Source organism: Nitrospira sp. (genome assembly GCA_016788885.1).
Taxonomy (GTDB): domain Bacteria; phylum Nitrospirota; class Nitrospiria; order Nitrospirales; family Nitrospiraceae; genus Nitrospira_A.
In genome coordinates, this window is sequence record JAEURX010000075.1 from 57,672 (window position 1) to 115,342 (window position 57,671).

General features: G+C 59.4%; 47 protein-coding genes (2 of these 47 cut by a window edge). 34 read left to right on the forward strand and 13 right to left on the reverse strand.

Going from position 1 to position 57,671, the window contains the following annotated elements:
• The 11 genes from JNL86_18020 to JNL86_18070 all read right to left on the reverse strand — a co-directional run.
• Nucleotides 1-915, reverse strand: partial view of a TonB-dependent receptor gene (locus JNL86_18020; GenBank protein ID MBL8044810.1) — the start only. The gene continues 1,407 nt to the left of window position 1, outside the view; the window shows 915 of its 2,322 coding nt (coding positions 1-915); the start codon lies at nt 913-915; its stop codon lies beyond the left edge, outside the window.
• Nucleotides 916-1,024: 109 nt separating this feature from the next.
• A complete protein-coding gene (locus JNL86_18025; GenBank protein MBL8044811.1) occupies nt 1,025-1,336 on the reverse strand; it encodes a hypothetical protein in 312 nt (103 codons plus the stop codon).
• A gap of 5 nt (nt 1,337-1,341) precedes the next feature.
• Complete coding sequence (locus JNL86_18030; GenBank protein MBL8044812.1) at nt 1,342-1,857, reverse strand: TlpA family protein disulfide reductase; 516 nt, start codon at nt 1,855-1,857, stop codon at nt 1,342-1,344.
• A 35-nt stretch (nt 1,858-1,892) separates the two neighbouring features.
• Complete coding sequence (locus JNL86_18035; GenBank protein MBL8044813.1) at nt 1,893-3,182, reverse strand: exo-alpha-sialidase; 1,290 nt, start codon at nt 3,180-3,182, stop codon at nt 1,893-1,895.
• Between the two features lie 11 nt (nt 3,183-3,193).
• On the reverse strand, nt 3,194-4,321 hold the full coding sequence (locus JNL86_18040) for a transporter (protein MBL8044814.1): 1,128 nt from the start codon (nt 4,319-4,321) through the stop codon (nt 3,194-3,196).
• Nucleotides 4,322-4,435: 114 nt separating this feature from the next.
• The gene (locus tag JNL86_18045) at nt 4,436-4,747 is read right to left on the reverse strand and encodes a hypothetical protein (protein ID MBL8044815.1); all 312 of its coding nucleotides are present in this window, start codon (nt 4,745-4,747) and stop codon (nt 4,436-4,438) included.
• A gap of 4 nt (nt 4,748-4,751) precedes the next feature.
• Nucleotides 4,752-5,333: a TlpA family protein disulfide reductase gene (locus JNL86_18050; GenBank protein ID MBL8044816.1), complete on the reverse strand. Its 582-nt coding sequence runs from the start codon at nt 5,331-5,333 to the stop codon at nt 4,752-4,754.
• A gap of 20 nt (nt 5,334-5,353) precedes the next feature.
• A complete protein-coding gene (locus JNL86_18055; GenBank protein ID MBL8044817.1) occupies nt 5,354-6,529 on the reverse strand; it encodes a TonB family protein in 1,176 nt (391 codons plus the stop codon).
• 35 nt (nt 6,530-6,564) lie between these two features.
• Nucleotides 6,565-7,023 carry a hypothetical protein gene (locus tag JNL86_18060; GenBank protein MBL8044818.1) on the reverse strand — a complete coding sequence of 153 codons (459 nt, stop codon included), beginning with the start codon at nt 7,021-7,023 and terminating at the stop codon, nt 6,565-6,567.
• Between the two features lie 236 nt (nt 7,024-7,259).
• Nucleotides 7,260-7,565: a hypothetical protein gene (locus JNL86_18065; GenBank protein MBL8044819.1), complete on the reverse strand. Its 306-nt coding sequence runs from the start codon at nt 7,563-7,565 to the stop codon at nt 7,260-7,262.
• Nucleotides 7,566-7,661: 96 nt separating this feature from the next.
• Nucleotides 7,662-8,744 (reverse strand): tetratricopeptide repeat protein, encoded by a 1,083-nt coding sequence (locus JNL86_18070; protein ID MBL8044820.1) that lies wholly within the window; start codon nt 8,742-8,744, stop codon nt 7,662-7,664.
• Nucleotides 8,745-8,978: 234 nt separating this feature from the next.
• Between JNL86_18070 and secA the strand changes: the two genes are divergently transcribed.
• The 16 genes from secA (at nt 8,979) to JNL86_18150 (ending at nt 29,712) form a co-directional block, all read left to right on the forward strand.
• A complete protein-coding gene (gene secA, locus JNL86_18075; GenBank protein MBL8044821.1) occupies nt 8,979-11,684 on the forward strand; it encodes a preprotein translocase subunit SecA in 2,706 nt (901 codons plus the stop codon).
• Between the two features lie 402 nt (nt 11,685-12,086).
• Nucleotides 12,087-13,331 carry an SAM-dependent methyltransferase gene (locus tag JNL86_18080; protein MBL8044822.1) on the forward strand — a complete coding sequence of 415 codons (1,245 nt, stop codon included), beginning with the start codon at nt 12,087-12,089 and terminating at the stop codon, nt 13,329-13,331.
• Complete coding sequence (gene ndhC, locus JNL86_18085) at nt 13,324-13,695, forward strand: NADH-quinone oxidoreductase subunit A (GenBank protein ID MBL8044823.1); 372 nt, start codon at nt 13,324-13,326, stop codon at nt 13,693-13,695. Before JNL86_18080 ends, ndhC begins: the two co-directional genes overlap by 8 nt.
• 147 nt (nt 13,696-13,842) lie before the next feature.
• The gene (locus tag JNL86_18090) at nt 13,843-14,322 is read left to right on the forward strand and encodes an NADH-quinone oxidoreductase subunit B (GenBank protein ID MBL8044824.1); all 480 of its coding nucleotides are present in this window, start codon (nt 13,843-13,845) and stop codon (nt 14,320-14,322) included.
• An 83-nt stretch (nt 14,323-14,405) separates the two neighbouring features.
• Nucleotides 14,406-16,157 (forward strand): NADH dehydrogenase (quinone) subunit D, encoded by a 1,752-nt coding sequence (gene nuoD / locus JNL86_18095; GenBank protein MBL8044825.1) that lies wholly within the window; start codon nt 14,406-14,408, stop codon nt 16,155-16,157.
• Nucleotides 16,158-16,331: 174 nt separating this feature from the next.
• Nucleotides 16,332-16,868, forward strand: coding sequence for an NAD(P)H-dependent oxidoreductase subunit E (locus tag JNL86_18100; protein ID MBL8044826.1), 537 nt, complete (start codon nt 16,332-16,334; stop codon nt 16,866-16,868).
• A 92-nt stretch (nt 16,869-16,960) separates the two neighbouring features.
• Nucleotides 16,961-18,268, forward strand: coding sequence for an NADH-quinone oxidoreductase subunit NuoF (gene nuoF / locus JNL86_18105; GenBank protein MBL8044827.1), 1,308 nt, complete (start codon nt 16,961-16,963; stop codon nt 18,266-18,268).
• Nucleotides 18,269-18,364: 96 nt separating this feature from the next.
• On the forward strand, nt 18,365-21,034 hold the full coding sequence (gene nuoG, locus JNL86_18110; protein ID MBL8044828.1) for an NADH-quinone oxidoreductase subunit NuoG: 2,670 nt from the start codon (nt 18,365-18,367) through the stop codon (nt 21,032-21,034).
• A 24-nt stretch (nt 21,035-21,058) separates the two neighbouring features.
• The gene (gene nuoH, locus JNL86_18115) at nt 21,059-22,126 is read left to right on the forward strand and encodes an NADH-quinone oxidoreductase subunit NuoH (GenBank protein ID MBL8044829.1); all 1,068 of its coding nucleotides are present in this window, start codon (nt 21,059-21,061) and stop codon (nt 22,124-22,126) included.
• A 9-nt stretch (nt 22,127-22,135) separates the two neighbouring features.
• Nucleotides 22,136-22,711, forward strand: coding sequence for an NADH-quinone oxidoreductase subunit NuoI (nuoI, locus tag JNL86_18120; protein MBL8044830.1), 576 nt, complete (start codon nt 22,136-22,138; stop codon nt 22,709-22,711).
• A 119-nt stretch (nt 22,712-22,830) separates the two neighbouring features.
• Nucleotides 22,831-23,343 (forward strand): NADH-quinone oxidoreductase subunit J, encoded by a 513-nt coding sequence (locus JNL86_18125; protein MBL8044831.1) that lies wholly within the window; start codon nt 22,831-22,833, stop codon nt 23,341-23,343.
• A gap of 52 nt (nt 23,344-23,395) precedes the next feature.
• Nucleotides 23,396-23,701: an NADH-quinone oxidoreductase subunit NuoK gene (gene nuoK / locus JNL86_18130; GenBank protein MBL8044832.1), complete on the forward strand. Its 306-nt coding sequence runs from the start codon at nt 23,396-23,398 to the stop codon at nt 23,699-23,701.
• Nucleotides 23,702-23,717: 16 nt separating this feature from the next.
• On the forward strand, nt 23,718-25,616 hold the full coding sequence (nuoL, locus tag JNL86_18135) for an NADH-quinone oxidoreductase subunit L (GenBank protein MBL8044833.1): 1,899 nt from the start codon (nt 23,718-23,720) through the stop codon (nt 25,614-25,616).
• A gap of 69 nt (nt 25,617-25,685) precedes the next feature.
• Nucleotides 25,686-27,251, forward strand: a complete 1,566-nt coding sequence (locus JNL86_18140) for an NADH-quinone oxidoreductase subunit M (GenBank protein ID MBL8044834.1) — start codon at nt 25,686-25,688, stop codon at nt 27,249-27,251.
• Entirely contained in the window at nt 27,248-28,723 is a 1,476-nt protein-coding gene (locus tag JNL86_18145) for an NADH-quinone oxidoreductase subunit N (protein ID MBL8044835.1), read from the forward strand. Before JNL86_18140 ends, JNL86_18145 begins: the two co-directional genes overlap by 4 nt.
• Nucleotides 28,724-28,860: 137 nt before the next feature.
• On the forward strand, nt 28,861-29,712 hold the full coding sequence (locus JNL86_18150) for a YihY/virulence factor BrkB family protein (protein MBL8044836.1): 852 nt from the start codon (nt 28,861-28,863) through the stop codon (nt 29,710-29,712).
• A gap of 138 nt (nt 29,713-29,850) precedes the next feature.
• Here the strand turns inward: JNL86_18150 and JNL86_18155 are convergent, their stop codons facing one another.
• Entirely contained in the window at nt 29,851-31,023 is a 1,173-nt protein-coding gene (locus JNL86_18155; protein ID MBL8044837.1) for a site-2 protease family protein, read from the reverse strand.
• Nucleotides 31,024-31,095: 72 nt separating this feature from the next.
• On the opposite strand from JNL86_18155, the gene JNL86_18160 reads away from it, so the two are divergent.
• The 18 genes from JNL86_18160 (at nt 31,096) to JNL86_18245 (ending at nt 57,546) form a co-directional block, all read left to right on the forward strand.
• Complete coding sequence (locus JNL86_18160) at nt 31,096-31,818, forward strand: polysaccharide deacetylase family protein (protein MBL8044838.1); 723 nt, start codon at nt 31,096-31,098, stop codon at nt 31,816-31,818.
• An 8-nt stretch (nt 31,819-31,826) separates the two neighbouring features.
• Nucleotides 31,827-32,276 carry a GNAT family N-acetyltransferase gene (locus JNL86_18165; protein ID MBL8044839.1) on the forward strand — a complete coding sequence of 150 codons (450 nt, stop codon included), beginning with the start codon at nt 31,827-31,829 and terminating at the stop codon, nt 32,274-32,276.
• 151 nt (nt 32,277-32,427) lie between these two features.
• Nucleotides 32,428-32,826, forward strand: a complete 399-nt coding sequence (locus JNL86_18170) for a VOC family protein (GenBank protein MBL8044840.1) — start codon at nt 32,428-32,430, stop codon at nt 32,824-32,826.
• A 178-nt stretch (nt 32,827-33,004) separates the two neighbouring features.
• Complete coding sequence (locus JNL86_18175) at nt 33,005-33,874, forward strand: diaminopimelate epimerase (GenBank protein ID MBL8044841.1); 870 nt, start codon at nt 33,005-33,007, stop codon at nt 33,872-33,874.
• A 114-nt stretch (nt 33,875-33,988) separates the two neighbouring features.
• Nucleotides 33,989-35,803: an excinuclease ABC subunit UvrC gene (gene uvrC / locus JNL86_18180; GenBank protein ID MBL8044842.1), complete on the forward strand. Its 1,815-nt coding sequence runs from the start codon at nt 33,989-33,991 to the stop codon at nt 35,801-35,803.
• Between the two features lie 229 nt (nt 35,804-36,032).
• Complete coding sequence (locus JNL86_18185; protein ID MBL8044843.1) at nt 36,033-36,665, forward strand: hypothetical protein; 633 nt, start codon at nt 36,033-36,035, stop codon at nt 36,663-36,665.
• Between the two features lie 35 nt (nt 36,666-36,700).
• The gene (locus JNL86_18190) at nt 36,701-37,411 is read left to right on the forward strand and encodes a hypothetical protein (GenBank protein ID MBL8044844.1); all 711 of its coding nucleotides are present in this window, start codon (nt 36,701-36,703) and stop codon (nt 37,409-37,411) included.
• Nucleotides 37,412-37,422: 11 nt separating this feature from the next.
• The gene (locus tag JNL86_18195; protein ID MBL8044845.1) at nt 37,423-37,944 is read left to right on the forward strand and encodes a hypothetical protein; all 522 of its coding nucleotides are present in this window, start codon (nt 37,423-37,425) and stop codon (nt 37,942-37,944) included.
• Between the two features lie 20 nt (nt 37,945-37,964).
• Complete coding sequence (locus JNL86_18200) at nt 37,965-38,735, forward strand: hypothetical protein (protein MBL8044846.1); 771 nt, start codon at nt 37,965-37,967, stop codon at nt 38,733-38,735.
• Nucleotides 38,736-38,857: 122 nt separating this feature from the next.
• Nucleotides 38,858-39,838 (forward strand): hypothetical protein, encoded by a 981-nt coding sequence (locus JNL86_18205; GenBank protein ID MBL8044847.1) that lies wholly within the window; start codon nt 38,858-38,860, stop codon nt 39,836-39,838.
• 251 nt (nt 39,839-40,089) lie between these two features.
• Nucleotides 40,090-40,887: an autoinducer binding domain-containing protein gene (locus JNL86_18210; protein ID MBL8044848.1), complete on the forward strand. Its 798-nt coding sequence runs from the start codon at nt 40,090-40,092 to the stop codon at nt 40,885-40,887.
• 217 nt (nt 40,888-41,104) lie between these two features.
• Nucleotides 41,105-42,376 carry a hypothetical protein gene (locus JNL86_18215; protein ID MBL8044849.1) on the forward strand — a complete coding sequence of 424 codons (1,272 nt, stop codon included), beginning with the start codon at nt 41,105-41,107 and terminating at the stop codon, nt 42,374-42,376.
• Between the two features lie 41 nt (nt 42,377-42,417).
• A complete protein-coding gene (locus JNL86_18220) occupies nt 42,418-43,743 on the forward strand; it encodes a beta-ketoacyl-[acyl-carrier-protein] synthase family protein (protein MBL8044850.1) in 1,326 nt (441 codons plus the stop codon).
• A gap of 245 nt (nt 43,744-43,988) precedes the next feature.
• The gene (locus tag JNL86_18225) at nt 43,989-44,645 is read left to right on the forward strand and encodes a response regulator transcription factor (protein ID MBL8044851.1); all 657 of its coding nucleotides are present in this window, start codon (nt 43,989-43,991) and stop codon (nt 44,643-44,645) included.
• Nucleotides 44,646-44,749: 104 nt separating this feature from the next.
• The gene (locus JNL86_18230; GenBank protein ID MBL8044852.1) at nt 44,750-49,630 is read left to right on the forward strand and encodes a PAS domain S-box protein; all 4,881 of its coding nucleotides are present in this window, start codon (nt 44,750-44,752) and stop codon (nt 49,628-49,630) included.
• A 16-nt stretch (nt 49,631-49,646) separates the two neighbouring features.
• Nucleotides 49,647-52,511, forward strand: a complete 2,865-nt coding sequence (locus JNL86_18235) for a PAS domain S-box protein (protein ID MBL8044853.1) — start codon at nt 49,647-49,649, stop codon at nt 52,509-52,511.
• A 169-nt stretch (nt 52,512-52,680) separates the two neighbouring features.
• A complete protein-coding gene (locus JNL86_18240; protein MBL8044854.1) occupies nt 52,681-53,238 on the forward strand; it encodes a TIGR00645 family protein in 558 nt (185 codons plus the stop codon).
• A 312-nt stretch (nt 53,239-53,550) separates the two neighbouring features.
• A complete protein-coding gene (locus JNL86_18245) occupies nt 53,551-57,546 on the forward strand; it encodes a patatin-like phospholipase family protein (protein ID MBL8044855.1) in 3,996 nt (1,331 codons plus the stop codon).
• A 105-nt stretch (nt 57,547-57,651) separates the two neighbouring features.
• On the opposite strand, the gene JNL86_18250 is transcribed toward JNL86_18245, so the two are convergent.
• On the reverse strand, nt 57,652-57,671 hold the end of the coding sequence (locus tag JNL86_18250) for a response regulator (protein ID MBL8044856.1). The gene runs 364 nt beyond the window's last position; the window shows 20 of its 384 coding nt (coding positions 365-384); its start codon lies off the right edge, out of view; its stop codon occupies nt 57,652-57,654.

Below are 57,671 nucleotides of genomic sequence, written 5' to 3' on the forward strand. Positions count from 1 at the left end.
CGCATCCAGCCAGTTCGTGATGGCCTTGAAATAGAAGTTCTGCTTGTCGTCGATTTTGAAACGTAGATTGAGGTTGATGGTTTGGGTGGTGTAGTTGCTGTTTCTGATAAACCCGTCTTCCCCGACGTTGCTGACAAACAGGGACGCATCGAGATTCTCGAACTGCTGCCCCACCGCGATGCCTTCCTTGTGGTAGCCGAACGAGCCTCCGCTCAGGAAGGTCTCCACTCCGTTGATATCGCTCCCGCGCTTGGTGCGGAAGTGCACCATGCCGCCGAGGGCATAGTTGTCATAGAGCGATGACGATGCGCCCCGAATGACTTCCACGCTCCGCATGAACCAGGGATCATGGATATCCAACCGCGACAATCCGTCCGATTGAGTTTGGATGAACCCATCCTCGTACATCTTGATGTCACGCACGGCGAACGTGGTTTTGGCGCCCTGGCCACGAATCATCATGCTGAAGTCGCGCGGGCCGTTGGCCTGCCGCAACACCACACCAGGGAGGGATTCCATCGATTCCTTCATGGTCCTGGTCGGTTGCGAGTCCGTCTCCGATTGTTCGGTCGATGACAGCGACAAGCCCTCGGGCCGTCGCTGCACCCGATCACTCACGATGCTCACGTCGGACAATTCGTATTGCGGAATCGGCTCCGACGCCTTACTCTCCGGGGCGTCCTTCACGACAGGCGACGGTGTCGGTATGGTGGCCGCCCCTGGGGTCGGTTGCTGCTGCAATTCTTCCAACTCTCGAAGAATGTTCTGCAGTTGGTCGCGCAGATCACGCTCCCGCACACTTTTGTCGGCACCAGCCTCCTGTCCCAGGGAGATAGCCGGCACCAGGGCCATGACCGCCCAGACTGCGCAACATGCGATGACATGAAATCCACATAAATGAAGACGGGCCCGCATACGAATCCTTCCGGCACAACGGTGCACATGACAGTAACGTGAAACCCTTCTCGCCCCTGTCTGCGCGGACGAGAAGAGAAGCTAGACCATCTAGCGATGTACGAGGAGATTACGAGTGAATGGGCGGTGCGCGAGAAGCGGTGTGGTAGCCGCCGCCGCCCGCAATGACGGCGTGACCGCTCTCGACGAAGAGGGTCGCCATGAACAACGGCTGCAGTACCAGCGCAACAGGGCCGGTATCCGAGGTTGGATTCGCCTGACAGGCCCAGGCGCAGAAGCTGGAATGGGAGACCGTTCCGCCATGATGGTGAGCGGTCGGTTTCGAATCGACATGATCGACTATGCAGGCGACGGAAAAGACGGCCAGGACCAGGTAGAGCCCTGCCAGCACTGCCGCCGCTCCGGAAACCGCTGTCCGCATCCGCATCATGGCATCACACTCTGGACGGCACGTACGACCGTGGGCGCATCCCAGTCGCGCGGCCCGACCGCGCGCCCGATCAACGTGCCTTGTGGATCGATGAAGATCGTCGTCGGCAGCGCGCGCACCAGGTAGGCATGGGACACGTCATGATCTTCATCGAACAGCACTGGCAGCTGCACCTTCAGGTTGGCGAGAAACTGTTTGATCCCTTCGCGCTGTAAATCAGTCGTGATGGTGAGCAGTGCGAACCGTTCGGGGTCCAACTGCTGACGCAAGCGCCCGAGCGCAGGCATCTCGTCTTTACAGGGACCGCACCAGGTGGCCCAGAAATTGACCACCACGACCTTCCCCTTCAAGTCAGCCAGTTGCACCCGCGAGCCATCTAGAGCCTGCAGCGCAAACGGCGCCGCTTGGGTACCGGTCTCCACTCGTCCGATCTTGAGCGCCGCCAGGGAATCCTCCGCCGCCGCAGAACTTGCCGCAAGCCAGAAGGCGAGGGACAGCAGCAAACCGTGCATCGTGTTACCGTTCATCGTGACGACTCACACCACCCCTACTGCGCCGCCTCAGCGGCGACGCTGGTGGGTGAAAGCCGCAACGTCTGCGTCACAATTTTATGGCCGGGCATGCCGTGCTCCATCCAAGCCATGGCAAAGACGCCCTGCCGATTCACCGCCACCACCGGGGTTTGGCTTTTTCGTTCATTCAACTTGTACGGAGCCGTAAACCCGAGGCCCCGGTCGGTCGAGACGCTCATCACCACATCCCGCTTCACCGGGCCCTGCTCCTCCCAGATCACAACTACCCGCCCCTCCGGATCGACCGCGATCTGTGGATGGTCGGGGAACGTGTTCTTGGACACATTCAACTGCCGCTTCGGTGAAAACGTGCGACCGCGATCATCGGAATACGCAATATAGACGGCGGGAATTTCATCGGTGCCTTCCGTATACCAGACGACGTACACGCGTCCCTGCCGATCCACGCCCATGGAGGCCGGCCGGTGCGGGCAGGCCGGGAAGACCCACTTGTCATGGCCCACAATCACGGGCGCCTCGAACGTCTCACCGTGATCGACCGATCGCGCCACGACGGTTTCTCGCACATTCCCCTCAAAAATCTTTCGCCAGGCGACATAGACCGTCCCGTCCGGTCCGCTGGTGACTGCGGTGCGGCAACACACACAGGTGCCCTCGTCCACTTTGCGATTGCTCGTCACCGATTGCCCCTGATCCAACGATCGAGCGACGTAGGTCCCGGGATCTTTCTTGCCTTCACGGCCATCGATCCAGGAGAGGTGAAGCCGGCCCTCGACATCGCGATGGAGCGCATCGAAGGTATGTTGGATCACCCCCGGATCGTCATTCACCACGATCGACGGCTGGAATGTCCGGCCGCCGTCATTCGAACGGCTCAGGCGCAACTCTGTCGCAAACGGTTGTTGCGGAGTGGCTTTCGGATGGGCTAATCCCCAGGTGACGAACACATCGTTTCCCTGCACAACCAACGCCGGCGCTTCCTGCCGCCAATAGGGCACGTCTTCCGGACGGTTGATGCGTACCGGCACACCCATCGGTCCGCCCGGCTCGGTACTACGCGCATACAGGACCGCCCGCACGTCCTTGTCTTCCTCCATCCAGGCCAACGACAGGGCCCCGGCGTCGTCGATCTGTACCGACGGACCCACCAGGCTTTTCACCTTATGTTCGGTGGTGACCTTGGGACCAAGTTGAATCTCTGCCTTCGGATCCGCCCATCCCTGCCCGCCCGTGAGCCCGCATAGCAGAATGGCGATCGCGAACGCACGACGCCCCACTGAACTCAACCGAGTACCTCGCTGCATGGTCGCGCCTCCTAGCTCCCAACAGAAATCATCTGGAAGGATTTTGTCAGCCCAAAGACGAAGCTGGTTCCTTGCACCAAACTATTGTTGGCATCCCGCGCAAATGGAATTTGTGCATAGAAATACAAGGACGTCATGTTGGTCACACTGGACTGGACCAACTGGCCGAGGTCTATCTGAAAACCTGGTGAAAACGCATGGTAGGTCGAACCGGTCGTTGGAACCGCCCGACTACGGATGTTGGGATCAATTAACACGGGTTCGCCCGGGAAATCCGGCGCATCGGCTGGTATCGCGGAACGCAGAAGCGAGGAACTAAAGTTGTCGTGCACGAGATAGCGGTAATTGACTTGGCCGGTCAACACGAGCCAGGGGGTGGTCACCACATTCAAGCCGGCATTCAACATATATTCGTCGCCGAACTGGTAGCCGTCATTATTCCGAAACGTATGCCGGTAGCTGGCTGAGAAAAATTGATTCAACCGATGCGGAATGAGTTCATACGACTGATAGATCGTTGGATTGATCCCGACCTGTCCGCGGCCCAGCTGGGCTGGCGATTCCATGCGAGTTCCCGCATTGTCATGGGCCCCCGTGGCACCGGTCGGCACATACACGCCGAACCCAAACACCACCATGCTTCGCAGAGTCGGCAGCACGTTGTACTTCAACCCCACGCGAATATCGCCAATCCCATTCGTCGAAAACCTCGTCGCCGCCCCTTCACCATTGAGACCGTCCTCACCGATCCCATCAATGTGTTGATGCGTCCGCCAGAGATACGGGACCGTGACCTGCAAGCCAAAACGCTCGCTGATCCCGTAATTCACGTCTAACGTGGCCTGCTGCGTGATTGTGCGCGTCTCTTGATGGTGATCGAGGATCATTTGACGGTTGGCTTGATCCACGCCGGGGATGATTCCGGACGTGCCGTTTAAGATCCGCATCGGCGTGTAGTTGTAGATGCCGTTGACGGTCAGCACCCCGGTTTGGGGAACCTGTTGCTGAGACCCGATGACGACAAAGCACGAGACTGCCCCGCAGGAGGCATAAACTGAGGGCAAGGAGGCCAGATTGCCGACGGCCACCCCGATGATTCCCAGAACAGACACCAAGAGTTTTCTACTGAGAGCCCGCATCACGCACGATCCTTTCTCCGATCAGAGATGAGAGTCGTTGGTCGCGCCCGGTTTCGAAAGAAACCTCCGGCAGAGACGCCACAGTTGATGAATGTCATGAATGAGAGAACCGGTTCAGGCGCGAGAGGAATCGGGAGGGCCTCGTGATGCCCACCGCGCACGAGAGCCGTTCGAAGCGGAGTCGAACAGGATGTCATCGATCAGGGCGATGACGGAGATCGTGGCGGGGACCAACTCGGGCGCAGGCCCGAGATCTTGTCCGGCCGCACACATCCAGGAACAGACCACGGTCCCGTGCACACCGGAATCATGATGGGCGTGCTGCGACACGTGCTCCAACATATGCGGATACACAACCCCCTGCAGGGTCAGGAATACACAGACCAACAGGAGGGGCAGCGCGATGTGTCGGACACGGGTCATCATACAGTTATCGCAACGTGGCCGCCTTGATCGGCGCGGCATTCTGAATTCGGCTGACGATCTCTTGAATCTTCCGCTCCGTCAGCAGCCCACCCTTGATGTATTCCTGGACCACGCCCTGCTGGTCGATGAACACGCTGACCGGCAAGCCGAACACCCCGTACTGGTTGGCCACCTGATTCTCGCGGTCGAGCAGCACCGGAAACGTGTGGTTGTACTGTTGAATGTGTTCGCGCACCTTGGCCTCGTCCTCCAGCTCATTGACGGCGAGCACCACGAAATCTTTGTCGCGCAACTGGTCATAGACCGTCTGCATCGCCGGCATCTCGGACGTGCAGGGCTTGCACCAGGTCGCCCAAAAATTCACCAGCACGATCTTCCCCTTATATTGCTCCAAGCTGTGCGCCTTGCCATAGAGATCCGTCAGCGAAAACCCCGCGGCGGGCATGCCGGCGGCTGGTGGTCGCGCCCCCATCGCCAAGGCCGAACCGGCCAGCGTTGACAGGAGCAGGGCCGTCACGATCAATTTCCTGGTCAGGCCCCAGGTGATATTCATCGATGCCCGAGCAGCCTGTCGTTGAGTAGCCATGTTGGTTCTCCCGACTCGCCTTACCGGTTCAGGCTGTAACTGACCGGCAGATGCAGCACGACCATCGGTGCCGTCAACTCATGTTTCATATGCAGAGGGCAGGCCCGCCGCACGGCTTCCATCGCCGCTTGATCCAACGATTCGTAGCCGGAACTTTTCACGACCTCCACGTCCTTGAGCTGGCCGTCATGACGAATGGAGACCTTTAAGACGACTTTGCCTTCCCAACCATTCAAGCGGGCCGTGCTGGGGTAATGTCTCAACTCAATGATGCGGCGATGCAGTGATTCGGCCAACCAGCCGTAATCGGCTTTGGCGGCGGGCCTGGCAACGGCGGCTTGAGCGACGACCTGATGTTCCTGCAATGTGGCTGGATCCGGCTCAGCAACCGCTGCCGCAACCGGCGCAGTCGGCACCACGACCGCCTCGACCGGAGCCGGGGGCGCAGAGGGAGTTTCACTGGCGGCAGCCGTCACTGGCTCGGCTACAGGCGAGGAATGCGCCGGAGTGGGTGGCGCCTCAACCGCTTCCACGGCCGGGGCGGTATGTACCACCGGTGCACTGGCCGTCATCACTGGTTCTGGCACCGTTTCCACCACCGCCGGCGCACTGACGACGGACTGCGCCTGATAGGTCTGCGCCGTGGCTGGCGCCGCGTCCATGATCTGCTGCTCAACCACCGACGCGACTTCCCGCTGCACTTCAGTCGGCGCCGCCTGCATGACCGGCTCCGTCTTGTGAATCTCCTGCGGTTCGATGGGCTTGGCCTGCACCTGAACGACTTCCTGTTTCGGCTGTATCTGTTCCTGCGGACGCACCGTTTCGACCACGGGCTGCGCGTCACGCTGAACCGCTTGCGGGAGCACTCTGGTTTCCACCTGCCGCTGCACCGGCTGAGGCGGCGGCTCCACCGCACGAACCGGTTGCGGTCGGGGCTTCTCCGGCGTCGGCGCAGGCGGTTGGACTTGAGGAACGGGGGCCGGGGCCGGCGCAGGGTCTTCCTGACGCACCACTTCACGCGGCGGCTCGACGAGCGCGACATCCCACTTGAACGGTTCCTTCTCCACCATGACGGCCATCTTCGGCATGAGACCCAATGCCACCAGCGCAAGGCAGGCATGCAAGACCAGCGAGGCCCCCCAGCCTGTGACGGATTGGTTTGGGTGTCCTGAATGCGCGACCGAGAGATGCTCCATGGAAACGGCCCCTTTCGACAGGATGCGTTCCGACCTTACTTGAAGACCACCTTGGAAAGTGAACCGATCGGGATTTCGACCTGCCCGAAATCGGACTCACCCTTAAAGCTCCCATTGACCGCGGGGACAAATTCCCCGCTCTTTCCATTGGCCAAAGTCACCGTCATCGCCGGGGCCGCCTTGTCGGCGCCTGGCTTCATGTCTATCTGCTTGATCTGATCGAACTTGATGTTGACCGTCGCCGTGCCACGCTTGGACGGCAAATGGCGCAATTCATGCGGGACGAACGAGGTCTCGCTCATCTTTTCTTCCCAATAAAAAATCCCGTTCTTCAATTCCGTCTCGACCCCCTGGGCATCGGTCACCGCAAGGGTAAACGCCTTCTCAGCCTTGGCATCGACAGCGGAAGCGATGGGCGCAGACACCAGCACCGCCAACCCCGCGAGTCCGTACACCGCCATCCGCACTATCCACTGATTCACCTGCATCGTCATCACTCCTTCACTCCCTCAAACAGGAAATGGCCTCACCTCTGGTCGCCACTGGCATTAGGAATGGATCCCCGCAGGGCCTGTGATCAACACGACCACGACCGGAGCATGTCGCCCCTCCGCTCAACAACAATGTAAAGATGGCCTGCACCCAGAGCATGCGAGACACCTCGCCTCTTTGCTCATTCACGCTCTACGACAACCAGTCGCGGAGCATCTAGGGACAACGGGGACGTGATTTAGGCGGACAGGGGTGGCGCGCGAGACTGGCAGAGGGAACCTGATTGGGAGGACAGCAGTTGGTCGGAAGAAAAACTGAGGTCGCCGGACAAAGCCAGCAGATGGGCTGCATGAACGGGGGTCGCAACGTCAACCCCGGCAGTCGCACACATCCAGGCACAAATACCTGATCCATGCATGCCGGCATCGTGATGGGCCGCGTGCTGGAGTTCATGTGCCACGGCACTACCGGTCGTCACCGCCAAGAGGGCGATGACGGCGAAGGCGACAACCCACACAATGCCTTTGAAGCTGGAACTTCGCATATGACAAAGACCGAAACCTGGCGGCATGCTAACAAACTCGTCGCGGGAGCGTCAACGCAACTTTTCACCCCTGACGGGCCATTCGGCCGGGGCCGGCTAGGGCCCTCCCAAACCGATGATCCGCTCGACCCGTTCATCGCGCCCGCCAAGGTCTCGATAGCGCCGATATTGGGCCAACGCCCGCCCCATGTCCTTGCGATGAAGCTCGTAAAACACCCCGAGGTTATAATGGGCCTCGGCCGAATTCGGCTTCAGCGCCACGGCCCGCTCATACTCCCGTTCGGCTTCCTCCAAACGATTCAGGCTGGTGTAGACCATTCCGAGATTCAGGTGGGCCTCGGCGTACTCCGGACGATACCGAAGGACCTCCAGAAACTCCCGCTCGGCTTCGGCAAGCACCCCCTGACTCCTATAGACGAAGGCGAGATTGTAATGGGCGTCGACCAAATCGGCTTTCACCGCAATGGCCTCTTTCAGAGCGGCCGCGGCGGCATTCAAATCGTTGCCCCGCTCCGCGAGGCGCCCGAGCAAATACCAGGCATCGGCATGTTTGGGATTCGCCTGCGTCAAACGAGACAAATAGTCGCGAGCCTGCCTGAGATCGCCCTGGCTCTCATGGAGGCTCGCCAGATGATACAGGGCCTCGGCATGGTCGGGGCGCACGCGGAGGAGCGCCTGGTACATCTTCACGGCATTGGCGCGATCGTGGCGCTCTTCGTACAGCCGGGCTAAATCCAGATGCGCTTCTTCATTTCCCGGTGCGATGTCCAGCACCTGCCGCAACACCTGCTCCGCCTCGTCGCCCCGCCCCTGTGCAAGATAGACATCGGCCAGATCGTTTAAGATCTCGGCCGAGGGTGCCCCGTATTTCAAAGACTGTTTGTAGGCTTGTATCGCTTCTTCCGGGTTGCGCTTGCTCTGAAAATAGACCAGTCCCAGGACATGGTAGGCTTCGGCAAGCCGAGGATTTTGCGCCAATGCTTTTTTCAGCGCCTCGATTGCGCCATCCGCATTGCCTTCTCGAAACAACGTCACACCCCGCTCATAGCTCCGGCGGGCTGCATCCGGCGAGGGGGACGAAGTCGACCAGGCTTCAGGGGGAGAAGCGACGAGCACGAGCAGGTAACCGAGCAGGAGGCTCGTGAGGAGATGACGCGAACCGCTAGGCCCTTGCCGCATCACAATCCGCAATCGAATCCGTGGGTGACTTCGACGAGAGAGTCGCCGAAGTGGTGCGCCCCACTATAGAGAGCAGTACTTCCGAAAGCAACGACGTCACCGCGCATTTTTCCTCTGCACCATGAAGAGAGAGTTGAGTCCCTTGGCGCTGTTTCGGTAGGATTCCCCTTTCGATTCCTGTATACTCCGCCCCCGAGCCCATGAGCCGGCTCACGAGAACAAAGGTACGCCTGCATGCTGACCCAAGCCCTCAACATCATCTTCGGCAGTAAAAACGACCGTGAGATCAAGGCCTTGCGTCCGATCGTCGAACGCATCAATGGCCTCGAATCGAGCCTCACGCCCTTATCGGATCAAGCCCTGGCCGACAAAACGCAAGAGTTCAAGAAGCGTCTCGACGACGGGGAAACGCTCGACGACATTCTGCCCGAAGCCTTCGCGGTATGCCGGGAGATGTCCCGTCGCCGGCTCAATATGCGGCATTTCGACGTGCAGTTGATCGGCGGCATGATTTTGAACAAGGGCCGAATCGCCGAAATGAAGACCGGGGAAGGAAAAACCCTGGTGGCCACCCTCCCGCTCTATCTCAATGCGTTGGAAGGGAAGGGCGCCCATCTCGTCACCGTCAACGATTACCTGGCTAAACGCGACGCCTCGTGGATGGCCCAGCTCTATCATGCGCTCGGCCTGTCCGTCGGGATCATTCAGCACGATGCCTCATTTTTTTACGACCCGACCTATGAAGCCGCGGACAAACGGCTCCAACACTTGAGGCCCTGCACCAGGCACGAGGCCTATCGCGCGGACATCACCTACGGGACGAACAACGAATACGGATTCGATTACCTCCGCGACAACCTGATCGTCAGCGACCTCAGCCAATGTGTCCAGCGCCCACTCCACTTTGCCATCGTGGACGAAGTCGACAGCATCCTGATCGACGAAGCGCGCACACCGCTGATCATATCCGGCCCGACCGATCAGACCACCGACCTGTACTACCGGATCAATTCCATCATTCCGCAACTCAAGCCGGAGCACGACTACACCATTGAGGAAAAGACCAAGACTGCCTCGCTCACGGAAGAGGGGAACGTCCGGGTCGAAAAGTTGCTGGGCGTAGACAACCTCTACGACCTGCAACACATGGATTTGGTGCACCATGTCGTCAAAGCGCTCCAGGCCTATTCACTCTACAAGCGCGACGTCGACTATGTGGTGAAGGACGGCGAAGTCATCATCGTCGACGAGTTTACCGGCCGGTTGATGCCGGGTCGTCGCTGGAGCGACGGACTCCATCAGGCGGTGGAAGCCAAGGAAGGCGTCAAAATCGCCAATGAGAACCAGACGTTGGCCTCAGTCACCTTCCAAAACTATTTCCGCATGTACAAGAAACTGGCGGGCATGACCGGCACCGCCGACACGGAAGCGGGCGAGTTCGCCAAGATCTACAATCTGGACGTCAACGTGGTCCCGACCAACCGGGCTATGATCCGCAAAGACTACGCCGACGTCGTCTTCCGTACGGAAAAAGAAAAATTCACCGCCATCGTCGAAGAGATCAAAGACTGCCACGAGCGCGGGCAACCGGTGCTGGTCGGTACGATCTCGATCGAAAAATCCGAACGCCTGGCCGGGTATTTGGGCCGCAACGGCATCAAGCACAACGTGCTGAACGCTAAATTCCATGAGAAGGAAGCGGAAATCATCGCCCAGGCAGGACGCAAGGGCGCGGTCACCATCGCCACCAACATGGCCGGCCGTGGTACCGATATTCTCCTGGGCGGCAACGCCGATTTCCTCTTCAAGCGCGTGCTCTATCAGGACGACACTCTCACGGAGGAGCGGAAGCAGCAGATCCTGGAACAGATCAAAACCGAGTGCGAAAGGGACAAACAGGAAGTCGTCGCCTCAGGGGGTCTGCACATCCTCGGCACGGAGCGCCACGAAAGCCGCCGGATCGACAACCAGCTCCGCGGCCGCGCCGGACGTCAAGGCGACCCTGGCTCCTCGCGTTTCTACCTGTCCCTCGAAGACGATTTGATGCGCATCTTTGCCTCCGAGCGCGTCTCGCAGATGATGCTGAAGCTCGGGATGGAGGAAGGCATACCGATCGAACATGGCATGGTCACACGTGCCATTGCCAACGCTCAGAAAAAAGTCGAGGCGCACAACTTCGAAGTCCGTAAACAGCTCCTCGAATACGACGACGTGATGAATAAACAGCGGGAAGTGATCTACCAGCACCGCCACGCCGTGTTGGCCGGTGAGCACATCCAGCAAGATATTCACGACATGATGAAGGATCTCGTCAACGCCTTCGTCGACACCTATTGTCCGGTCGATCAATACCAGGAAGAATGGGATTTCAACGGCCTCGGAGAAGCCTTGCAGGGCCAGTTCGCGCTCGACATCACTCAAGGCAAGGGCAGCGTGGCCGACCACTTCAAGGATGTCGGCCGAGATGCGCTGATCGACGAAATCCAAACCCAGGTTCGCCGCGCCTACGACCAGAAAGAGCAGGAACTCAGCGTTGAACTCATGCGGTACCTGGAAAAGATGCTGCTCCTGCAAGTGATCGACCACCATTGGAAGGATCACCTGCTCGGCATGGACCACCTGCGGGACGGTATCGGCCTGCGGGGGTATGGGCAGAAGGACCCGTTGATCGAGTACAAGCGAGAAGGCTTCGACATGTTCTCCTCCATGATGGAGCGCATCAAGTCCGATGTGCTGGAGCGCATGTTCCGGGTCCAAGCCGTCCGGGGCGAGCAACCACCCCCGCCGGCTCCTGAACCGACGCCGCCGCCACACATGGTACTCAACCGCAGCGACGAACCGGCCACCCAAACCGTCCAGAGCCAGGCGGACAAGACCGGCCGCAACGATCCCTGCCCCTGCGGAAGCGGAAAAAAATTCAAGAAGTGCCACGGGGCATAACGAGAGGCGAAACCACACTGCGTCGCTTCGCGCGGAAGTTCGGCCGGCCTATGCCTCGCTCGCCTCACGATGCAACTTGTTCCTCCTTCCTGCAAAAAATCACAATAGGTACTGAAGGGGCAACAACGGTCTCCCCATTTCATTATTCTCTTCATTTGGAGGAAGACCAGGTGGCCTCCATCCGCGCGCAGCGGAAGGGACCCGCTCGGGGATAGGTGGAGCGAGCACGCTGGGGCTGTTCGCCGTGACAGGACCCGCACCATTCCTCCCTTTTCGCCTTGACTTGCCGCAGAGCCAGCGGCTAATCTAACCCACTCTTTTCCCTAGAGAATCCGGTAGGAGAGCTGTTTCGCGCGACGGCGCCTGAAACAGGAGTCGACTACCGACAAGCGTGGTGTCACTTTGAGCACTGGGCATCCTCAACTCCTGGCGAATATCAAGGCTGAAATCGCGGCCATGGGTCCGATTTCGTTCGCTCGTTTCATGGAGCTCGCCCTCTATCATCCCCAATACGGCTATTACGTCAGACCCGTCGACGATCCAACACAAGAACGGATCGGATGGTCGGGTGATTTCTATACGAGTTCCGACGTACATCCCATTCTCGGACAGGCCCTGGCCAAACAAGCCCAGCAACTCGATGCCTGCCTTGGTCATCCGAATCCATTCACCGTGGTAGAGATGGGGCCGGGAAAGGGACTGCTGGCGCGCGATTTTCTGGCGGCCTGCCAACAGGCTCCCGCAAACCTCGGTGCACGCCTTCGATATATCCTCATCGAACGCAGCGCATCGATGCGCGCACAGCAGCAGCAGGCGATCGGGCCGTGGGTCGACCAGACCGGTCGTGTCGCGTGGGTGGATCGACTGGAAGATCTTCCTCCCGACAGCGTCACCGGCCTCTTCTTCTCCAATGAGCTGGTCGACGCGTTTCCCGTCCATCGGCTCGCGGTGATCGACGGTCGCCCACAGGAACTCTACGTGGATGTGCGTGATGGTCGATTCACAGAGGTCTATCGTCCGCTCTCAGACGAACTCGCGTCCTACTTGCGTGAAGGCGCCATCAGCCTGCCGGACGGCTATCGGACGGAAATCAACCTTGGCGCAGTCCACTGGATGAAACAAGTCGCGGAGGTCATGAACCGTGGGGCCGTCCTGACGATTGATTACGGCCATACAGCTGAAGACCTCTATGGGCCCGAGCGCAAGAACGGCACGTTCCTCTGCTATTACAGCCAGACGACCTCGGAAGATGCGTACGACCGAGTTGGAATGCAGGACATGACCGCTCATGTAGATTTCACCGCTCTGGCGCGTGTAGGCCAACAAGCCGGTCTTGAGGTCACGGGGTTCACGAATCAGATGAGTTTCCTGATCGGCCTTGGCGCCGAGCAATTCCTGGACTCCCTCGAGCCAGAATCCGCGGAGTTTTACGCTGCCATTCACCTGTTGCGGCCGGACGGCATGGGCCGAACCTTCAAGGTTCTGGTCCAACATAAGGGAATGGCCACGCCGGAGTTGGACGGGCTGAAATTCAAACCCTTCTTCGGATCGATTTTGAACACGAACGGGGCGTCATCCGTCAATCGTCAGACGTCAGCCGACGTTTCACGAACGACACGTCACACGTCACAGGTCTGTCATGGGTAGCGAAGCGGCGCCGCTGAATTACATCCCGATCCTGATTTTTATCGTGATCGCTTTTGCCTTCGGCGCGGTGCAGATTCTCCTTGGGCGCATCGTCAGGCCGAGTCGGCCCTATCGAGCCAAACTCGCGCCCTACGAGAGCGGCAGCCCGCTCTTTTCCGACGCGAAGGTGCAGTTCCCGATCCGGTACTACATCATTGCGATGCTCTTCGTGATCTTCGACATCGAGATCGTCTTTATGTTCCCTTGGGCGGTCGCGTTCAAAAAATTGGGCCTGGTGGGATTGGCCGAGATGGTGGTCTTCATCGCGATCCTGATCGTCGGGTTCTGGTATGCGTGGAAAAAAGGGGCGCTCGAATGGGACTGAGTATGGGAGCTAGGGTGAGCAGCCTGGCCGCCTCTGTCGCTTACGGAACGCGCGGCCTCAGAAGCCCCTCGTTCGACGCGTGCAATCAGAGGCGGTCAGACCGCTCATTCTCCTTCTCGCGAGAGAAAATAGGAAAGTGAGAGGACTATGAGTTTTCTAGAAAGACAACTCGATGCCAATGTGTTGACGACGAACCTCGATGCCTTCGTCGGCTGGGCGCGCAAATCGTCCTTGTGGCCGATGACGTTCGGATTGGCCTGTTGCGCCATCGAAATGATCGCGAGCGTCTCGTCGCGGTATGACATCGACCGCTTCGGCGCCGGTGTCTTCCGGGCCTCGCCCCGGCAGTCCGATTTGATGATCGTGGCCGGTACGGTTTCGCGCAAAATGGCACCGGTGATCCGTCGCATTTACGACCAGATGGCCGAGCCGCGCTATGTCATCTCGATGGGCTCCTGCGCGACGTCCGGCAATCACTACAACAGCTATGCCGTCGTGCAGGGCGTGGATCAGATCGTTCCGGTGGACGTATATATTGCCGGCTGCCCGCCCCGTCCTGAGGCGCTGCTGGACGGGCTCTTGAAATTGCAGGAAAAGATTCAGCGCGAAAAGATTTTTGTGCGGTAACCCGGGCGTGAATTGGTGACCGTGCGGGGTTGACGCTCCCCACCTGACTCACCGGATCACAACCTCCTAGTTGTTTCATCACGATGCAACCACTGCTCGAACGACTCATGACCGCTTTCCCCGACGCCATCCGTGGCGTGGAGGTGGATGCTGCGCGTAACGAGGTGACCGCCCGGGTGGCTGCCGCCCGGATCGTGGACGTCGCGCGTTGGTTGCACGACACGCCCGAAGCGGCGTTCGATCACATCACCGATATTTGCTCCGTCGACTACCCCAACGACCCGGAACGGTTCGAGGTGATTTATCAGTTGCTCTCCCTCTCGCACCGCCGGCGGATCAGGCTGAAAGCGCGAGTCACAGAAGAGACGCCTCAGATCGCCTCCGTTACCGGTATCTGGAAGGGTGCCGAATTCATGGAGCGCGAAGTGTATGACCTCATGGGGATCACCTTCGTCGGGCATCCGGACCTTCGTCGCATTCTTCTGCCGGACGACTACGAAGAGGGGCATCCCCTGCGCAAAGACTTTCCCGCTGAAGGGCGAGGCTGGCGCAGTTCGTTCCCGTTCATCCCCCGTTTGGATGAGGCTCCCGAGGAACAGACGGAGGGAGAGATCCCGGAAGAGGAAAAGCAAGTCTATCGGGCAACCGAACAGCAAAGCGGAACGAGACGGCGCGAAGAGTTGCTCCTGAACATGGGCCCGCAACATCCCAGCACCCACGGCGTACTCCGGGTCGTGTTGGAACTGGACGGCGAGCGAATCATCAAAGCGACCCCGGACCTGGGGTATCTGCATCGCGGCGTGGAAAAGTTGGCGGAAGGCCTCCATTACATGCAGGTCATTCCCCACACCGACCGCCTCGACTATGTCTGCGCGATGACCAACAACTACGCGTACGTACGCGCGGTGGAAAAACTGCTCGACATCACGGTGCCGGAGCGGGCGGAGTATGTCCGTACCATCGTCGCCGAAATGCAGCGGATCATCGGCCATCTCTTCTGGCTGGGCACCCAGGCCCTCGACATCGGCGCCATGACCGTCTTTTTCTGGACGTTTCGCGAGCGCGAAATCCTCCTGGACATGTTCGAAAAATTGTGCGGTGCGCGCCTGACATTGAACTACTACCGCATCGGCGGCGTCGACAGCGATTTCACACCCGATCTTGTGGGCCGGCTGAAGGCGTTTCTGCAGACGTTCCCGGACAAGGTCAACGAATACAATCAACTGCTCATGTCCAACCGGATCTGGGTCGGGCGAACCAAAGATATCGCGGTGATTTCGGCGGAAGACGCCATCAACTTCGGCCTCACCGGGCCGACGTTGCGAGGATCGGGCGTCGATTATGACATCCGCAAGTATGAGCCCTACGGCGTCTACAACAAGGTTGAATGGGAAGTACCCGTCGGCAAACGGGGCGACACCTACGATCGATATTGGGTGCGCATGGAAGAAATGCGGCAGAGCGCACGCATCATCGCGCAATGCCTCGACCAAATGCCGGAAGGGCCGATCATGGCGGACGTGCCGCATGTGATTCCCCCGCCAAAGGCGAAGGTCATGCGCGACATGGAGAGCTTGATTCATCACTTTATTATCTTTACGCAAGGGTTCAAGCCGCCCAAAGGCGAAACCTATTGCGGGACCGAAGCGCCTAAAGGCGAACTCGGATTTTTCATTGTGAGCGACGGCAGCCCCCGCCCATACCGGCTCAAGATCCGCGCCCCGTCTTTTATTCACATGGGCGCGTTCGACCACATGGCGCGAGGGTATTTGATTTCTGACATCATCACGATCTTCGGCACCTACGATATCGTGATGGGAGAATGTGATAGATGACCGCGAGGATTCACAGTGCCTCCTTGCTCGCAGATCGCGCACCATCAGAATGTGCTCGATCGATGCGCGCAGTTGGAGGCACCGCGACCCCTGCGGTCCTCAAAGGCGGCGAGGCTGGGGGCTTGGACGCGCACACGTTGGAACACCACAGCTCACTCTTTTGGTAGAAGAGATATGTTGAAGGAAAAATGTCAGGCGGAAATTGATGAGATCCTCTCCCGGTACCCGGTGAAGCGCTCGGCGCTCTTGCCGCTACTGTATCTGGCCCAGCGGGAAGACGGGTATGTCACGGAAGCGGCGATGCAGGAAATCGCCGGCATCTTGAAGCTGACCCCGCCGCAGGTGTATGAGACGGCCACGTTTTATACGATGCTGAATCTCAAGCCGGTGGGCAAGTTCCACCTGCAGGTCTGCAAATCGTTGATGTGCGCCCTCGTGGGGTCCGACACCGTCATCGGCTGGATTGGCACCAAGCTCGGGATCAAGCCCGGGGAAACGACGCCGGACAAGCTCTTCACGCTCAGCATCGTGGAATGTCTGGCCGCGTGCGGGACGGGCCCTATGATGCAGGTCAATGACGACTATTATGAGCGTCTGACGGAAGACAAACTGGATCGCATTCTGACGGACTTGCGGCAGACCGGTACGTCATCGCTGAAAACGGGCCCGTTTATGTGGCCGGAACCGGAACATGCGAAGCCGGGGGCGTGAAACATGAATCGTATCTCGTCGGTCGCAAGCAAGAAAAACGGGGGATCGCACGCTTCACGCCTCACGGACGACGCTTCACGAGACTAAAGACTATGCCGAAGTACGAACCCATTTTGTTGAAGAATATGCTGCTGCCCGGCTATGCCGGGTCGCTGGCCGAATATGAACGCGCCGGTGGGTACCAGGCCATCCGGAAAGTGCTTGGACAGCTCAGCCCGACGGACGTGACCGGTATCGTCATGAAATCCGGATTGCGTGGGCGCGGTGGCGCCGGGTTTCCGACCGGTGTGAAATGGGGCTTTCTGCCGAAAGACTACCAAGGTCCCCGTTACCTCTGCTGCAATGCCGACGAGAGCGAACCAGGCACGTTCAAAGATCGCCAACTCATCGAGCGCGATCCGCATCAGCTGTTGGAAGGGATGTTGATCGCCTGCTACGCGATCGGCGCCGCCAGTGCCTACATTTATATTCGCGGCGAATTCGTGTTGGGCGCCAAGATTCTCGAAGCCGCCATCAAGGACGCGCGTGCCGCCGGCTATGTCGGGAAAAACATCTTCGGATCCGGCACGTCCATCGATATCTGGGTCCATCGCGGAGCAGGCGCGTATATCTGCGGGGAAGAAACAGCTCTGCTGGAATCGCTCGAAGGGAAACGCGGGCTCCCACGCGTCAAGCCGCCATTCCCGGCCACGCATGGCCTGTACAATAAGCCGACCGTGGTCAACAACGTCGAGACCCTCGCCAACCTGCCGCACATCGTGAATCGTGGGGCAGAATGGTTCGCCGCCATCGGCTCGCCGCCCAAGAGCACAGGCACCCGGGTCTTCTGCGTGAGTGGACACGTGAAACAACCGGGCAACTATGAAGTCCCGATGGGTATCACATTCCGCGAATTGATCTATGAACATGCCGGTGGCATGCGAGGGAACAAACCGCTCAAGGCGTTCATCCCCGGAGGAGCCTCCGCTCCGTTCCTGACGCCGGAACATTTGGACGTGAAACTGGATTTCGAATCCGTTGCCTTGGCGGGTTCCATGCTGGGGTCCGGCGGCGTCACCGTCATGGAAGAGGGCACCGACATGGTGTGGGCCGCGCTGCGCCTGATGGAATTTTTCTACCACGAGTCCTGTGGCAAGTGCAGTCCCTGCCGGGAGGGCAGTTCCTGGCTCGTCCAGATCATGCGCCGGATCGTCAATAAGCGCGGTCGCCTGTCGGACCTTGAAACGTTGACCGACCTATGTAAGAACATCGCCGGTCGGACGGTCTGCGCCTTCGGCGACGCCGAGGTGTCCCCGATCTTGAGCACACTCAAACATTGGCGCCAGGAATATGTCGACATGATTCAGGCCGCTGAGGCGGCCAACCTGATCCGACCGGAACCAGTGGGAACGAAGCATTGACGTATCTCGTGAAGTGTATCGCGTCATCGGAGAAGAACCGACGCTGTGCATCTCTCACAACACTGCACGCTTCACGAGCGATGAACGACGTACATTATGCCTGATCAAAAGCCAGACACAGTCCGCCTCACTATCGACGGTACCACGGTCGCGGTTCCCAAGGGCACCCTCGTGATCGAGGCCGCCCGGCGCGTCGGCGTGATGATCCCGCATTTCTGCTATCACCCCAAGCTGAAGCCCGACGCGAATTGCCGGATGTGCCTGGTGGAAATCGAAAAGATGCCGAAACTGCAGACGGCGTGTAGCACGCCCGTTGCCGAAGGCATGGCCGTCCGTACCGCCACCACCACCGTCGATGACGCGCACAAGTCCGTGCTGGAATTCATCCTGGCCAACCATCCGCTTGATTGTCCGGTCTGCGACCAGGGTGGAAAGTGCGACCTCCAGGATTTTTCACATCAATACACGCCGACCACCAGCCGGTTTACCGAAACCAAACGCATCTTCCAGAAAGAATACTTCAGCCCGCTCATTGAGACGCAAATGAATCGCTGCGTCCAATGCCTGCGCTGCGTGCGCTATTGCGACGAGATCATGGACGTCAAAGCGCTGGCGCCGGTGGGCCGCGGCACGATGACGGAGATCAAGCACTTCGGGCCACACGAACTCGATTGCGAGTTCTGCGGCGGATGCATTCAAATTTGCCCGGTCGGCGCCATTACCAGCCGCCTGTCGATGTACGAATACCGCCCCTGGATGCTCAAACGGGCCGACACCATTTGCACCTTCTGCGGCGACGGCTGCCGGATCACCGTGCAAACCAAGGGCAACGAGCTGATTGAGGTGAACTCCGCACACGGTGCCGGCCGGAACAACGGTGATCTCTGTGCCCGCGGATTTTTCGGTTTCCATGCCAGCAGCCACCCCGACCGCCTGACCCATCCGCTGATTCGACGAGACGGCGCACTGGTGGAGACCACCTGGGAAGAGGCGCTGGAGTTTGTCGCCGCCCAGGCCCTTCGGTTGAAATTAGCGCACGGCGCGGACGCATTCGGCGGACTGGTCTCCTCCCGTTGCACAAACGAAGACGTCTATGTGTTCCAGAAGTTCATGCGCCAGGTGATCGGCACTAATCGGGTCGATAGCAGCGCACGGTACGGCCATCTAAACGGTGTCCACGCCTTGCGGCGCGTCCAAGGCACCCATCGTTGGACCATTGCCTTCGAAGGCATCGTCGCTGCCAACGCCCTGCTCTTGGTCGGCACCAATATCACCGAAACCAGCCCGATCACCGGACTCAAAGTGAAAGAAGCCGTCAAAAAGCGGCAGGCGGCACTCGTCACGATGGAAACCTTACATCCGGCCGTCGATACGCTGAGCAATATTACGAATCTGGCCACACACCACTTCCAAACCCATCCCGAGCAGTTCGGCAACACCGTCCTCGGACTGCTCAAGGCGGTGGTGGATGGGAATCTGGTAGACGCCACCCTCACTCAACAGTCGCCTGGCTTCGTCCAACGCGTCACCACCGCCTTGAACGGGATCTCCTGGGACGTCTTGGAAGCCGCCACCGGCCATCCACGGACTCACTGGGCAGAGACCGCTCAGCTCTTGGCGAAGGCCAAGCGCCTGGTCGTGCTGGTTGGAAACGGCGTCCTGCGTCATCCGGGAGCGGGCGCGACGACCACGAATCTCCTCGACCTGCTGATCCTCCTCGGCAAGCTGGACCAACCCGGCTGCGGGCTTGGACCGCTGGCGGAAGAAAATAACGATCAGGGCACGGTGGAGATGGGCGCGGTCGCCGAATTCATCCCCGGACCGATGCCGCTCAACGATCAAGCGGCGCGCGACCGCTTGACCTCGGTCTGGCGGGAAGAATTGCCGCGAACCCCCGGGGCCTCGCTCATCGAGATGCTGGCCGCAGCCAACAAGGGGACACTCAAAGCCTTGTTTGTCCTCGGTGAGAACCCAGTCGGCACGTTACCCGCCGCCGCCCAGGCCAAAGAAGCCCTGGCCAAACTGGACCTGCTGGTCTGTCAGGAGCTCTTTCTCACGGAGACGGCGGCCATGGCCCATGTGGTGCTCCCCGTCTGCTCGTACATGGAAAAAGACGGCACCTTTACCAATTCCGAAGGCCATGTCCAGGCCGTTCGGCAGGCGATCAATCCGATCGGAGACAGCCGCCCGGATTGGGAAATATTGTCCGCCGTGTCTGTGTTGATGGGGGTTCCGCTCGAATATGGCGACGCGCGGGAGATCCTCAAAGAAATCCGAAGCGTGATCCCCGGGTACGGCCTGCTGGGGCCAACCCCGACGCCTCCCAAGATCGACCAAGCAATATTGAGCCAGTATTTGGCCGAAGAGGCTGCTCTCGACATCAACGCCCGATACGCCGTTCGTCCTGCACCCAAACCGGCGGGCGACGTCTTCACGTTGACGTTCACACAGACGCTCTTTCATTCGGGCAAGTTGTCGACACGCTCGAAGGGGTTGCTGCAATTACAGAAACACGGAGTGTTGTCCATCAACCCGGCTGATGCCACCAGGCTAGGGCTCACGGACGGGTCCACCGTCAAGGTGTCTAATACACGCGGGGCCATCACCACGACGGTGACGCTACGCGAGCGGGTCCCTGCCGGTGTGTTGTGGTTCCCGGAGCATTTCGACGGCGAGGCTAAACAGCTCGCGGAATGGACGATTGATCCCCAGACTCAAATCCCCTATTTTAAGCTCGCGCACGTATCTCTGGCGAAGGTCTCATAGGACGAGACGAGGAGTATTGTTGTCATGGAAATCGGATTACGACTGGCGGTGTCCTTAGCTCAAATCGCCGCGGTGATGGGAGTGGTGATGCTGACCGTCATGGTCCTCACCCTCGCTGAGCGCAAAGTCCTCGGCTGGATGCAAGATCGGATGGGTCCGATGGAAGTCGGTCCTTACGGCGTCCTCCAACCCATCGCCGACGGGCTCAAACTCTTCTTCAAAGAAGACATCATCCCAGCCGGGGCAAATCGCTTCCTCTTTACGCTGGCACCGATTCTGGCACTGGTGCCGGCCATGATCGGGTTCGCGGTGATTCCCTTCGGGCCAAGCATGACCATCGAGCTGTTCGGCATGCAGGTCAAGCCGTTCGTGATCAGCGATATCAACATCGGCATTCTGTACATCCTGGCCTTTGCCTCGATCGGCGCCTACGGCATCATCCTTGGCGGCTGGTCCTCGAACAGCAAATACTCGCTCCTCGGCGGACTCCGTTCCGCCGCGCAGGTCATCAGCTACGAATTGAACGTCGGCCTGGCGATCGTGGGTGTCATTCTGCTGTCCGGTTCACTCAGTCTGGTGAAGATCACCGAGGCGCAGGCTGGCGGATTCTGGAACTGGTTCGTGATTGCCATGCCGTTCCCTCAGATTTTCGCCTTCGTGGTCTACGTGATCTCGTCGGTCGCAGAAACGAACCGGGTGCCGTTCGACCTGCCGGAAGCGGAAAGCGAATTGGTTGCGGGATTCTTCACGGAATACAGCGGCATGCGGTTTGCGTTTTTCTTCATCGCGGAATACGCGAACATGATCCTGGTCTCCTGTGTGGCTGCGGCACTCTTCCTGGGCGGGTGGAACGCCCCCTATCCCGGCACGATCCTGGGGCACCTCGGGCTGGATGCGCTGGCCTGGATCGAAAACGTCGTCTGGTTTGCCGCCAAGGTCTACTTTTTCCTCTTCCTGTTCTTTTGGTTGCGGGCCACGCTGCCCCGCCTGCGGTATGACCAACTCATGCGGTTCGGCTGGAAAGTGATGTTGCCCATCGCGCTCGGCAACATCGTGTTGACGGCGATTGCCGCCTACTTCTTCCCGCGGTAACGGAGTGCCATGAACGCCGCTGTCACAGCAGACACCAAACGGAAACCGTCATTCAGCGATTGGCTGAAGACGTTGACGTTTTATGAGCTCCTGGTGGGCATGAAAGCCACACTCACGCACCTGCTCAACTACAAACCCATCACGCTGCAATACCCGCACGAAAAGCGCCTGCTGCCGGACAACTACCGAGGCATGCTGTCGCTGTTGCGGTATGACGACGGAACGGAGAAATGCGTGGGATGTGATCTCTGCGAAGCGGCCTGCCCCTCGCGTGTGATCCGCGTCGTCAGCGGCGAAGTACCCGGCGAGCCGACCAAGCGGTATTCCAAAGAATACTATATGGACATGACGCGCTGTCTGTTCTGCGGACTCTGCGTCGACGCCTGTCCCGTGGATGCCCTCGCCATGACCCGCGAATTTGAATGGGCCGTATACGACAAGCGCCAACTCCATCTCAATAAGCAACAGCTGCTCGCCATCGGCGACCGCGCATTCCCAGTCCGGGAAAAGCGCCTCGAGCTGCAGCATCCGAACGTGGCGTTTTTCAACGTCACGTTCAAGCATCTCCCGCAAAAGGAGAACTAGGCCGCCCGCCTCGTCCTCCGTGCTGGCCCCCCACACAGAGACGATCGAGGCGCAACAGGCTGCCACCGGAGCGACAGGGGACAGGGCCATTGATCTGATTCGGACTCGATAGCGGACGCATGGACCACATTTTCTTTTTTTATTTTGCTGCAGTGATCGCCGGCACCTCCGTACTGGTCGTCGCCTTGCGTAACCCCGTGTACAGCGCGCTGGCGTTGCTGATCATGTTTTTTCACGTGGCGGGCCTGTACGTCACGCTGCATGCCGAATTCCTGGCCGCCGTGCAGATCGTCGTGTATGCCGGCGCCATTCTGGTGCTATATCTGTTCGTGGTCATGCTCCTGAGCATCAAATCTGAAGAGCGGTATCACAACCAACTCCCGGTGGCGGGACTCTTGGGCGTCACCCTTTGCACGGAAGTGCTGTTGCTGCTCATTCAAGCCCGGAGCGTCCCTTCGGCTCCAACTGGTTCGACGGATGCCGCCGCGGCAACAGGCAATACGGAAATGATCGGCGAGGCCTTGTATTCCACCTATTTGTTTCCCTTCGAAGTGGCCTCACTGATTCTCCTTGTCGCCATGATCGGGGCAATTATTTTGGCCAAGAAAGACATCATCGAGAGCACGAAGTGATCGCCGGCGAGACGACGAGCGATTACCCGGTACCTATGACCTACAGGCGCGTATGACCGTTCCCTTATCGTATTATCTGGTTCTGAGTGGGTTTGTGTTCCTCACTGGTGTGGTGGGGGTCTTGATCCGGCGCAATATCATTGTCATTTTGCTCTCGGTCGAACTGATGTTGAATGCCACGAACATCAACTTCGTCGCCTTTTCGGAATATTTCCATCAGGTGGCTGGCCAGGTATTCGTCTTTTTCGCCTTGACCGTCGCGGCGGCAGAAGTGGCCGTGGGACTGGCCATCATCATCGCCCTTCACCGGACCAATTCATCGATGTATATCGACGATCTCAATTTGTTGAAACGATAGGTTGACTGTACCGACCATGATGTACGCGCTGATCCCATTTCTTCCATTGTTCTCTTTCCTGATCGTCGGCATCGGGGAACAATGGATCAAGGATCGTGCCCATCTGGTGGCCGTCCCGGCCATGGCGGGATCCTTCCTGCTGTCGCTGCTGGCCCTGCATGATGTCGCCACCGGCGCACCCATCAATGTGACCCTGTACACCTGGCTGACGTCGGGCAATCTGGATATTCACATCGGCATTTCCATCGACCGCCTGACCGCCGTCATGCTGATCCTGGTTACCACCGTCAGCACGTTGGTGCACATCTACACCATCGGGTACATGCACGGTGAGCCCGGCTACGCCCGATTCTTCGCCTATATCGCCCTCTTCACCTTCTCGATGCTGATGCTGGTGATGGCGGACAACCTCTTGCAGTTGTTCGTCTTCTGGGAAGCGGTCGGACTCTGTTCCTACCTCCTCATCGGACATTGGTATGAGCGGCCGAGCGCCTGCGCAGCCGCCACGAAGGCCTTTCTGGTCAATCGCGTCGGAGACTTCGGCTTTATCCTCGGGCTCTTTCTCGTGTGGGTGACCTTCGGTTCACTCGATTACGTCACCATCTTTGCCCACGCGCAAGAACTGGCGTCCAACACGACAAACCTGCTCGGCCCCTTCGGCGGCACCTGGAACGTGTCGGTCATGACGATGATCTGTCTCCTGCTCTTTACCGGAGCCGTCGGCAAATCCGCGCAAGTCCCGCTGCATGTCTGGCTCCCCGATGCGATGGAAGGCCCGACTCCGATTTCGGCTTTGATCCATGCCGCCACCATGGTCACGGCAGGCGTCTTCATGGTCGCACGATTAGCCCCGCTCTATAACCTGTCGCCCACGGCCATGACCGTCGTCGCCCTGATCGGTGCGCTCACCATGATGCTGGGGGCCACCATTGCCCTGACCCAGACGGACATCAAACGGGTGGTCGCCTATTCGACCATGAGCCAGCTTGGGTACATGGTCATGGCTTGCGGTTTGGGCGCCTACAGCGCCGGCATGTATCACCTGCTCACCCATGGTGCCTTCAAGGCGCTTCTGTTTTTGGGATGCGGCTCCGTCATCATCGCGCTGCATCACGAACAAGACATGCGTCACATGGGAGGCTTGAAGGACAAGCTTCCGGTCACCTATTGGACCTTCCTCGTGGGCTCACTCGCGTTGGCCGGATTCCCGCTGACCGCGGGGTTCTTCAGCAAGGATGATCTCCTGGTCTCCTCCTGGTCGGCCGGGCCTCTGGGCCAGGTCCTGACGATCTGCGGATTGCTGACGGCTGGCCTGACCGCCTTCTATAGTTTCCGGCTCGTGTTCGTCACCTTCTGGGGCAAGTCTCACGTCGATCCCCACCATGCGGGGCATGTTCATGAACCTTCGACGACGATGACCGCGCCCTTGATGGTATTGGCCGTGCTGAGCATTGTCGCCGGCTATCTTGGCATTCCGGCATTCCTGGAGCCGGTCTTCCACGGCGAGGGGGCTGCGGGCCATCATGAAGGAAACGCGGCCTTAGGCATCATGGCGGTGGCGACACTGATGGGATTGAGCGGCATCGCGGCCGCCTATTATCTGTACGTGCTGAACCCGACGCTGCCTGATCGCCTCGCGAAGCAGTGGCGCGCCGCGTACGAGTTGTCGTTACACAAGTGGTATATCGACGAAGCCTATGACCGTTCCCTGGTCCGCCCGACCCTGTCTGCGGCACAAGGGATGTGGAAACATGTCGATGTAGCGATCATCGACGGCGCGGTCAATGGCGTCGCCCGTGCGATTGCCTGGGGCGGCTGGTTTATCAGACTGACACAGAGCGGGCAAACGCAGCATTACGCCCTTGGCATGACGTTGGGCGCCGTCGTCATCCTGACGGTCTACTTGCTGCTGTAGTTGGAAGAGATATTAGAATCCCGAATAACCGGTAGATCCTGTTACGTTTCACCCGTGGAGTAGATTTTCGTGACGTCGTTTCCCTGGTTGAGCCTAATCGTATTTTTCCCGCTGATCGGAGCCGTGCTTTGCTTCCTGGTCAAGGCTGAGTCCTCACGCTGGGTGGCGCTCTCCTTCACCGTCGGTAACTTCTTCCTTTCTTTGCCACTGTGGTGGTTGTTCGACACCTCCAACGCTCAGATGCAGTTCGTGGAACGGGCCTCCTGGATCAATTCCCCGCCAGTCAACTATAGCCTGGGCATGGACGGCATCAGTTTTCCACTGGTGCTCATGACCACCTTCCTCATGCCGTTTTGCGTCACCGTCTCCTGGACTGCGATCGAGAAGCGCGTGCCGCTCTTCATGTCCATGCTCCTGGTCATGGAAACGGCGATGGTCGGCGTGTTCGTGGCACTGGACTTCGTCCTGTTCTACGTGTTCTGGGAAGTCATGCTGATTCCGATGTATCTATTGATCGGCGTCTGGGGCGGTCCGAATCGCCTGTATGCGGCGATCAAATTTTTCCTCTACACGTTGGCTGGAAGTTTGCTCCTGCTGGTCGCCATCCTCGCCCTGTACTTCCAGGGTGGACACACCTTCGACATTCTGGAACTGAGCCGCGGAACGTACGGCGCCACGCTCCAAATGTGGCTGTTCCTGGCCTTCTTCGCCGCCTTCGCCGTGAAGGTGCCGATGTTCCCGTTCCATACCTGGTTGCCGGACGCCCACGTGGAAGCACCGACTGCGGGCAGCGTCATTCTGGCCAGCGTGCTGCTGAAAATGGGTACGTATGGATTCCTCCGCTTCACCTTGCCGATGCTTCCCGATGCCACGGTGGCATTCACCAAACCGATGATTGCGCTGTCGATCGTGGCCATCATTTACGGAGCCTATATGGCGCTGGCGCAGACCGACATCAAGAAACTGATCGCCTACTCCAGCGTCAGCCACATGGGTTTTGTCACGTTGGGCATCTTCGTGCTGAATATTCAGGGGATTGAAGGCGCGGTGATGCAAATGGTCAATCACGGCATCACGACCGGCGGCCTCTTCCTCTGCGTCGGCATCATCTATGAACGGACCCACAGCCGCCAGATTCTCGACAACACCGGACTGGCCGGCCCCATGCCGCGTTACGCCATTTTCCTGATGATTTTTGCCTTGTCCTCGCTTGGGCTGCCGGGCACCAACAGTTTCGTGGGGGAATTCCTGGTGCTGGCCGGTACGTTTGTCTGGAGTCAGTTTGCTACGGCCTTTGCCGCACTGGGCGTCATCCTGGCCGCCGCATATATGCTCTGGCTCATGCAGCGAGTCGTATTCGGAACCCCGGCAGCCGCCCATCGAGACCATCTCCTGGACCTCAATGCCAGGGAGACAGCGACATTGGTACCATTGATCGTGCTGGTGTTCGTCCTGGGGATCTTTCCGAATCCACTCTTGAGCCGCATGCATGCCAGCGTGACACATCTGCTGAACGGACCGAAGGCTCCGGCCTATGCGATCGTGCCGCCACCGGCCTCGGCCTCGACACCGGCCACACCGACCCTAGCGGCCGCGCAGCCCATTTCATCTTCTGAACAGGCAGCCACACGATGAGCATATCGCTTCAAGATCTTCTGGCGATCCTTCCCGAACTGATTGTCATCGGAGCCGCCTGTCTCGTCCTGGCCTTGGACCCCATTCTGGAGACGGCGAAGAAGGACGTGCTGGCCTGGCTGACCCTGGGGGCGCTGGCCATGTGTCTCGGCCTGACCTCGTCACAGGTGACCGGCCGCACGTATGCCTTCAGCAACATGGTGATCCTTGATTCGTACGCGGCATTCTGGAAACTGCTCCTCTATATCGTAACCGGACTGACCGTGCTCCTTTCCCTTACCTACTTGAAAGCCGAACGATTGAGCATCGGCGAGTATTACGGTTTCATTCTGCTGGCGCTGGCAGGGATGATGGTCATGGTCTCCGGGGCCGACCTGCTCACGATCTACCTCGGCACAGAGCTCATGTCGCTTTCGCTCTACGTGATGGCCGGACTCAAACGGACGGAGGCCCGCTCACTCGAAGCATCTGCCAAATACTTTGTGCTGGGCGCCTTTTCATCCGGCATCTTGTTATATGGCATTTCCCTACTCTTCGGCCTAGCCGGCAGCACCCGTTTATCGGTGATCGCCGAGGCGATTGCGATGCAGGGCACGAGCAATCCGATCTTGTCTCTGGCCTTGGTCCTGCTGGCGGTTGGATTCGGATTCAAATTGGCCGTGGTCCCCTTTCACATGTGGACGCCGGACGTCTACCAAGGCGCACCGACCTCGGTCACCGCCTTCATGGCTGTCGCCTCAAAAGCCGCCAGCTTCGGCGCCTTCCTGCGCGTGTTTGTGGAAGGCTTGGGAGGGGCAAGCGCCGACTGGTCGGTCCTCTTCACGATTATCTGTCTGGCCACCCTGGCCCTGGGGAATCTCGTCGCGATCGTGCAAACCAACATCAAGCGCATGCTCGCCTATTCGAGTATCGCCCATGCCGGCTATGCGCTGATCGGCGTCGTGGTCGCCGGGGGGCATCGCGGCGACGGCACCGTGGGCGGTTTCGCCAGCGTGTTACTCTACATCGCGATCTATTCGTTCATGACGCTGGGAGCCTTCGCGCTGATCGGCATGTTGCGCAAGGAAGGGCAAGAGAGCGAAAACATCGAAGACTATGCGGGCCTCGCCAAGCGCGAGCCGCTGGCGGCGTTCTTCATGCTGGTCTTTCTGGTGTCCTTGGCCGGTATTCCTCCGACCGCGGGCTTCATCGGCAAGTTCTACATTTTCATGGCCGCCGTGAACGGCGGTATGACCTGGCTGGCAGTCGTGGCCGTCATCTTCGCCGCGATTTCAGCCTTCTATTACCTGCGCATCGTGATGGTCATGTACATGCGAGAGCCGGAAGGAACCGCCGCCTCTCAGTCCCGGCTGGAAACCTCGCCGGCACTGTCGTTCGTCCTGGCCTGCGCCCTCGCCGGCGTCGTCTTTCTCGGTCTGTTCCCGAACGGCCTCTGGTCGCTGGCCACCCATGCGGCGCCGCTCCTCAAATAACGCTGTGCCCGGGACGCATCACTTCACAGACCTCCACCGCCTCTTCGAGGCCGGCGGATCGACGTTCCTGCACCGCATCCTGGAACCATCTGTAGACGTCCATCGCTCCGCACCGATCTTGAATCGCGCGGGCCTGCATGACTGAACTGACATTTCTCTCGAACGTGTTCGATACCTTCCGGCGACGAGGCTGTCCCAGTCTGGCCGCCTCGTTGGCGTTCTACTCGATCCTCTCCCTCTTCCCGATGGTGTTCCTACTGCTGTACGGCATCAGTTTCATCGTGAGCCAGGATGTGATTGGGTATCAATTCCTGCTCGGGTTTCTGAAGGGCTTTCTCCCCAGCATGGGCGAACGGCTAGCCAGGGACATCAGGCGTGTGGCGGAACAGGAAGAAGTGCGATGGGCCGTCTTTCTTGCCTTCGGATGGTTCGGCGCGTTGGTGTTCTACGAACTCGACTACGCCATGAACACCGTCTTCGGAACAGCGGCCAAGCGCCATCCCTTGATCTCAACGCTGGTGGCAGTCGCGTTGATCTGGATGTTGGGACTCTTGACGCTGATCTCCTTCGTGGCGACCCAGGCGATCGACCTCCTGACGGCCTATGCCCCGCGCTTCCTCGGCATGAACCTGGTGGCCATCGCCGCGCACGATTTTTTGATTGCGTATACGCTGCCGTTCCTGCTGGCCTTCGCCTCCGTCACTTGTTTGTATCGCTTTCTTCCTCACCAGCGGCCAACCTGGCGCGAAGCGACGATCGGCGGCGCGGTATTCAGTCTCCTCTGGGTCTCCGCCAAGGTTCTCTTCGTCACCTATTTGGAAGACGCTGCCGTCTACACGCAACTGTATGGTTCACTGCTCGAGGTCGTCTTGCTGTTGCTGTGGGTCTATTATTCTTCGGCACTCGTTCTGCTCGGAGCGGTGGTCACCCATGAGTGCCAATGCCGCCGCCCCGTCACGCTGGATGATTCCGCCATACTTCCTGGCTAGGCCGAGCCTGCCGCAACCACTTCGTCTCCGTTTCCCGTAACCGCGCATCAACGTTCAGCCTGCAGCGACCAACGACGGCAAGGTGCGAGCCTAGCGTGAGCGCATCGTGTCAGGGACGACGGACGGACACAGGATCGGTCACGAAGAAGCAGACAGTCCGGAAGGATGGCGTTGTTCAATGAAGTGCCCGATTGACGCGCGAGTCACCAACCCCAGCAATTGCCCATCATGCACCACCACGAGACGTTCGGCGCCAAGCGCCAACATCCGTTCCAGCGCCTGCATGGCAGACAGGTCCGGCGAGACAACCATCTCGTCGTCGGACGTCTGCATGATATCGGCCACGCGACGGAACGCCCACAAGGAATTCCTGACGGCCTGGACGTCACGCACGCCAACCACGCCGACCAGGCGGCCATCCTGAACCACCGGGAATCCCCCGTACCCATAGGGCAGGAAATACTGATTGACGGCTTCTTCCACCGTGATGTCCGGGGATAGGGCCACCACATTGGCGACCATCAACTCGCGGACCGGCACCGAGGCCAGTGACGAACGGATGGCCGCTTGTTTACGACTTCCTCGTGCAGCCGAAAACAGAAACGCCCCCAGCAGCACGATCCATCCCCCGCTGCTCGCCAACGAACTGGAAGTCGTACCGGACAGACCACCGACGAGCAACAAGGCGCCGAACAGCCCGAAGCTCACCCCGAACAGCAAGCCCACCAGTGCTGCTTGGCTTGTCGCACGGTAGTAATCTTTGCTCCAGGCCCACAAACCGGCCCGCAACGCGCGCCCGCCATCCAACGGAAACCCCGGCAGCAGGTTAAACAGCCCCAACTGCGTATTGACCATCCCCAGCAAGGTGCCCAGCGCCGTAAGCCCATGCAGGGACACTCCGGCCGGAATCCATTCCAAGAATGCCACCAACCCGAGACACAGCCCCGCCAGGAGAAAACTCACGATCGGACCGGCAATGGCGATAAGGAATTCGGCCAGGGGATGCGGCGGCTCCTTACGCATTTGCGCGACGCCGCCGAAAATGAAGAGCGTAATTTGACTGATCGGAATGCGATACCGCAGCGCTACCAACGAATGACCGAGTTCATGCAGCAGAACGGAGGCAAACAACAACAAAGCCGCCACGCCACCCATTGCCCAATATCGCGGCTCCGACAAACCGGGCAACACGTCCGGCAGATAGCCGGTCGCCAATGACCAGGTGACAAAGAAAAAGACGAAGAGCCACGAGGCATGCACGTGGATGGGAATGCCGAAGACCTGTCCGATTTTCCAATCCGGCCCCTGCATGCCATCACCGTAACAGCCACCTGAAGGAAGCGTCAACTATCGCGCGGTCTCGCCATCGGGTATACTGCGCCCATGTTTCGAATACCTGGCCTGATGGGTGTGATCGTCCTTCTCGGACTTGTCAGGGGTCTGGCCGTCGACCACGCACAGGCCCAAGTCATCAAGGCCGGCCCGACCTCCTGCCCCGCCGTGGCGTTGACCTACGATCTCTGCCCGGTGCGCACCGCCTCAGGATTTGATCGCGAACTGATCGACTTCCTCATTGCACACAAGGTGCCGGCCACATTTTTCATGTCCGGGCGCTGGATGGCCAAGCACGATGCCGAAGTCAAAGAACTCCTGGCTGTCCCCTTTTTCGAGATCGGCACGCACGGCGATGTCCATGCGCACCTTCCTATGCATGAGATGAAGGAGCAGCAGCAAGAGATCATGGGGCCGGTGCGTGCCCTCAAGAACACCTACGGCCGGCCGGCCATCCTGTTTCGACCGCCGTATGGGGAGTATAACGACGTGACCGTAGAGGCCGTGAAGGCGCTCGGCCTGCGATTCATCTTGTGGAACATCGAGTCCGGCGACCCGGACCCCACCCTCAGCGCCGACGCGATCCTCTCGCGTGTGCAGAAACGGCTCACGCCCGGCAGCGTGATCGTGCTGCATGCCAACGGAAAGGGCAAACACACTCGAGAAGTGACAGAGGCCTTGGCCGGAAACCTGCTGGGAAAGAAAGGCCTACGCGCGATGACCGTATCGGATCTCCTGCAATGCAACCAACCGACGAGCGACCCCACACACTGATTCGCGAGATGCGGCCTGAAGATCGCGATGCCGTGGTCGCCATCCTGACCAGCTCCGATCCTTGGAAGCGGCTCGGCTTTACGGCCGTTGACTGGGGACGCATCTTTTCCCCGCTCCCCGTCGGCCGGGACACGTTTGTCCTCGAAGGGGAAGGCCTGGTGCTCGGCATCGCCATCGTACGCAGAAAATTCCTCTTCGGCGATTATTTGGAACTGCTTGGCATCTCGCCGACAGCCACCGGCCGGGGGTTCGGAAGCCGCTTGCTGTCGCACATCGAATCGCTCACCTTCGCACGAGCCCCGAACCTGTTCGCCTGCGTATCAGACTTCAACGACGGCGCCCGCGCGTTCTATCGCAAGCAGGGGTATAAGGAAATCGGTCCCATGCCGAATTTCCTCATTCCCGGATACGCCGAAATTCTGCTCCGGAAGACGAGCGGGCCCGCGAAAACGATGTGAGGGCATTGCGATTAGGCTGCTCAAAACATTTTCCAGGAAGGCCGCAAGGAACGAGGACCCCGAGGCGTACGCGGAGGGTACGTTGAGGGGTTCGAGCGACTGAGAACGCCGCTGGAGGAGGTTTTCAGCAGCCGGCAAAGGAGACGAGATGATGTGCGTGAAAAAGCTCCTCCATACCCGCATGCGCGTGAGCGACATGGATCAGACGATCCGGTTCTACCAGGACGTCCTAGGTCTGGAGGTGCTGGAGCGCAAGGTCTCCCCTCGCGGCTCTCATCTCGCCTTCCTGAAAGTCCCCAACAGCGAAGAACTCATCGAACTGTGCAGCTTTTCTGCGAGCGGCCCTGTCAGGGTACAGGAAGATCTCGTCCACCTCGCGTTTGAAGTCGAAAATTTGGACGAGACGATCCGGAGTTTACAGTCGAAACAGGTGGCGATCACCGACGGCCCGACGCACACCTCTTCCGGGAGCCGGTTCATCTTCATCGATGCGCCCGATGGGTACGAGGTCGAACTCATTGAACGACCGCCCGGCACGACGCTGGTGTAAACGCGTCGTTCGTCGCCCGTCACGCATTGTTCGTCTTTCACCGAGCGAACGATGCGCCTCCTAACCAGCCCCTCCGCGTCCCAGTGACTGCGCAGGCCAACCCATTGACGAATTCTCATCCGCCCCAGTATTGTTCCTCCGCGTCACGTTTCACGAACGACGAACAAGGAGAGCGCAGATGAAGAACGGGTTTTTTCGCGGACACGGACTCGGCAACGACTATGTGGTGATGGATCCCAAGGAACTCAGCTTCAAGCTGACTCCCGGGAAAATCCGCGGCATCTGCGATCGTCATTGGGGTCTGGGCAGCGACGGCATCCTGGCGCTCGTGCCTTCCAAGAAGGCGGACTTCGGCCTGCGAATCTACAATCCGGACGGCAGCGAGGCCGAAAAGTCCGGCAACGGGCTACGCATCTTTGCTCGCTACCTGCATGCCACCGGCAAGACCAAGAAGCGTGCATTCACGGTCGAGACCAAGGGTGGCCTGGTGTCCATTGCGCTGCATGTGGACCGCCATGGAGATGCCGCCTCCGCCACTGTCGAGATGGGCCAGGCGACGTTCCAACCGGCAGCACTTCCCTGTACCCTCGACATGGACGAGTTGATCCAAGCGCCGATCAAGGCCGCTGGCCGGTCGCTCCGGTTCACCGGCGTCAGTGTCGGCAATCCTCATTGCGTGGTCTTCAAGGAGAAGGGCGAATCCTGGACCCGTGAGGACCTGCTCATCTTTGGCCCCGCCCTGGAAAACCACCTCCTGTTTCCCAAACGGACCAACGTGCAACTGGCCGTACCGACCGGCCCCAAGGAAATCTTTATCCTGATCTGGGAGCGCGGCGCCGGGGAGACTCAGGCCTCCGGCTCTTCCTCCTGTGCTGCGGCAAGTGCCGCCGTCAAACTCGGGCTCGTCAAGGGTCCCGTCACGGTCACGATGCCGGGGGGCACGCTCAACATCGAGGTCGCCGAAGATTTCAGCCTGACCATGAAGGGACCAGTGGCGGAAGTCGCCCGGGGAACGCTCAGTCCGTCCTTCGTGCGAGGACTTCGTTAAGCTGGACGCCATCAGCGTGGGCGCGACATTGCAGAGGATTTGCAGCAACCATTAGAATCGCTTACAACCCAGGTTGCACAGTTCCTTTCTCGGACCGCTGAAAGCTGATCGCTCATGGCTGACTTCCACGACGCGCTCCAGTCCAAGCTCGACCACTTGCCTGACCAACCGGGCTGCTATCTCTTTCGAAACGCAAAGAGAGAGATTCTGTATGTCGGGAAAGCCGCGGTGCTGGCCGACCGCGTGCGCTCGTATTTTCAGAAGGGCAGCGATCAGACACCCAAGACCAGCTTGCTCGTCAGCGAGATTGCCGACCTCGAAACCATCGTCACCCGCTCTGAGTTAGAAGCGCTGATCCTCGAAAGCAATCTGATCAAGCGCCACCGTCCCCGATTCAACATCGTCCTGCGCGACGACAAACAGTATCCCTATTTGCGGTTACCGATCAAAGAGCCCTTTCCCCGCCTGTCCATCGTTCGCCGCGTGCACAAAGACGGGGCGCTCTATTACGGACCCTATACGCCGGCCGGCGCACTCCGTGAAACCTTGAAAGTCATTCGCAAAGCGTTCCCCCTCGCCACCTGTGACATCGAGATCGACGGCCGGGCGGACCGAGCCTGCATCGAGTTTGAAATCAAACGGTGCATGGCACCTTGCACCGGTAACCAGTCCCGCGAAGACTATCACCTGATCGTCAACCAGGTGCGCCAGTTTCTTGAAGGTCGGGACCGGGAACTGCTGGACAGCCTGCGACAGAACATGGAATCTGCAGCTGAACGGGAAGAGTTCGAAGAGGCGGCCCGCTTACGGGACCGGCTGTTCAGTGTGGAGCGGACGCTGGAGAAGCAACGCATTACCCAGGTCAGCACCTCCGACCAGGATGTGGTCGGACTGGCTCGCCAAGGCACGGCAGCGGACCTGCAGCTGCTGTTCGTGCGCGGCGGCCTACTGATCGGGCGGAAAGATTTCTTCTGGCCGCAGTCCGCCGACTCCAGCGACGAAGAACTCGTGCGCTCCGCGATCGAGCAGTTCTACAACAAGGAAGGGCAACCGCCCAAAGAACTGTTGGTACCGACCGACCTCTCCGATGCGCTCCTGATTGAACAATGGCTGAGCGAGAAGCGGGGTGATGCCGTTCGGCTCCTCACTCCGGAGCGGGGCACGAAACATCAGTTGGTGCTGCTCGCGGAAGAAAATGCGGCCGCCGCCATCGCGGACCATCTGCGCAACGAGGCCCTCGACCGGCAGGCCACGGCGGAACTGAGACGCTTGCTCCGTCTAGACGTCGCCCCTCGCCGTATCGAAGGCTTCGATATCTCGAACATTATGGGAAACCAGTCCGTCGCGTCCCTCGTGGTGTGGGAAGACGGACAGGCCAAGAAGGCCGACTACAGAAAATTCCGCATTCAAACGGTGGAAGGGGCCAACGATTTTGCCAGCATGCAGGAAGCCGTCATGCGACGATATGGCGCCACGGAAGACCTGGCACGGCCGGATCTCATCCTGATTGATGGCGGCCTCGGGCAGTTGAGCGCCGCCATCGAAGGGCTGAAACACGTCGGACAGGAACAGATTCCGATCATCGGCCTCGCCAAAGCTCGCGGCGAGAAGGACGAGCGGATCTTTCTCCCGGGGCGTAAGAATCCCATCGTCCTGCGGCCGACCTCCCCCGCCACACACCTCGTGCAGCGGATCCGCGACGAAGCCCACCGATTCGCGCTCACCTATCACCGGAATCTGCGTGGCAAAGCGCTGCTCTCTTCCGAACTGGACCAGATCGTTGGCATCGGCAAAATCCGCAGGAAACGGCTTTTGAAGCTATTTGGGAGCGTACAACACATTGCTGCCGCCACCGACGACCAACTCAAGACCGCCGGCCTTGATCAAGCCACCGTCGCTGCACTACGTAAAGCCCTCACCCCGGCCTGACTCTCGCCACCTGACCTTGGCTGTATGCGGTTCGATACACCCGTATCCGATTGGGTACGCCGTGTCAGCCTTGTCTGCCGCGTCTCGATCCGCGGCAGACGAATTTTCTCCTTGCACGACAGGCCTTTCATCGCTACGCTCACTCCCCATGGCGATCTACGTACTAGGTACGTAGATTGCCTCTTCAGAGAATCGATCCGACTTTTTACGCTCACCAGGAGGCATCCCGATGAGGATGTGGCCCATCGCCGGCGTCCTGACGTTCGCGCTCCTGACCGCCTGCGCAACCCCGCCGGAAATCAAACAAGCGCTCGCGGCCAAAGACCAGGCCTACGCAGAGAATGAGCGGCTCATGCAGCAGTATCGTGAGCTGGTGAGCAATATCACTACCAGGCACCTGCAGTGGTACCGCTATGTGCAGACACGCCTCAAACTGGATTTGGCCCTTCAATGGGCGACCACCAATCCGCGGGTAGCCGACGTCCCGGAGGCTGCCATGGCCGAAGATGATGCGGCGGAGCTCGGTCCAGACGTCTTGCGCGTCATTAATATGATCCGCCTGAAGTCTCTCCCCGAACGCAAAGGGCAAACCGGGCAACCCGTATTTGCCGCCGGATCGGGCGACATGAGCAACCTCGTGCAGCAACTCCCGGAGTTGATCGCCCAGGTGGAGCGGCGCGTCTCGACAGATGCCAAAGCGCCGCAGGCCGTTGATTTGACCGCGTTCGACCACTACCGCACCAATGTCGACGTGCTCCGCCGGATCAATGGCCTGATCAAGCAATACCTGGACATCGACGTCACGCTGAGTCAAACGGAGACCCAGTCCCTGGCCGACGCAATTCGGACGGTGCGGCGATGACCCATCTTCCCGTCGCTCACCAGAAGGAGTCCTCCATGGTCAGCCGAAGCCTGGCACGATTCTCCTTCGCCATATTGATGCTCGTCGCGACCGGGTGTCACTCCATTCACAGCAGTTCGGTCCGCGAGCTCCTTCAATTGGAAGGAACCAAGATCGACGCCGCCCAAACGAATATTGATCTCTTTCAGAAGGAAACCGAATCGCGGGTCAGGTACCTGGAGCAAGCCCGCGCCGAACTCCATGAAGCGTTCAAATCTCTCCACATGCAGGAAACCAAGCACCGCTTCGCCCTGGCGGCCTTTCGAAACTTGACTACTCGGAAGGGAGACTCCGCCTATGCGGCCGCCTACCTCACTAGCCTTATTTATATGGAGGACGTGCAGGGGCTTGAGAAAGCGGTCTGGAATCAATTCGAGGCAGACTTCTGCGGCCTGCGCGACACGGCGAACGCCCTCAACGACTCCTGGAAACACACCGCCACCCTCCATGCCCAGGTGAATCGTTTTGCCAAACAATCAGCCTTGGCCTCGGTCGATCCGGAGTTCGTCGCGGCACTTCTCAGCCAAGCTCCGAATCGTTCTGAGCAGATCATGGGAATCTTGAACCAGTCCCGCACGGCCAATGACGCCTTGGAAGAAGTGGTCGGGGCGCGCATTCTCCGCATTGGCGGACTTGATCGTGCGCAACGATTCACTGCGGACCTGGTCGAGCTGCTGGACCGGCTCAAGAAGGATGACGGACAGTAACGGAGGACGCTATGAACCGCAGCTTTGAGGGAGTGGTGACCTTCCTCCGGGACAACGACACTGTGTTGAAACAGCTGATGGAGACGGGCGAGACCGCGACCCATGAGATTGAAGAGCTTGCCACCCGCTTAGACCATGCGCGCGAGGAGGCGCAAGTGTTGATCGATCAACTGGGTGCGGTGGCGTTCAGCGTCGGGCAGCAGGACGAGACGAAGGTGAAGCAGACCGCGCTGTTGGAAGCCGTCACCGCCTTACGGAAGAAATTCGAAATGTATAAGAATGACCCGCTACGACGAGGTATTTATGCGGCGGAAATTTCCAACCTGTACCTGCAGTTGGCCAACACGTTCAACAACACCACCGTCTCTCAAATTGTCCCCTTCGCCCAGGACGAGATCGAGGGCTACAAAGAGTTGATGAGGAAAGCCGTGCTCGACGCCGCCTCGCGGCAGAAACGTGCCGCGGTGCTCAAGGCCGGGGTACAGATTTCGCGTCTGGCGCTGAGCGTGGCCGGGAAATTGGCGCTGGCCTAGGAAAGAGGGGAGCCGCACCCGTGATGTGGACACCAGCCGGAATCATCGCCATTCTCTTCTGTGCCGCCTGCAGCCTCGATGCATCCTCGCGCGGCCCCTTCGGCCCTGCGGATCCCGAGACCCCCGTTCCGAAACGATCGCTCCCCGCACACGTTCCGGCAAGACACGTTCTGGAATTCACGGCCGATGAGTCGCCCGGGCATGTCAAACCCAAAATGGCCGGAGCCGCCATGGATGCCGGCGTCACTCGATCACCCAGCCCGATCATGCCGCTATCGGTACGTGACGTGGCCTCGATGAGGAACGCCGCTGAAGCCGACCCCCGTGTCGCCGCCCTGCTGGGCGCACGATGGGGATTTATCGATGCCGATGCAACCCCGCCGAAGAGCAAAGTTTCCTTTGGTTGCTGTCAGATCAACTCACGATTCACCAGACTCACCTACTTCAGCTATAGCCATAACGTGGCCGTCGACGTACGCATGAAAGACGGGGGCGTCCTGGAGGCTTCTCGATCCGAAGGGTACCTCCCGCCGGAAGGACCGCAGGATGTGGCACGGGGCATTGAACTGGCGCGTGCCGATCAACGCCTCGCCGGCAACGTGCGCGACATGCAAGGCCATGGTCTTCTCATGCAGCCGGATCGGGGGTTCTTCAGAAACGACCCGGGGTATAGCCATCGGGTGATGTGGATCACCTTCTCGCAGGGAGTGGGCGGAGACCCCAAATATTGGGCACAGGTCGACCTCACGGATGACCGTGTACTGGACGCGGGCGCTGAGCCGCCTCGTTAACGGTCGGCACGTGTGCGAACGAAACCGGGCGGCGCGGTGACGGGCGAGGCGTGATAAGCCGGTTCAGTCATCGACAGGCACGATCTGGCGCTGCCGCCCGGCAAGGCTTGAAAGGAGAGCGGATGAAACGTGTCCTGACCGGCATCCTCCTGCTGTGCGGACTCCTGACATCGCCGCTTGCCGGTGCGGCTAATCCCACCGCTGAACATCTGCAATGGGGACGCTGGAGCTTTGACTATGAGGTTCGGGACAACACCGGCCTGGCGCTCAGAAACGTGACCTATGACGGGGAGCTCGTCCTCGGCAAAGCCAGCATGCCGGTCCTGCGCGTCAAATATGTGAAGGAACGCATCTGGTGGAATCCCTTCACGTGGTTCGGATCCCGCGCCGACAGCGGGCGCTGCGGCCCATTCCAGGATCGACTGCGCTGGCAGGACCTGGTCCCCATCGTCAACTGTGGCAACAATACAGTCTGTGTTGAAAGCTCCACGCTGAACGGGACCAAGTGGCTTGAACTCGGCATCTATGCGCGTATTGGGGAGTACCACATTTACCAGTCCTGGCATCTGTCCGACGACGGAGAACTTCGCCCGATTGTTCAAAGCCGCGGACTCTCCTGCAATACCGACCACATCCACCACCCCTACTGGCGCTTTGACTTCGACATCGATGGCAACGGTATGGACCAGGTCTTTGCTCATGACGACGGGGGAACCGATCATGGCTGGGGCCCCGGATGGACGAAATATACGAACGAACGTAACGACGTGAAAGTCTCCGCCACCCACCGGACCTGGTTCATTCGTGATCAACTCACCGGTCACGGCGTCTGGCTCCTTCCTGGAGAAGGGTACGCGCCCCTCAAAGGCGACGGAGAACGAGATGACTTCGCCGACCATGATGTTGCCATCCGGCGTGCCAATCCGGACGAAGACCTACCCTGGGTGTTTGGGGCACGCGGACAACTGGGCTATGACCAGGACAACCAGAGCGTGCAAGAGCAGGACGTCGTGGTCTGGTATGTGGCTCATCTTCCACACATGGCTGCCCTTGGCCCGACGAAATGGCTGACCCTTGGGCCAACCCTCAAAATTCAACGCTGACCACCTCTCGCCGGCTCACCTGGCCCTCTCTTCAAGACCCAGAACGCCATCCCTTTCCCGTTGCGGTTCATACCTTAGGCACTCTATACTAGGTGCAGGTTACCCTAGATCCCGCTCATTTGGTCGCAGTACAATCAGCCGTTCCCCCAAGGATACAGTTGTCTCAGCATGGACCAAATCCGAATGTGTGAGCGCGACGACGACCGATCTATTGAGGCGACGACAAGGCGCGCTCGGCGGAGAGCATTGCCATGAATCAGCCGGGATTTTCTACAAAGGAATTCCAACAACTCGGCGAAATCATGCACGACGCTCGCTCCGTCAATCGAAGCGAAGGCGTCTGGAAACTCGTATCGGCTGTCCAGCACGTTATTCCCTATGAATTTTCGGGATGCGGAGGAGTGGATCTTCTCCGTGGAGTCGATCCGGCGCTTGGGCACTCGACCTATCCGAGGGAGTTCTGCCAGCTCTACATGGGCCAGGGATTGGCGGCAGACCCTGCCGTATACCGGCTGATCACCTCCGGGCAGTCCGTCACATCCAGTGCCGACGAACCCGCCTTCACCGAGCCGAAAGACATCAGCGCCCTCAAGCTGGATTTCGGCATTAAGACGTGCCTGTCGGCCGGGGTACGCGGGGAACAGGGGACCTGCTCCTACTTTGCCTTCAGCAACTTCGACGCCAAGCACGCAGACAAACTCCGGCTACTGCTCGATATTCTCACCCCGCATTTTCACTTAAGCTACATGCGGTGCAGCTCAACGTGGAAGCCTGAGCGACCGGCTCACCCGACAATTCTGTTGAGTAAACGGGAAGAAGAGATCCTCCGTTGGGTCGCGGCGGGCAAGACCAACTGGGAGATTTCTGTCATCCTCAAAGTTAGTTTGAATACGGTGAAGTTCCACCTCAAAAATATTTTCCAAAAAATCGGGGTCGAAAACCGCTGGAGTGCCATCGCCTACTGGCAGACCGGCGAGCAACATCGGCTCATTTCCTCTTCGCCTCCCAGTGACGATCGTTCACCGTCCGATTCCAATCGCGCGGAGTAAATAAGACAACACCTGCCGCATCGAGAGCCGCTGTTGTTTTCGCACGATATCTCAGGACTACGCTCTCGCCTACCCCGATGGGTAGGTGACTGCAACCTACACCTCTCGTAGAGTCAGCCCAGTCAACACCACGCCCCTTGATGGCGTGCCAGTACCACCGCTATCCACATGACCGGATAGGGCCTAACGGCCCTAGGCAACCGGAAGGAGAGGCCCTATGAAGCAGCTCGCTACACAGTCTGCAGCAATGGACGCCACATTCACCCTGTTAGACCTCCTGCAACAGCGAAAAACCCGTCGCTTCGGCCTTGGGATGACGCTGCCGAGTGGCCCGCTCCAATACACCAGTCATCATGAGCCGGTTCCGCTGAGTCAGGAAGAAGAACGGTATTTGATTTATGCGGCGATCGGGCGATCGGGACGGAATCTGGGTGATATGCACTTCGTCGGGAAGCCCGGCTCGAGCGAGGGGCAAGGAAACGCCTTGATGAATTTCCGAAGCCGCACCGTTCCCAGTCCGTGCTCCGCACAGACCACGCAGTTGTTTTACACGAACGACGAGGGCGTCTTCTTTGTGGCCGATGCCGCCAGCGCCGACCACTCCTGGGACCTGGACATCGTCCAACTCCAGCCCTCCCGGCTCGAGATCCCGCGTGAAGTGCCGTTCATGTTGCCGTTCAACCAATGGTATACAAACCGGCCCGGTACCACGCTCTTCTTTCCCGTCACCAATATCGCCTTACTCTACCTGAATCTGCTCCTGATGATGTTCAGCGAGGACACCGGATATTTCATCGTCGATACCGACCATGGCAATGCCGGCTGCGGCCTGGACGCCTTCCGCAAGAGCGCGGGCGGACACCTGCATGACGATATCCGGGCACGCCGAATGTTCAGCTTGCGGGAACTCGACGCGGCGATTTGCGAAACGGCGATTCAGGAGCAAGGCATCATCTGCGAACACATTTCCTTGATGCAGCAGGCGCTGGGGCTTGGCGGCGGCATCCAGAGCGTGGGAAGCGGACGGCATCTCCTGGGCCTCGAGCCGCACATCTATCCGGGGCTGGGCTTCCAGTTCGTCGTCCCGCCCGGCAAGCCGATGCGGGCAAATCCGGTCGGCATCCCGGGCGTGTGGGAAGGCCCCATGCCACCCTTCGTAGCCTCGATGAAAGAGGCTGTCACTCGGCTGGTCGACAGCAAGTTCGGGCCGAATGGCACCTTCAGGAAGCCTCACGAGCAGACCTGGGTCAGACCCGGATCGGCACAACAGGTTCCGGAACATTCCGCACGCGCCGTCGACGCCACCATCGCGTTTACCGAATATGTCCTCGCCACCTATGGGCGCTTCCCGGCGCACGCCGATGCCTGCAAGTCCGTCGTGGCCTGCCAGACGCATCACCTGGACGAAGATTTTTATGCGACGTTCTATCCCGACTCCGCCTTGCCGGACGCACATCGTGAGCACATGCATGCATGGCATTCCCATTGACGACATACTTTTTCACGCTCTTACGAGCACAGGAGGGCATCATGACACCACAGACCTCTCGTCGAGTCGTCATCACCGGCATGGGAGTTATTTCCCCCTTGGGTTGTACCGTCGATCTCTTTTGGCACCTGTTGAGCCGGGGAGACAGCGCGGTGAAGCCGATCACCTCATTTGACACCTCTCCCTTTCAGGCCTGTCTCGCGGCCGAGGTGCAGGATTTCGATCCCGAGGACTTTTTGCATCGTAAACAGGCCCGGCGCATGGGACGGGCGACTCAGTTCGCGGTGGCCTGTGCCATGATGGCGACACGTGATTCCGGGATCGACCTGGAACAGGAGGATCGCGGCACCATCGGTATCAGCATCGGCACCTCCATCGGCGGCATGAAAGAAGCGTTTGAGTTTCATGACGCAGCCAAGCTGAACGCCTACGAGCGAGTCAATCCCTTTACCATGGGTATGACCTTTCCGAATGCGATCTCTTCGGAAGTGGCCATCGTCCTGGGGTTGCATGGTCCCTGCGAGACCTATTCCATCGGCTGTTCCTCAACGGCCAATGCCATCGGACGCGCCTATGAATGGATCAAGTCGGGACAATCTTCCCTGGTCGTGGCGGGGGGGACGGAAGCGCCCCTTCATCCGAGTGTGTACGCCGCCATGAACGCCGGTCGGGCACTGGCACCGGACGAGCACGGCACAATCCGGAATCTTCCCCGCCCCTTCGACAAGACCCGGTGCGGCATGGTGCTGGGCGAAGGAGCGGGCTGTTTTATCCTTGAGGACTACGAGCATGCCCGCGCCCGCGGCGCCAAAATGTATGCCGAACTGGAAGGGTGGGGCTTCACCTGTGACGCCCACTCGATGGTCAAAGCCGCCTGCACCGGGCAAGAGCAACAACGGGCCGCCCGGCTGGCACTCTCAACCGCCCACTGGTTCCCCGAAGAAGTGGACTACGTGAACGCCTGCGGCCTCGGCACCATGGAATTGGATGCGATCGAAACACAGACGGTGAAGCAGGTCTTGGGCGACCATGCCTATCGAGTGCCCGTCAGCTCGTTCAAAGCGGCACTTGGCCATGCCTTCGCCGCCAGCGGAGCCTTCCAACTCATCGGAACCGCGAAGGCGATGGAACACCAATTCATCCCACCCACGCTGAATTTGACCACTCCGGACCCGAACTGCGATCTGGATTATGTTTCGGGAACCGGGCGCGTAGCGCACGTCAATCGCGCGCTGATCAATAGCTTTGGATTCGGCGGCAAGAATATTGTGCTGGCACTCTCACGTGTGAACCTCGGCGCCGCCGGTACCGGTTCGATGAAAGCCGCACCGGCGTACGGCATGAATCAATTGGTTGGAGTATCCTAGGATAATCACATGAGTGACCGGCGTCACTGCAGTAGAGGCATCGACCGCGCGTCCGCTGATGCGGCCTCCCCCGTGTGGAGCGAGGCCGCATCGGGACCGTGTAACCCCGTGTATGAACCGGCACGAGGAGGGTGGAGACCGGCCGTTGTGCGCCTCGTCACCATTATCGAAGGTGACCCGACGCATCGGCGGAAATATCGAGCACCATCACAAGACATCCATCCACATTTATGAGAGAGTCGACCATGAACGAACTAGAACACACCACCACACGGGTGTTTGTCATCAACCCTCAAGAACTGGTCAGAGTCGGCATGCGAACACTACTGAACTCTGTCCCCGATTTCCGCATCGTCGGAGAAGCGCCCTCGCGAGAGGAGGCACTGCCGTTGGTGCTTCAGCACCAACCAGACATTGTCATCGTCGATCTCCGCGTACAGGACGGAACCGGCATCGAAACCGCCAAGGAAATCCTGTCCCATCTTCCGGCTACTCGCTTGCTGTTTCTTGCCGACACCCTCAACGACACCATTCTCCTCTCTGCCGTGGCAACTGGAGCCCACGGATATGTCCTGCAGGACGCCGGCGCCGAAACCCTGATGCACGCGCTACGCAGCATCACCAAGGGACAGGCCTATCTTGATCCGGGCGTCACCCGCCACACCTTTGCCTATCTCCGCAAAGTGGCGGATCGTGAACCTGAGCGGGGCCGCCATCTGTTGTCTCCACAGGAAAGACGCCTCCTCCCCCTTATTGCACAGGGAAAGACGAATAAGGAAATCGCCGCCGAACTCGGGTTGAGTGACAAAACCGTCAAGAACTATCTCGCCAACGTCTACTCCAAACTCCATCTCACCAGGAGGTCTCAAGCCGCCGCGTTTTACCTCAAAACAATCCCTTAGGAACAAGCCGGCCGTGAACGCGGCAGCTGCATGCTCAAGTTCTCCGGTGCGGAGTCCGAGAGAGTACCGACACGCTCCGTTGCCCTCTCGGAACCAGCTTGAGCATGTACCACCTGCGATCCTTCCACCTCCGGGACATGACTGCCTGTGGAGCAGCGCTCCGACGGCTCGGCACAAACGCCAGGAGTCTTCAGGAGGTGGCCGACCGTCTCGTTCGCCATCTCTATACATCCTTGACGATGGCTCAGACCGGAGATCCGGCCTGCGTCCTGGTCCGCTTGTTTAAGACCACATCCTACGACCTCCTCGCCCCGGAATTACAAACACTCGTCGATCGCAAACTTGAGCCACAACAGCCGAATCCATCGCTCACGTGCCTGACCCTGCTCAGCAGCGCAGGCATCCACGAGGGGTGGAATGATCCGGCCTTGTCCAGCCGATTCCGCGTCATCCCGCTCAATGGGCCCAAATCGCTTGAGCGGCTCCCGATGTTTCAACAGCTGTTCCGGCAATTGAAGTTCAGTCTGCCCCCTATCACCGCATCGGATCAAAATCTCCTCGTTGATCCACACGAGCATCGTTGCAGCGTGTTCCATGTCCCGGAGGCGCTCGATAGCCCACACGTACCGGCGCAAGAGGAGTTCGTACGCAAGTACGGCATCCGCTCGGTGCTCGGGTTCGGCGCACCATTGCCCGATGGAGAGCTGTTCTCTCTCATTCTCTTCAGCAAGGATTACATTTCCGACGAAACAGCTCAATTGTTCAAGCCGCTGGCCCTATGCGCGCAAATCGCTCTTGCCCCGTTTGCCAAGCCCACTGCCACAATGGAACAGACCGCCGCCTCAGCCCATTCGGCGACCGCAGACCTTGAAGGTCTCCTCGCCGTGCACGAACAAACCGTCAATGCGCAGGCGGACCGTCTCGAATTGATCGTGCAAGGCTCTCAAATCGGCACGTGGGATTGGGACATTCCCAGCGGGCGCGTCACGTTCAACGAACGCTGGGCCAGCATGCTCGGGTATCATCTCGACGAACTCGAACCGCATGTGCGCACATGGGAAACCCTCGTACACCCCGACGACATGCTCGACGTCATGGCAGCGGTCTCTGCCCACCTTCGTGGAGACACGCCGACCTACTCCAGCGAGCATCGCCTTCGTTCGAAATCCGGCGCCTGGCGCTGGGTCTTCGACAGTGGGCGGGTCGTCGAGCGGGATGCCTCGGGTACGCCATTGCGTGCCACGGGTCTGCACCTCGATATCTCCAACAGAAAAGAGCTCGAAGCGGAACAGGCCCGCGCACAGCGAGCCATCCAGGTGAAACAAGACGCGCTGGATGAAGCCCAGACCCTCGCGCATCTGGGGTCCTGGGAATGGGAGATCACCAGCGGAGTGGAGCGCTGGTCGGATGAGCAGTATCGCATTTTTGGCATCGACCCGGCCCACACCAGGCCGACCTACGCCACATTCTTGGCGGCACTCCACCCCGACGATCGCGAACGGGTGGAACAGGCCGTCGCCAAGACCCTCAAATACGATACCCGCTACAACATCGAATGCCGCATCATTCGTCCGAGTGGAGAGCTGCGCCACATCAACTGTCGTGGAATCGTACGTCGGGAACCCGACGGATCACCGATCAGCATGACCGGAACCGTGCAGGATATTACCGACTACAAGCGCGCCGAATCGGCCTGGCGGGACAGCGAGACCCGAATGCGGTCGATTTTCGAGAGCGCGATCGAAGGCATCGTCGTCATCGACGACCGAGGACAGATCGAAACCGCCAACGCTGCGTTGTTAAAACTGTTGGGCTATGAGGCGCATGAATTCATCGGAAAGAACATTTCCATCATCATGCCGTCCCCTTACCGCGAGCACCACTCCGAATACCTCGCGAATTATTTGATCACCGGGAAACGGGAAATTATCGGCAAGGGGCGCGATGTGCTGGCCGTGCGAAAGGACGGCACTCAGATCGACATCCACGTCTCCGTCAGCGAGATGCAAATCGGCTTCTCGAAGAAATATACGGGGATGATTCGTGACATCTCCGAGCGGAAACGCATGGAGGAAGCGGTTCGGGAAAGCGAAGAGCGGTTCCGCCAATTAGCGGAATCCATTGATGCGGTCTTTTGGCTCACGACGCCGGACAAACGCCACGTCCTCTACGTCAGTCCTGCCTTCGAGACGATTTGGGAATCTCCCCGAGAGGTGTTGTATACGAATCCCCTCTTCTGGCTCGATCATATTCACCCGGACGACCAAAAACGGGTATCCATCGCGGCCGCCTGTCAGGCACATCTGCCGTATGACGAAGAATACCGGATCATCACGCCGAGCGGACGAATCCGCTGGATCAGGGATCGCAGTTTTGTGATCAAGAACGCCGCCGGGGAAACGTACCGGATCGCCGGCATCGCCCTCGATATCAGCGCCTCCAAACAGATGGAGGAACAGATTCGCGCGAGCGAACTCCGACATCGCGCGCTCGTGGAACTCTCTCCTCATGCCATTTTCGTCAATTGCAAAGGCCGGATCGTGTTCTCAAACCAGGCCTGCGCTAAGTTACTGGGCGCCATCGCCCCGTCGCAGCTCTTCGGCAAGCAAGTGCTCGAAATCATTCACCCAGACTCGCAGGAACAGGCGCTGCAGCGGATCGCATCCATCCTCGAGACAAAGCAGGCCGTCCCCCTCATAGAAGAACGGTTCATTGCGCTCAATGGTTCGCCCATCGACGTGGAAGTGGCGGCAGCCCCGATCATGTTCGAAGGCACGCTGGCCATCCAGGTCATTGCAACTGATATCCGGGCTCGCAAGGACTTGGAGCGTGCGCTGGTCGCCACCAACCTGCAGCTACAAACCATCCTCGATAGTGCGACGAATGTCTCCATTGTCGCCACCAATAACGAAGGAATCATCACCACCTTTAACACCGGCGCTGAGACGCTCCTCGGATACTCGGCCATGGAAATGGTCGGGCAACATTCGTTGGGCTTCCTTCATCTGCGGGAGGAACTCGACCATCGCGCCGATGAACTGAGCCGCCTGCACCAGCGCCCTATCCAGAACGTCGCGGCCCTGTTCGAAGAGGCCCTTCATGGCGGAGTTGATCAACGGGAATGGACCTACCGCAGAAAAGACGGGGAGCACCTGACCGTCTTGGTGAGCATTACCGCGCTCCGTGACAGTACCGGCGCGATGAGCGGATTCCTGGCGATCGGCAAAGATATCACCAGCCGAAAGGCTGCGGAGAACGCTCTCACGCAGGCCGCCCGCGAGTTGGCACGTAAGAATATTGAACTTGCGCAAGCACGAGATGAAGCCCTGCAGGCCGCCCGCGAGTTGGCACGTAAGAATATTGAACTTGCGCAAGCACGAGATGAAGCCCTGCAGGCCGCCCAGCTTAAGGCTGACTTTTTGGCCACGATGAGCCATGAAATCCGTACCCCAATGAACGCAATCATCGGCATGACGGGTCTCTTGCTCGATACCGCCCTCACGACCGAACAGCATGAATATGCCGATACCGTCCGCCGTTCCAGCGACGCCCTGTTGACCCTCGTGAACGATATTCTCGACTTCTCGAAGATTGAGGCCGGCAGACTCCATTTTGAACAGATTCCCTTCGATGTTCGAATGACCGTGGAGGATTCAATCGACCTCCTCGCGGAACAGGCACAGAGCAAAGGGCTTGAGTTGATCGGGCTGGTGGATGCTGCCGTGCCGACCGGAGCGATCGGCGATCCTGGCCGCATCCGTCAGATTCTCGTCAATCTGATCGGCAATGCCATCAAATTCACCTCTGCAGGTGAAGTATTCCTCTACGTCACGCGGGACATACAGAGTGGAAGGGACTTCCTACGGTTCACCGTCACTGATACCGGCATCGGCATTCCCGAGGATGTGCAGACGCGATTGTTCCAGGCCTTCACGCAGGCCGACAGCTCCACCACTCGCCGCTTTGGCGGGACAGGTCTGGGGCTCGCCATCAGCCGACGACTGGTGGAGCAAATGCAGGGCCAAATCGGCGTCAAGAGCCAAGCCGGACAAGGCAGTACGTTCTGGTTCACGGCGAAACTCCCCGAGACGTCGATCGCGACTCCACCGTCGTCGTTTTCCTGGAGCCAACTGCATGGCCGACGCATTCTCCTGGTAGATCCCTGCGATACCGCTCGGGAGGCAATGCATCAGGCCCTCGGGGCGAATGGACTCGTGTGCAGTGAAGCCCAAAATGGACTGAAAGCCATGGAGTTAGCACGAAAGGCTGTTGCCGCCCAGAAGCCTTTCGACCTGGCATTGATCGAACGCCATCTATCCGGCCTGGATGGATTCGACACGGCCACACGGCTCAAGCAGGATCCGTCAACCGCCGGCATGCGATTAGTGATTCTTACCACGGTCGGACGGAGAGGCGACGGAGGCACCGCCCAAGAACTCGGCATCGACGCCTACCTCACCAAACCGATCCGACTCACACAATTGCTCGAATGCTTCTGTCAGTTGCTGTGCCCGCCACAGGCCGCGGCGACATCGTCCATGCCGCCGTTGATCACACGGCATACCCTGGCCGAAACCCATACGGCCACAACGCCCCGTCTGCTACTGGCGGAGGACAATCCCGTCAACCAAAAGGTGGCGTGCAAAATGCTGGAGAAACTTGGCTATCGGGTCGACGTGGCCAGCAATGGCCAGGAGGCGGTCGCCGCCCACGAACGGGCACCCTACCCGCTGATTTTCATGGACTGCCAAATGCCCGAAGTCGATGGATTCGAGGCCACGGCCTTGATCCGAAAGATGGAGGGTAAATCTGCTCATACACCCATCGTCGCCATGACCGCCAATGCCATGCAGGGAGACCGCGAACGCTGCCTGGCTGCCGGAATGGATGACTATGTGGCCAAACCGGTCAGACCCAAAGAACTGCAGACGGTGCTGGAGACCTGGCTCGGAGATCGCGCCGTCAAGAACGGCACCACGGGCTAGAGAAGGAATATTTGTCATGTCCGTCCATCCACTTCGTCCTAGGCAACGGCAGCCGGAACCGGCTCTGGACCCGAACATCCTGCATGTGTTGCCGGCCAACATCGCAGTCTTGGATGCCCGCGGCACGATTCTCGCGGTCAATGAAGCCTGGGAACGATTTGCTGCAGCCAACGGCTTCGTCGGCGATGCCTACGGTGTCGGCCTGAATTATCTACAGGTCTGTGATGCAGCTGCCCCCAACCCCGACGCCGTTCACGTCGCGCAGGGCATTCGTCACATCCTCGACGGCACCATTCGCGCCTTCTCCTACGAATACGAAAGCTCGAGCCCCTTCCTCCGCCGCTGGTTCCGCCTCATCGTCACGCCCATGCAGGGGCACCAGAGCTATGGGGCCGTCGTCATGCACATCAACGTGTCGGACCTGAAGCAGGCCGAAGCCGCCATGCACCGCAGCGAGGCGAGGCTACGCGCAATTGTCGACACGGCCGTGGACGGCATCGTCGTGATCAATAACCGGGGGATCATCGAATCCGTGAACCCCGCGGTCACCCGCATGTTCGGATATGCTCCGGAGCAACTCCTTGGGCAAAACGTCAAACTACTCATGCCCGACCCCTACCATACGGAACACGACCAGTATCTCAACAACTACTTATCGTCCGGCCTGAAGAAAGTGATCGGCATCGGCCGCGAGGTGCTGGGTCTTCGCAGCAACGGAATCTCGTTCCCCATCGAACTCGCCGTGAGCGAGATGATCGTCGATGGCGCACAGAAATTCACCGGCATCGTGCGCGACATCTCCTCCCGCAAGCAGGCTGAAGCACAGTTCCAGCAGGTCGTGGAATCCGCGCCGAACGGCATGCTGATGATCGATCAACAGGGGAAAATGACTCTCGTCAACAAGCAAGTTGAACAGATGTTCGGCTACACGCGGGAGGAAATGCTGGGCAAGCCGGTCGAGATGTTGATCCCCGAACGGTTTCGCCACGGCCATCCCGCGCATCGCACCGGCTATTTCGCCGCGCCCTCCTCACGGATCATGGGAGCCGGGCGGGAATTGTTCGGCCTGCACAAAACCGGCACCGAGTTCCCCGTCGAACTCGGCCTGAATCCGATCGATACCCCTGCCGGCAAACTGGCGCTCGCATCGATCGTCGACATCACCCCGCGCAAACGTTCGGAGACGGCCCTGTCGAAAGTCACCCAGGATTTGGAATGGAAGAACTGGGAGTTATCGGAAGCCCGCGATCAGGCCGTGCGGGCGGGCCAGGCCAAAACCGACTTCCTGGCCACGATGAGCCATGAGATCCGCACCCCCATGAACGGGGTCATCGGCATGACGACGCTCCTGCTCGACACCGATTTGAACCCGGAACAAAAAAGCTATCTGGAGACGCTCAAGCATTCCGGAGAATCCCTGCTGCGGATCATCAACGATATTTTGGATTACTCGAAAATCGAGGCGGGCAAATTCACTATTGAACAAATCCCGTTCGATCTTCGCATGACTATTGAAGACACGTTGGACATCCTGGCTCCGACCGCGCAGGGACGGCAGTTGGAACTGGTCGGACTCATCGACGCGCAAACGCCTCGCACCGTCATCGGCGATCCCGGGCGCATTCGGCAAATTTTGACGAACCTGGTCGGCAATGCCATTAAGTTTACCGAGAAGGGCGAGGTCTTGATTCAAGTCCAGCAAACGGATGAAAGCGCAGGATCCGTCACACTGCGATTTGAGGTCATCGACACCGGGATCGGCCTCACCCCGGAAGCCCAGGCAAAGATGTTCCAAGCCTTCTCACAAGCCGATAGCTCGACTGCTCGCAAATACGGCGGCACCGGACTTGGCCTTTCGATCTGCAAACGACTGGTGGAATTGATGCAGGGACAGATCGGGCTGCAATCAGCACCGGGACTCGGAACCTGCATTTCGTTTACGGTGAAGTTCGGCACACCCAAAGAAGGCTCGGCCCCCGTAACCCCTCCGCTCCCGGTGAAGAGTCTCAGCGGCCTTCGAGTCTGCCTGGTGGACGACAATGCGACCAATCGCAGCCTGCTCCAGTACCATGTCTCTGCCTGGAACATGCATCACGAGAGTGCCGTGGATGGGCCGTCGGCATTGAGTTTGCTGCGCAGAGCAGCCCAGGAAGGCACGCCCTTCGACATCGCCATCGTCGATGTCCACATGCCGGATATGAGTGGACTCGAACTCTGCCGCCTGATCAAAGAGGACCCGCAGATACGCCACACCCACGTCATCTTGCTCACAGCCTCCGGGCAGCGCGGTGACAGCGTGCTCGCGAAAGAGGTGGGGGCCGCCGCCTATTTGACCAAACCGATTCGCGAGCGTCATCTGGCGGATTGCATGCGCTTAGCACTTGGACGAAACGGGCAGGAAGATGACAAGACGCAGTTGATTACGCGTCACACCCTCACGGAAGCAAAAGCCTGCACGATCCAGCGGGTATTGGTGGTGGACGACAACCCCGTGAATCAGCGCGTGGCCGTAAAAATGCTCGAGAAGCTGGGTTGTCGTGTGGATCTCGCCGGCACTGGCATGGAGGCATTGGCCGCCATCTGTCGACATCCCTACCCCTTGGTGTTCATGGACTGTCAGATGCCGGAGCTCGACGGATTCGAAACAACCCGGTTGATTCGCTCTCAGGAGCAACCGGGCACGCATCTGCTCATCATTGCCATGACCGCCAATGCCATGGCCGGCGACCGCGAAGCCTGTATCAAAGCAGGCATGGATGACTTCATCAGTAAGCCGATCATCGCCTCCGAATTGCGAGCCAAGGTCGCGCATTGGCTGCCCGATGCCATATCGGAAGAACCGAAGGCTTCCGGCCATGGTGACACCACAAGAACCGGCTAGTCGACACTCGTCAGCACACCTCACCACCAGCCCCAATCACAGCGGCTCGGCTTCCTCCGCCGCATCCTTCCATCCGGCCGCCACCATGCATATGACCCGCGATCTCCCGATTGACAGAAGTCCACGCGCCCACTAGGATACCCCCTCAACAAGGAGGGTCCGTACACGCGTGAGTCATCCGTCTCCATCCCATACTTCGACCCCACCGTCTACTTCGGTCCATCGCGTCGAGCAGCTTTTCGAAACCCTGATCTTCGGCAGCCGCTGGATTCAGGCGCCTCTCTACGGTGGACTGATTGTCGCCGAATTGCTCTATGCCGCCAAGTTCCTAACGGAACTCTGGCACATGGTCGTCCATTTCCGTGAGGAGACCGAAACGCTATTCATGCTGGGTGTCTTGTCGTTGATCGACGTCACCATGGTCGCCAACTTGTTGACCATGGTCATCATCGGCGGCTACGCGACCTTCGTCAGCAAGCTCGACTTGGACACCCACCCGGATCGTCCCGAATGGCTGACCCACGTGGACCCCGGCACCATCAAGATCAAGCTCGCCGCGTCACTCGTCGGAATCTCCAGCATTCATCTCCTCAAGGCCTTTGTGGACGTCACGAACGAAAATCCCGAACACATCAAGTGGAAAATTTTCATCCACCTGACGTTCCTGGGTTCGGCCATCTTCCTGGCCTATACCGATAAATTGATGCAGCGGGACCGCAAACACTGACCACATCCTGTCGAAGGTGAGCGGGACCTGACAGCCCCGAACTCTCTCGACGCATCGACGAGCCCCTCGCGTATCATTTGAGATACGCGCTGTATCGATTTCGATAAGCCCTTCCCATACCGCTCTACGCATTCACTCGTAGCCATGGCCGTTTCCTACAGCAACAGCGCCGTCGTGTTTTCCACAATGGCGCCGGTCCCGCGTGACACATGCGGCATGTGCCTTGCCTTTTCTCATCCGATGGTCCCGAACTGAGGCTCACCACTGCGCAGATGAGTGTCCACCCGATTTCCTGAGAGGCCTGGAGTCGCCATGACCAAACACAGCCCGACATCCGGTCCCCCGCTCTCGCTCGCCGACATTCTCGTCGAGGAGGCCGAACTGCTGGACGGCCCCTTCCCGGACGACCACTCGGTTAAGGTCCTCGCCAGGAAGAATACGGACGGTACGCTGGACAACGAGGTGATCGAGGAACTCCGTCGATATATCCACGGTCGCCACCCGAAACAGGCAGGGCTGTGCTTCTCCGGGGGTGGCATACGGAGTGCGACCTTCGGGCTAGGGGTTCTGCAATCGCTGGCCAGGTTGCAACTCCTGGACAAGTTCGACTATCTATCCACCGTCTCAGGCGGCGGATACATCGGCAGTTGGCTGACAGCCTGGGCCCATCGCCACCCGCGCGGCCTGCAGGGCGTGATGGAAGACCTCAACCACACGCCACCTACCGGCGCAGCCGAAGCCTCGCCACCGGTCCGCTGGCTTCGGAACTACAGCAACTACCTCAGTCCTCGTCTGGGGTTCTTTTCTGCAGACTCCTGGACCCTTCTGGGGATCTACCTGCGCAACCTGGCCTTGAATTGGATGGTGCTGATTCCCCTCCTCATGGTCCCGCTCCTCGGCCCACGCTGGATCATCGCCTTCACACAACTCAATCTCGAAAAGGCACCCCTCCCCGGCTGGGCCAATCCGGCCCTGTTCATGGTCGGTCTCGGGCTCGCCGTCATCGCGTTGATCTATCTGCACCTCTGCCGTCCTACGCTACGCGAATACCGGCGTGATAGCTGGCTGCAAACGCTGGAGACACAAGCGTGGTTTCTCCGCGCATGCCTGGCACCCTTGATCCTCTCAGTCGGCTGCCTCACCACCGCCTGGGCCTGGTTTCGCAATAACGGCGGCACCCTCGACCAAATCACCGTCGGCCAAACGGTCCTCGGCGGCGCCTTCCTGCACACCGGGAGCTGGCTCTTTTCCGCCATCACGCTCACACGATTCAAAGCCATGACGAAGTGGCTGGTCTGGGAAACCCTCGCAGTGGCCGCCACCGGTGCGTTGGGCGGATTCTTCCTGCGCGGAGCCCTGGCCAAGCTGCCGGGCGACTCAGGGGTGGCACAATATGCCGAATGGTTCGCCTTCCTCGCGGTGCCTGGGGTCCTGGCTGTCTTCTTGCTGACCGCCACGATCTTCATCGGCCTCGCCAGCCGATTCACGGAAGAGCAGGATCGTGAGTGGTGGGGGCGCACCGGTTCCTGGATCCTGATCGTGATGATTATGTGGATGGGACTGTCCGGCATCGTGATCTTCGGACCAGGACTGATTCACTGGATGACACCACAGGTCGCCGCCTCGGTCGGCGGTTTGTCCGGCCTTCTTACATTGATTCTGGGATTCAGTTCACGAACCACGGCTCAGCAACAGGAAGAACGGTCACACGTCACCACAATCACTGATATGGCGGTGCGCGCGGCCGCACCCTTGTTCATGCTCTGCGTCCTCATCGCCTTGGCGCTCGGCACCAGTTGGCAATTAGACCTGTTCGCTCACCAGTATGGAACACATCTGAACGATCTCGCAGAACCGAAACTGACAGGACTCGGAATCTGGACCGATCCCTGGGGCCACGACCAAGTCCTCCATAATACGCCTCAATGGCTGCTGTTCCGGTTCACGGCGACCGTGATCGTGCTCGGGTTGCTGATGTCCGTCTTTATCAACATCAACCGGTTCTCGCTCCATGCGATGTATCGTAACCGTCTCATTCGAGCCTATCTCGGCGCGTCCCGCGTACACACCGAGCGCGATCAGACCTTCAATCCCTTTACCGGATTCGACAACCTCGATAACCCGGCCATGAGCGACATGCGATTCGACGAGGTGCGCCTCGCCCGGTGGTTCCTCACGCAGGAGACACGGCAGCAGACGATGCAGGCCCTGGCCCGCTACCTCCAACTGCCACACCCGACACCCGATCAACAGCAGATGCTGCGGGAACAACTACCCCAGGATCTGACGCAGACACCAGTTCGCAAACGTCTGAGCGAGGCCGCGCAACAACTCCGGCTCGGCCCGGCCTGCCTGGCTCGCCTCACCGCCTTGCAGTTGCCGGACACCCCTGCGGGTCGGGACGCGATCAGCTGGTTTGCCGCTCTGTTCGTGAATCGACTCTACGAACAGAGTCCCGGCCCTTTGCACATGATCAACATCGCCCTCAATCTCGTGAAAGGCGACAACCTGGCCTGGCAGCAGCGGAAGGCTCAGTCGTTCACCATCAGTCCTCTCCACAGCGGCAGTTGGAATCTGGGGTATCGTCGTTCAGAAGAATATGGAGCCAACCGCTACATCGGCCAGCCTCTATCGCTCGGGACGGCGCTGGCCATCTCAGGCGCCGCCGCCAGCCCCAACATGGGCTACCATTCCTCTTCCGCCGTGACGTTCCTTCTGGCCCTCTTCAATATTCGCCTCGGCTGGTGGCTGGGCAATCCAGGACCAGCCGGCATGACGACCTACCATCAAGCCTCACCCACGCTCTCGATCCGTCCGCTGCTGGCGGAAGCGTTCGGGCTCACCGATGCCTGCCATCCCTACGTCTATCTGTCAGACGGAGGCCATTTCGAAAATCTCGGACTCTATGAAATGGTGCGCCGCCGGTGCCATTGCATCCTTGTCGTGGATGCCGGCTGCGACCCCCGCCTGGCCTTCGAGGATTTCGGCAACGCCATCCGCAAAATCCGGATCGACCTGGGGATCGATATCGAGATCGCCCTCGACCAGATCACGCGCTCGGCCGACACCGGAACCAGCGCCCGCCACCATGCGATCGGCACGATCCGTTACGATAAGGTCGATGACAATGCCACCGCCGGTACGCTGGTCTACCTCAAGCCGTCATTGACCGGCAGCGAACCCACGGATGTGCAGGACTATGCGGCACGCCATCCGGCCTTCCCCCACGAGTCGACCTCCGATCAGTTCTTCGACGAGGCGCAATTCGAATCCTATCGACGCCTCGGGGAGCATGTCGCCCAACAGGTCTTGCGACCGGCACTCCAACAACGCGAGCAGGAGTTTTCACACCTCTGTCATGCGCTGCGCTCCCACTGGATGACGACCCCATCGGGCATGCAGGAGTCTTTCCTGGGCGAAACGGACGATCTCAAAGACCTCGAACGACTGTTGCGGGACGATCCGGACTTGCTGCGCTACGATCTGGAGATGTACCCGGAGCTCTGCTCCGTGTTTGGGATGGATCCGGGAACGATCACGGCGAATCCCCGTGCGGCCTTACATACCTGCAATCTACAAATTCAGCTCATGGAGCAGGTCTATCTCGCGGTGAAGTTGGAGGAGTTCCACGGGCACGCGCTGAACCGCGGATGGATGAACCTGTTCCGTCGATGGACCTCTTCGGCGACATTCCGCCTCTTCTGGCCCGCCTTGTGCGGCATGTACAGTCAGCAATTCGTGCGGTTCGCGGAGCAGCATCTCAATCTCTCGATCGACGAGGTCGCCCGGCTGGAACCACTCGGGAAGACCGACGATCTGACGTCACTGTTTCGGGAACTCACGATCGAGTGGGCATCCGTACCGGACTATGTACAATCCTTCATCCACGTCCTCACGCAGCCCCTCCCCCTGGAGGAGGTCACGGAACAACCTCCGCGACGTGCCGCCTGGCAAATGCGTCTCCCGGCACTCGACTCGCAGGCAGGACCGGTCGGCCCCGGCGAGATCCTGGCGATTGTCACAGCTACCCGCCTGTCTGTGTCAGGGCACCGGCTTGGATTGTACGGGTGGGTTCGCCCGGCCTACCGCGGACTGGGACTTGGACACCGGCTGTTCGGCACCGCCATCACCGAACTGACTGCAGCCTACCAAGGCCACAGCCTGAGCGTCGATTTGGGCCCTGACAATCCCTCCTGGGCCGGCACGTCGATTCGCAATATCGGATGGCTGCGGTTCTACGAACAACTGGGATTTACACGGGATCGTTCGGATCCGAGCCGCTTCCAAATGACAAGAATCTTGCGATAGCACGAGAACCCCTCACCCCGCTGAGGAGAGACGAATCCATCGTCAGGGTTCAATCGCGCCCAGCTCAACCGGCATGCCAGGGAAGTGGGGAACTGGCAGACGACGTCACGCCACGCGGTGCTGTG

Excerpts from the sequence above, each read along its gene's own strand:
- JNL86_18025 (MBL8044811.1), bottom strand. The coding sequence starts at position 1,336 with ATGCGGACAGCGGTTTCCGGAGCGGCGGCAGTGCTGGCAGGGCTCTAC.
- JNL86_18030 (MBL8044812.1), bottom strand. The coding sequence starts at position 1,857 with ATGCACGGTTTGCTGCTGTCCCTCGCCTTCTGGCTTGCGGCAAGTTCT.
- JNL86_18035 (MBL8044813.1), bottom strand. The coding sequence starts at position 3,182 with ATGCAGCGAGGTACTCGGTTGAGTTCAGTGGGGCGTCGTGCGTTCGCG.
- JNL86_18040 (MBL8044814.1), bottom strand. The coding sequence starts at position 4,321 with ATGCGGGCTCTCAGTAGAAAACTCTTGGTGTCTGTTCTGGGAATCATC.
- JNL86_18045 (MBL8044815.1), bottom strand. The coding sequence starts at position 4,747 with ATGATGACCCGTGTCCGACACATCGCGCTGCCCCTCCTGTTGGTCTGT.
- JNL86_18050 (MBL8044816.1), bottom strand. The coding sequence starts at position 5,333 with ATGGCTACTCAACGACAGGCTGCTCGGGCATCGATGAATATCACCTGG.
- JNL86_18055 (MBL8044817.1), bottom strand. The coding sequence starts at position 6,529 with ATGGAGCATCTCTCGGTCGCGCATTCAGGACACCCAAACCAATCCGTC.
- JNL86_18060 (MBL8044818.1), bottom strand. The coding sequence starts at position 7,023 with ATGACGATGCAGGTGAATCAGTGGATAGTGCGGATGGCGGTGTACGGA.
- JNL86_18065 (MBL8044819.1), bottom strand. The coding sequence starts at position 7,565 with ATGCGAAGTTCCAGCTTCAAAGGCATTGTGTGGGTTGTCGCCTTCGCC.
- JNL86_18070 (MBL8044820.1), bottom strand. The coding sequence starts at position 8,744 with ATGCGGCAAGGGCCTAGCGGTTCGCGTCATCTCCTCACGAGCCTCCTG.
- secA (MBL8044821.1), top strand. The coding sequence starts at position 8,979 with ATGCTGACCCAAGCCCTCAACATCATCTTCGGCAGTAAAAACGACCGT.
- ndhC (MBL8044823.1), top strand. The coding sequence starts at position 13,324 with ATGGGTAGCGAAGCGGCGCCGCTGAATTACATCCCGATCCTGATTTTT.
- JNL86_18090 (MBL8044824.1), top strand. The coding sequence starts at position 13,843 with ATGAGTTTTCTAGAAAGACAACTCGATGCCAATGTGTTGACGACGAAC.
- nuoD (MBL8044825.1), top strand. The coding sequence starts at position 14,406 with ATGCAACCACTGCTCGAACGACTCATGACCGCTTTCCCCGACGCCATC.
- JNL86_18100 (MBL8044826.1), top strand. The coding sequence starts at position 16,332 with ATGTTGAAGGAAAAATGTCAGGCGGAAATTGATGAGATCCTCTCCCGG.
- nuoF (MBL8044827.1), top strand. The coding sequence starts at position 16,961 with ATGCCGAAGTACGAACCCATTTTGTTGAAGAATATGCTGCTGCCCGGC.
- nuoG (MBL8044828.1), top strand. The coding sequence starts at position 18,365 with ATGCCTGATCAAAAGCCAGACACAGTCCGCCTCACTATCGACGGTACC.
- nuoH (MBL8044829.1), top strand. The coding sequence starts at position 21,059 with ATGGAAATCGGATTACGACTGGCGGTGTCCTTAGCTCAAATCGCCGCG.
- nuoI (MBL8044830.1), top strand. The coding sequence starts at position 22,136 with ATGAACGCCGCTGTCACAGCAGACACCAAACGGAAACCGTCATTCAGC.
- JNL86_18125 (MBL8044831.1), top strand. The coding sequence starts at position 22,831 with ATGGACCACATTTTCTTTTTTTATTTTGCTGCAGTGATCGCCGGCACC.
- nuoK (MBL8044832.1), top strand. The coding sequence starts at position 23,396 with ATGACCGTTCCCTTATCGTATTATCTGGTTCTGAGTGGGTTTGTGTTC.
- nuoL (MBL8044833.1), top strand. The coding sequence starts at position 23,718 with ATGATGTACGCGCTGATCCCATTTCTTCCATTGTTCTCTTTCCTGATC.
- JNL86_18145 (MBL8044835.1), top strand. The coding sequence starts at position 27,248 with ATGAGCATATCGCTTCAAGATCTTCTGGCGATCCTTCCCGAACTGATT.
- JNL86_18150 (MBL8044836.1), top strand. The coding sequence starts at position 28,861 with ATGACTGAACTGACATTTCTCTCGAACGTGTTCGATACCTTCCGGCGA.
- JNL86_18155 (MBL8044837.1), bottom strand. The coding sequence starts at position 31,023 with ATGCAGGGGCCGGATTGGAAAATCGGACAGGTCTTCGGCATTCCCATC.
- JNL86_18160 (MBL8044838.1), top strand. The coding sequence starts at position 31,096 with ATGTTTCGAATACCTGGCCTGATGGGTGTGATCGTCCTTCTCGGACTT.
- JNL86_18165 (MBL8044839.1), top strand. The coding sequence starts at position 31,827 with ATGCGGCCTGAAGATCGCGATGCCGTGGTCGCCATCCTGACCAGCTCC.
- JNL86_18170 (MBL8044840.1), top strand. The coding sequence starts at position 32,428 with ATGTGCGTGAAAAAGCTCCTCCATACCCGCATGCGCGTGAGCGACATG.
- JNL86_18175 (MBL8044841.1), top strand. The coding sequence starts at position 33,005 with ATGAAGAACGGGTTTTTTCGCGGACACGGACTCGGCAACGACTATGTG.
- uvrC (MBL8044842.1), top strand. The coding sequence starts at position 33,989 with ATGGCTGACTTCCACGACGCGCTCCAGTCCAAGCTCGACCACTTGCCT.
- JNL86_18185 (MBL8044843.1), top strand. The coding sequence starts at position 36,033 with ATGAGGATGTGGCCCATCGCCGGCGTCCTGACGTTCGCGCTCCTGACC.
- JNL86_18190 (MBL8044844.1), top strand. The coding sequence starts at position 36,701 with ATGGTCAGCCGAAGCCTGGCACGATTCTCCTTCGCCATATTGATGCTC.
- JNL86_18195 (MBL8044845.1), top strand. The coding sequence starts at position 37,423 with ATGAACCGCAGCTTTGAGGGAGTGGTGACCTTCCTCCGGGACAACGAC.
- JNL86_18205 (MBL8044847.1), top strand. The coding sequence starts at position 38,858 with ATGAAACGTGTCCTGACCGGCATCCTCCTGCTGTGCGGACTCCTGACA.
- JNL86_18210 (MBL8044848.1), top strand. The coding sequence starts at position 40,090 with ATGAATCAGCCGGGATTTTCTACAAAGGAATTCCAACAACTCGGCGAA.
- JNL86_18215 (MBL8044849.1), top strand. The coding sequence starts at position 41,105 with ATGAAGCAGCTCGCTACACAGTCTGCAGCAATGGACGCCACATTCACC.
- JNL86_18220 (MBL8044850.1), top strand. The coding sequence starts at position 42,418 with ATGACACCACAGACCTCTCGTCGAGTCGTCATCACCGGCATGGGAGTT.
- JNL86_18225 (MBL8044851.1), top strand. The coding sequence starts at position 43,989 with ATGAACGAACTAGAACACACCACCACACGGGTGTTTGTCATCAACCCT.
- JNL86_18230 (MBL8044852.1), top strand. The coding sequence starts at position 44,750 with ATGTACCACCTGCGATCCTTCCACCTCCGGGACATGACTGCCTGTGGA.
- JNL86_18235 (MBL8044853.1), top strand. The coding sequence starts at position 49,647 with ATGTCCGTCCATCCACTTCGTCCTAGGCAACGGCAGCCGGAACCGGCT.
- JNL86_18245 (MBL8044855.1), top strand. The coding sequence starts at position 53,551 with ATGACCAAACACAGCCCGACATCCGGTCCCCCGCTCTCGCTCGCCGAC.